This is a genomic window from Streptococcus parasanguinis, from assembly GCF_000963275.1.
GTDB lineage: Bacteria > Bacillota > Bacilli > Lactobacillales > Streptococcaceae > Streptococcus > Streptococcus parasanguinis_B.
This window is the reverse complement of the sequence record NZ_JYOW01000001.1, coordinates 2,501-60,171: the sequence shown is the minus strand read 5'-3', so window position 1 is coordinate 60,171 and position 57,671 is coordinate 2,501. Positions and strand designations below refer to the sequence as shown.

At 42.1% G+C, this 57,671-nt stretch carries 53 protein-coding genes and 1 pseudogene (2 of these 54 running past the window's edge); 8 read left to right on the top strand and 46 right to left on the bottom strand.

The features are described 5' to 3' along the window. The 21 genes from TZ97_RS00335 to pbp1b form a co-directional block, all read right to left on the bottom strand. Positions 1-911, bottom strand: the 5' portion of a protein-coding gene (locus TZ97_RS00335) for a bifunctional folylpolyglutamate synthase/dihydrofolate synthase (protein WP_045759002.1). The gene continues 400 nt to the left of window position 1, outside the view; 911 of the gene's 1,311 nt are visible here — the first part of the coding sequence; the start codon lies at positions 909-911; its stop codon lies beyond the left edge, outside the window. Then, positions 912-1,862, bottom strand: a complete 951-nt coding sequence (folP, locus tag TZ97_RS00330; RefSeq protein WP_023919644.1) for a dihydropteroate synthase — start codon at positions 1,860-1,862, stop codon at positions 912-914. Between the two features lie 152 nt (positions 1,863-2,014). After that, on the bottom strand, positions 2,015-2,428 hold the full coding sequence (locus TZ97_RS10860) for a CPBP family intramembrane glutamic endopeptidase (RefSeq protein WP_235287868.1): 414 nt from the start codon (positions 2,426-2,428) through the stop codon (positions 2,015-2,017). A 390-nt stretch (positions 2,429-2,818) separates the two neighbouring features. After that, a complete protein-coding gene (locus TZ97_RS00320; RefSeq protein WP_023919646.1) occupies positions 2,819-4,012 on the bottom strand; it encodes an acetate kinase in 1,194 nt (397 codons plus the stop codon). A gap of 51 nt (positions 4,013-4,063) precedes the next feature. Further along, positions 4,064-5,017, bottom strand: coding sequence for a class I SAM-dependent methyltransferase (locus TZ97_RS00315; RefSeq protein WP_045759000.1), 954 nt, complete (start codon positions 5,015-5,017; stop codon positions 4,064-4,066). Positions 5,018-5,047: 30 nt separating this feature from the next. Then, a complete protein-coding gene (gene comGG, locus TZ97_RS00310) occupies positions 5,048-5,506 on the bottom strand; it encodes a competence type IV pilus minor pilin ComGG (RefSeq protein ID WP_003004595.1) in 459 nt (152 codons plus the stop codon). Then, positions 5,472-5,924, bottom strand: coding sequence for a competence type IV pilus minor pilin ComGF (comGF, locus tag TZ97_RS00305; RefSeq protein ID WP_003004681.1), 453 nt, complete (start codon positions 5,922-5,924; stop codon positions 5,472-5,474). Before comGF ends, comGG begins: the two co-directional genes overlap by 35 nt. After that, positions 5,914-6,201 (bottom strand): competence type IV pilus minor pilin ComGE, encoded by a 288-nt coding sequence (comGE, locus tag TZ97_RS00300; RefSeq protein ID WP_003004353.1) that lies wholly within the window; start codon positions 6,199-6,201, stop codon positions 5,914-5,916. Before comGE ends, comGF begins: the two co-directional genes overlap by 11 nt. Then, positions 6,167-6,571: a competence type IV pilus minor pilin ComGD gene (comGD, locus tag TZ97_RS00295; protein ID WP_003004513.1), complete on the bottom strand. Its 405-nt coding sequence runs from the start codon at positions 6,569-6,571 to the stop codon at positions 6,167-6,169. The genes comGE and comGD overlap by 35 nt, the downstream gene beginning before the upstream one ends. Beyond that, positions 6,561-6,878 carry a competence type IV pilus major pilin ComGC gene (gene comGC / locus TZ97_RS00290; protein ID WP_003004178.1) on the bottom strand — a complete coding sequence of 106 codons (318 nt, stop codon included), beginning with the start codon at positions 6,876-6,878 and terminating at the stop codon, positions 6,561-6,563. The genes comGD and comGC overlap by 11 nt, the downstream gene beginning before the upstream one ends. Further along, complete coding sequence (gene comGB, locus TZ97_RS00285; RefSeq protein WP_176745544.1) at positions 6,875-7,906, bottom strand: competence type IV pilus assembly protein ComGB; 1,032 nt, start codon at positions 7,904-7,906, stop codon at positions 6,875-6,877. The genes comGC and comGB overlap by 4 nt, the downstream gene beginning before the upstream one ends. Then, positions 7,839-8,780 carry a competence type IV pilus ATPase ComGA gene (comGA, locus tag TZ97_RS00280; RefSeq protein WP_045758998.1) on the bottom strand — a complete coding sequence of 314 codons (942 nt, stop codon included), beginning with the start codon at positions 8,778-8,780 and terminating at the stop codon, positions 7,839-7,841. Before comGA ends, comGB begins: the two co-directional genes overlap by 68 nt. Before the next feature lie 87 nt (positions 8,781-8,867). Continuing rightward, positions 8,868-9,257, bottom strand: a complete 390-nt coding sequence (locus tag TZ97_RS00275; RefSeq protein ID WP_031572596.1) for a DUF1033 family protein — start codon at positions 9,255-9,257, stop codon at positions 8,868-8,870. Between the two features lie 223 nt (positions 9,258-9,480). Then, a complete protein-coding gene (locus TZ97_RS00270) occupies positions 9,481-10,584 on the bottom strand; it encodes a glycosyl hydrolase family 8 (protein ID WP_045758997.1) in 1,104 nt (367 codons plus the stop codon). An 8-nt stretch (positions 10,585-10,592) separates the two neighbouring features. Next, the gene (locus TZ97_RS00265; RefSeq protein WP_045758996.1) at positions 10,593-11,903 is read right to left on the bottom strand and encodes a glycosyltransferase family 2 protein; all 1,311 of its coding nucleotides are present in this window, start codon (positions 11,901-11,903) and stop codon (positions 10,593-10,595) included. After that, positions 11,896-12,036 (bottom strand): hypothetical protein, encoded by a 141-nt coding sequence (locus TZ97_RS10795; RefSeq protein ID WP_003009749.1) that lies wholly within the window; start codon positions 12,034-12,036, stop codon positions 11,896-11,898. Before TZ97_RS10795 ends, TZ97_RS00265 begins: the two co-directional genes overlap by 8 nt. A gap of 9 nt (positions 12,037-12,045) precedes the next feature. Further along, positions 12,046-12,834, bottom strand: coding sequence for a hypothetical protein (locus TZ97_RS00260; RefSeq protein ID WP_045758995.1), 789 nt, complete (start codon positions 12,832-12,834; stop codon positions 12,046-12,048). After that, entirely contained in the window at positions 12,835-13,989 is a 1,155-nt protein-coding gene (gene wecB / locus TZ97_RS00255) for a non-hydrolyzing UDP-N-acetylglucosamine 2-epimerase (RefSeq protein WP_045758994.1), read from the bottom strand. A 322-nt stretch (positions 13,990-14,311) separates the two neighbouring features. Continuing rightward, positions 14,312-17,965, bottom strand: coding sequence for a DNA-directed RNA polymerase subunit beta' (gene rpoC / locus TZ97_RS00250; RefSeq protein ID WP_045758993.1), 3,654 nt, complete (start codon positions 17,963-17,965; stop codon positions 14,312-14,314). A 158-nt stretch (positions 17,966-18,123) separates the two neighbouring features. Beyond that, entirely contained in the window at positions 18,124-21,693 is a 3,570-nt protein-coding gene (gene rpoB, locus TZ97_RS00245; protein ID WP_045758992.1) for a DNA-directed RNA polymerase subunit beta, read from the bottom strand. 351 nt (positions 21,694-22,044) lie between these two features. After that, entirely contained in the window at positions 22,045-24,501 is a 2,457-nt protein-coding gene (gene pbp1b / locus TZ97_RS00240; protein WP_045758991.1) for a penicillin-binding protein PBP1B, read from the bottom strand. A gap of 182 nt (positions 24,502-24,683) precedes the next feature. Between pbp1b and tyrS the strand changes: the two genes are divergently transcribed. Beyond that, positions 24,684-25,940, top strand: a complete 1,257-nt coding sequence (gene tyrS, locus TZ97_RS00235) for a tyrosine--tRNA ligase (protein ID WP_003004779.1) — start codon at positions 24,684-24,686, stop codon at positions 25,938-25,940. A 62-nt stretch (positions 25,941-26,002) separates the two neighbouring features. Here the strand turns inward: tyrS and TZ97_RS00230 are convergent, their stop codons facing one another. From TZ97_RS00230 to TZ97_RS11005, 5 genes and pseudogenes are all read right to left on the bottom strand, one after another. Then, positions 26,003-26,416 (bottom strand): DUF3021 domain-containing protein, encoded by a 414-nt coding sequence (locus tag TZ97_RS00230; protein ID WP_045758990.1) that lies wholly within the window; start codon positions 26,414-26,416, stop codon positions 26,003-26,005. Positions 26,417-26,425: 9 nt separating this feature from the next. Further along, on the bottom strand, positions 26,426-26,881 hold the full coding sequence (locus TZ97_RS00225; RefSeq protein ID WP_003013710.1) for a LytTR family DNA-binding domain-containing protein: 456 nt from the start codon (positions 26,879-26,881) through the stop codon (positions 26,426-26,428). An 18-nt stretch (positions 26,882-26,899) separates the two neighbouring features. After that, positions 26,900-27,742, bottom strand: coding sequence for an ABC transporter permease (locus tag TZ97_RS00220; RefSeq protein WP_045758989.1), 843 nt, complete (start codon positions 27,740-27,742; stop codon positions 26,900-26,902). Continuing rightward, the gene (locus TZ97_RS00215; RefSeq protein ID WP_045758988.1) at positions 27,742-28,608 is read right to left on the bottom strand and encodes an ABC transporter ATP-binding protein; all 867 of its coding nucleotides are present in this window, start codon (positions 28,606-28,608) and stop codon (positions 27,742-27,744) included. The genes TZ97_RS00220 and TZ97_RS00215 overlap by 1 nt, the downstream gene beginning before the upstream one ends. Positions 28,609-28,732: 124 nt before the next feature. Then, positions 28,733-28,819: pseudogene (locus tag TZ97_RS11005) on the bottom strand (winged helix-turn-helix transcriptional regulator); the annotation flags it as partial. Between the two features lie 58 nt (positions 28,820-28,877). Here TZ97_RS11005 and TZ97_RS00205 point away from each other — a divergent pair. Beyond that, positions 28,878-29,732: a putative RNA methyltransferase gene (locus tag TZ97_RS00205; protein WP_045758986.1), complete on the top strand. Its 855-nt coding sequence runs from the start codon at positions 28,878-28,880 to the stop codon at positions 29,730-29,732. 34 nt (positions 29,733-29,766) lie between these two features. On the opposite strand, the gene TZ97_RS00200 is transcribed toward TZ97_RS00205, so the two are convergent. From TZ97_RS00200 to TZ97_RS00155, 10 genes are all read right to left on the bottom strand, one after another. After that, the gene (locus tag TZ97_RS00200; protein ID WP_045758985.1) at positions 29,767-31,071 is read right to left on the bottom strand and encodes a response regulator transcription factor; all 1,305 of its coding nucleotides are present in this window, start codon (positions 31,069-31,071) and stop codon (positions 29,767-29,769) included. A gap of 10 nt (positions 31,072-31,081) precedes the next feature. Next, a complete protein-coding gene (locus tag TZ97_RS00195) occupies positions 31,082-32,728 on the bottom strand; it encodes a sensor histidine kinase (protein WP_045758984.1) in 1,647 nt (548 codons plus the stop codon). A 2-nt stretch (positions 32,729-32,730) separates the two neighbouring features. Continuing rightward, entirely contained in the window at positions 32,731-33,342 is a 612-nt protein-coding gene (locus TZ97_RS00190; protein ID WP_045758983.1) for a YesL family protein, read from the bottom strand. 169 nt (positions 33,343-33,511) lie between these two features. After that, positions 33,512-34,993: an ABC transporter substrate-binding protein gene (locus TZ97_RS00185; protein WP_045758982.1), complete on the bottom strand. Its 1,482-nt coding sequence runs from the start codon at positions 34,991-34,993 to the stop codon at positions 33,512-33,514. Between the two features lie 79 nt (positions 34,994-35,072). Beyond that, positions 35,073-36,005 (bottom strand): carbohydrate ABC transporter permease, encoded by a 933-nt coding sequence (locus TZ97_RS00180; RefSeq protein ID WP_003004100.1) that lies wholly within the window; start codon positions 36,003-36,005, stop codon positions 35,073-35,075. Positions 36,006-36,018: 13 nt separating this feature from the next. Next, positions 36,019-36,948 carry an ABC transporter permease gene (locus TZ97_RS00175; protein ID WP_003009701.1) on the bottom strand — a complete coding sequence of 310 codons (930 nt, stop codon included), beginning with the start codon at positions 36,946-36,948 and terminating at the stop codon, positions 36,019-36,021. A gap of 227 nt (positions 36,949-37,175) precedes the next feature. Continuing rightward, on the bottom strand, positions 37,176-39,056 hold the full coding sequence (locus tag TZ97_RS00170) for a beta-N-acetylhexosaminidase (RefSeq protein ID WP_045758981.1): 1,881 nt from the start codon (positions 39,054-39,056) through the stop codon (positions 37,176-37,178). Next, on the bottom strand, positions 39,050-39,919 hold the full coding sequence (locus TZ97_RS00165) for an ROK family protein (RefSeq protein WP_021154266.1): 870 nt from the start codon (positions 39,917-39,919) through the stop codon (positions 39,050-39,052). The genes TZ97_RS00170 and TZ97_RS00165 overlap by 7 nt, the downstream gene beginning before the upstream one ends. Positions 39,920-40,004: 85 nt before the next feature. Continuing rightward, a complete protein-coding gene (locus tag TZ97_RS00160; RefSeq protein WP_045758980.1) occupies positions 40,005-42,650 on the bottom strand; it encodes an alpha-mannosidase in 2,646 nt (881 codons plus the stop codon). Positions 42,651-42,726: 76 nt separating this feature from the next. After that, entirely contained in the window at positions 42,727-44,007 is a 1,281-nt protein-coding gene (locus TZ97_RS00155; RefSeq protein WP_045758979.1) for a glycoside hydrolase family 125 protein, read from the bottom strand. Between the two features lie 215 nt (positions 44,008-44,222). Between TZ97_RS00155 and TZ97_RS00150 the strand changes: the two genes are divergently transcribed. After that, the gene (locus TZ97_RS00150; RefSeq protein WP_045758978.1) at positions 44,223-46,298 is read left to right on the top strand and encodes a GH92 family glycosyl hydrolase; all 2,076 of its coding nucleotides are present in this window, start codon (positions 44,223-44,225) and stop codon (positions 46,296-46,298) included. 189 nt (positions 46,299-46,487) lie between these two features. Here TZ97_RS00150 and TZ97_RS00145 read toward each other — a convergent pair whose 3' ends face one another. The 10 genes from TZ97_RS00145 to TZ97_RS00100 all read right to left on the bottom strand — a co-directional run bounded on the left by TZ97_RS00145 (position 46,488) and on the right by TZ97_RS00100 (position 53,985). Continuing rightward, positions 46,488-47,045 (bottom strand): DUF6287 domain-containing protein, encoded by a 558-nt coding sequence (locus TZ97_RS00145; RefSeq protein ID WP_045758977.1) that lies wholly within the window; start codon positions 47,043-47,045, stop codon positions 46,488-46,490. A gap of 139 nt (positions 47,046-47,184) precedes the next feature. Beyond that, complete coding sequence (locus TZ97_RS00140; RefSeq protein WP_045758976.1) at positions 47,185-48,690, bottom strand: zinc ABC transporter substrate-binding protein AdcA; 1,506 nt, start codon at positions 48,688-48,690, stop codon at positions 47,185-47,187. 2 nt (positions 48,691-48,692) lie between these two features. Beyond that, positions 48,693-49,496 (bottom strand): metal ABC transporter permease, encoded by an 804-nt coding sequence (locus tag TZ97_RS00135; protein ID WP_045758975.1) that lies wholly within the window; start codon positions 49,494-49,496, stop codon positions 48,693-48,695. After that, entirely contained in the window at positions 49,489-50,193 is a 705-nt protein-coding gene (locus TZ97_RS00130; RefSeq protein WP_003009673.1) for a metal ABC transporter ATP-binding protein, read from the bottom strand. Before TZ97_RS00130 ends, TZ97_RS00135 begins: the two co-directional genes overlap by 8 nt. Before the next feature lies 1 nt (position 50,194). After that, positions 50,195-50,632 (bottom strand): zinc-dependent MarR family transcriptional regulator, encoded by a 438-nt coding sequence (locus tag TZ97_RS00125; protein ID WP_003004547.1) that lies wholly within the window; start codon positions 50,630-50,632, stop codon positions 50,195-50,197. Between the two features lie 442 nt (positions 50,633-51,074). Further along, entirely contained in the window at positions 51,075-51,272 is a 198-nt protein-coding gene (locus TZ97_RS00120) for a hypothetical protein (protein ID WP_045758974.1), read from the bottom strand. 39 nt (positions 51,273-51,311) lie between these two features. Then, complete coding sequence (locus TZ97_RS00115; RefSeq protein WP_045758973.1) at positions 51,312-52,121, bottom strand: Nmad3 family putative nucleotide modification protein; 810 nt, start codon at positions 52,119-52,121, stop codon at positions 51,312-51,314. Next, entirely contained in the window at positions 52,118-52,807 is a 690-nt protein-coding gene (locus TZ97_RS00110) for a hypothetical protein (RefSeq protein WP_235287865.1), read from the bottom strand. The genes TZ97_RS00115 and TZ97_RS00110 overlap by 4 nt, the downstream gene beginning before the upstream one ends. Positions 52,808-52,863: 56 nt before the next feature. Then, complete coding sequence (locus tag TZ97_RS00105; RefSeq protein ID WP_045758972.1) at positions 52,864-53,418, bottom strand: histidine phosphatase family protein; 555 nt, start codon at positions 53,416-53,418, stop codon at positions 52,864-52,866. Between the two features lie 114 nt (positions 53,419-53,532). Further along, positions 53,533-53,985 (bottom strand): helix-turn-helix domain-containing protein, encoded by a 453-nt coding sequence (locus TZ97_RS00100; RefSeq protein WP_045758971.1) that lies wholly within the window; start codon positions 53,983-53,985, stop codon positions 53,533-53,535. A gap of 320 nt (positions 53,986-54,305) precedes the next feature. On the opposite strand from TZ97_RS00100, the gene TZ97_RS00095 reads away from it, so the two are divergent. The 5 genes in view from TZ97_RS00095 to TZ97_RS00075 are tightly spaced (at most 59 nt apart) and all read left to right on the top strand, a layout consistent with a single transcriptional unit that may run on beyond the window. Continuing rightward, entirely contained in the window at positions 54,306-54,779 is a 474-nt protein-coding gene (locus TZ97_RS00095; protein ID WP_045758970.1) for a hypothetical protein, read from the top strand. A gap of 40 nt (positions 54,780-54,819) precedes the next feature. Further along, positions 54,820-56,016 (top strand): replication initiation factor domain-containing protein, encoded by a 1,197-nt coding sequence (locus TZ97_RS00090; protein WP_004182182.1) that lies wholly within the window; start codon positions 54,820-54,822, stop codon positions 56,014-56,016. 2 nt (positions 56,017-56,018) lie between these two features. Continuing rightward, a complete protein-coding gene (locus tag TZ97_RS00085; RefSeq protein ID WP_001096844.1) occupies positions 56,019-56,405 on the top strand; it encodes a hypothetical protein in 387 nt (128 codons plus the stop codon). A 59-nt stretch (positions 56,406-56,464) separates the two neighbouring features. After that, positions 56,465-56,659 carry a DUF3173 domain-containing protein gene (locus tag TZ97_RS00080; RefSeq protein WP_000598356.1) on the top strand — a complete coding sequence of 65 codons (195 nt, stop codon included), beginning with the start codon at positions 56,465-56,467 and terminating at the stop codon, positions 56,657-56,659. A gap of 3 nt (positions 56,660-56,662) precedes the next feature. After that, on the top strand, positions 56,663-57,671 hold the 5' portion of the coding sequence (locus TZ97_RS00075) for a tyrosine-type recombinase/integrase (protein WP_004182166.1). Its footprint extends 125 nt past the window's final position; 1,009 of the gene's 1,134 nt are visible here — the first part of the coding sequence; the start codon lies at positions 56,663-56,665; its stop codon lies beyond the right edge, outside the window.

Below are 57,671 nucleotides of genomic sequence, written 5' to 3'. Positions count from 1 at the left end.
CGGCCAGGCCAGACGACTTGATGCAAGGCCTCATCCACTAACTCTCTTGACAAGAGTTCACGCCCTTCTCTTTCAAAAAGTACATCACAGATACTGATCGCAAGAGCTGCATTTCTAGCCTGGTGATGACCTAAGAGCGCTACTTGATAGGAGGCTGTTTCTCTTTTGGAACTGTGATAAGAAAAGGATTGGCCCGATAGACAAGAGGCCTCTAGCTCAACTTGGTAATCTCTGTCATAGGCTGTTATCGGTGCCTGCTTCTGAATTGCAATGCCTTCAATGACTTGGCTGGCTTCTGCTTCTAATTTCCCTAGAACCAGAGGAATTCCTGGCTTAATGATGCCTGCCTTTTCACGGGCGATGGAAGCCAGATCTGGCCCAAGAAGGGCGACATGATCCAAGCCAATCGAAGTGATCGCCGTCAGAACAGGCTGACAGACATTGGTACTGTCTAGTCGTCCCCCCATACCGACTTCCATGATCACATAATCCAGCTCCTCGTGAGCAAAATAATCATAGGCGATGGCCGTCATCACTTCAAATTCCGTCAACCCTTGAAAAACAGCCCTTGATTGTTCAGCTTCCAGGAGTTGCTGGTAACTATCCAGGTAGGTTTGCAGGTCTTGATCCGAAATGGCTTCGCCATTAATGGTGATTTGGTCATTGTAATGGATCAGATAAGGAGAAGTAAAGACTCCAACGCGTAAACCTGCCTGCCTCAAAAGTTGGGACAAGGTAGCAATGGTAGATCCCTTGCCATTAGTCCCCGCAATATGGATGACCCGACAGTCTAGGTGAGGATTTCCTCTCAAAGCCAAGAGAGCTTCCATGCGCTCCAAGCCGAAATGTGGATCTTGGGAACGATAGGCCTCTAGCCAACGAAGATCCAACTGATGTTCTTTTGTCTTCATTTACTTGTATTGTTTTAAATTGGTATCTGCTGCCTCTTGGGCTTGGAAAATAGCTTGGCCCAGACTGGCTGCCATTTTGTGAAGGGGAATATCATGCACCCGCACCACTTCGACTCCTTGACTGGCTGCAATACTGGTCAAATGGCTCGAAGCCAGGTCCCGATTCCAAAAACCAGTCTCCGTTGCAGGATCTGTTTCAAATCCAGCTTCCTCAATAATATTGACCACAAAACGTTTGCGGGAGACCCCTAGAAAGATCGGATAGCCCTTTTGGTGAATCGTCCCGAGTTCTTGTAATAAAAGTAAGTTCTCTCGCTTGGTCAAACCAAATCCGATCCCAGGATCCAGCATAATACGATCCATCTGGACACCAGCTGCTTTCGCTACCGCAAGCGAGCGATCAAAGAAGGTCCACATCACGTCTTGAATCGGTTCTTGAGCCATCTGTTGAAGTTCTTGCTCTGAAAAGACTGGTTCAAAACCAAAACTTGGAAAGATAGTGGAACTTGGATGATGCGGTCTTGCCATCACTGGATTAAACATGAGAACTGCGCTCGCTTCATGCTCCGCAACCACAGCAGCCATCTTAGGATCTCCAAGAAAACCAGTAATATCATTGACAATATCAGCTCCAGCTTCAAGCGCTGCGGCTGCCACCTGGGACTTCCAGGTATCCACTGAAATCAAGACATCACTTTCTTGCCGAATAGCTTCGATCACTGGAACCACGCGGTCAATTTCTTCTTGGATTTCCACATAATGACTTCCTGGTCTGGTTGATTCTCCTCCGATATCGAGGATCTGAGCTCCTTCTTGGATCAGTTTTCTCGCCTGCTGCACGGCTGCATCCACACTCGTATACTTACCGCCATCAGAAAATGAATCCGGAGTGACATTTAAGATCCCACAAAGAAGGGTCCCTTGGCCACTCAGCCATTTATTATCAATCATTTTCGTTCTCCTTTGATTCCCTTCCTACAGCATGATTGCGAACAAAAGAGGCTAGAACAAGTGTTCTAAACCTCTGAGTCTACTCTCCATACGGATTTCTGACCTTCTGTAGGATGGTTCTGCATCAAAACTCATTGGTACCTACCATTTTATCATAATTTATCATGGAAGAAAACTCTCCATACTGGCAATAAACAAAGGAGTATGACCACCGGATAATAATAAGCTAGCGCATTCAAGGTCATATGAAGGCAAATGCTATACTCGATCCGCTTATAGCGATAAGCCACCCAAGTTAAGATCAAGGACATGCCTCCGTAAGCTACCCACTCCCCTAGGGTACTCGGTCCATGCAAGTACGTAAAAAAGAGAGCACCGGCTAGATAACCGATTGGTTCTGCCCCTCGAAAGATCAAACGAGGGATAATGGCCCGACAGAGCAGCTCTTCTAGAATCGGAGCAACAAGGATCACGACCATGCCCATAGCAAGAAAAGGAGCATGAGATTGCAGTTCATTCAGAGCCGCTTGGTTTGCCGTCGTACCACCTGCCTCTTGTTTCAACAAGGGATAGGCGAGCAGGTTATTAGCCATCAACAAGAGAAGAAAAAGAAAATTTCTCCCCAAAGACGGCCAGGTTATAACCCGAGCATCTAAGTTCTCCAGAGGGCTCTTTTTGATGACTATATAAAAAATAAATAGCACCGCCACTGTCACCAAGAGAGTGAGGATAGTGACCCACCTTGCATCCATTCCTTCTTGAAGGGAATAAACCATGGTGATGAGGGGGAATTGTGAGAGAAAGAATAAGGGCACAAAAAGAAGGAGCCAGAGGGCATTCTTACATAATGGGTGCTTTCGAACAAATGACTGTATATTTTTCAATGGACAACCTCTTTCTTGTATAAAATAAGAAGACTGGGGCTTTCGCCTCCAGCCTTCTCTCTTTATTACAGTTTACTGATTTTTGAAACGTTCAACGTCACGCGCAATCACCAACTCTTCATCCGTTGGAATCACCAATACCTTCACACGGGAATCATCTGTAGAAATATCTCCGACAACTCCAAAGACGTTCTTTTCAGGGTCGACCTTGCAGCCAAACCAGCTGATTCCATTGATAATAGAAGAACGAACATTTACTGCATTTTCACCGATTCCTGCTGTAAAGATGATGGCATCTGCACCATTCAAGACTGCTAAGTATTGACCGATGTATTTTTGCAAACGATCGATAAAGATATCGTAAGCCAATTTAGCTTTTTCGTCTCCATTGTGCATCGCTGTATGGATATCCCGCATGTCACTAGAAGATCCAGAAACACCCAGAAGACCTGATTCACGATTGAGGATACGGCTGATATCTTCAGGTTTATTGAAATCCTCTGTATGTTCCATCAAGTAAGGAATAATCGCTGGATCGAGATCCCCTGTACGGGTTCCCATCATGACTCCACCTAGAGGTGTGAAGCCCATTGAGGTATCGACAGAGATTCCCTTGTCAACCGCTGTAACAGATACACCATTTCCAACGTGGCAGGTGATCAATTTCAATTCTTCTAATGGTTTTCCAAGAAGTTTAGCAGCTTCACCCGCTACATACTGATGACTGGTTCCATGAGCACCGTACTTACGGACCTTATTTTCTGTGTAATATTTGGTTGGAAGAGGGTAACGATAAGCTTTTTCCGGCATGGTTGTATGGAAAGAAGTATCAAATACCACAACACTGGTAATATTTGGACAAATCTCTCTAAAGGCGCGAATTCCAGCTGCATTTGCAGGATTATGAAGAGGTGCTAACAAAGACAATTCTTCTACTTTTCGAAGGACTTCGTCATCTACCAAGGCAGAATCCTTAAAGTATTCTCCACCAGCAACGACGCGGTGGCCCACACCTGTAATCTCATCGTAGGATTTGATAATATCAAAACGAATCAAATCATCCAACAAAATTTTTACAGCTTGTGTATGGTCCTGGATATCTAATACTTGTTTTTCAGAGCGTCCATCAAATTTAACAGTTGAAATAGAATCTTTCAAACCGATCCGTTCAATCAACCCTTTTGCAAGAACAGTTTCCTCTGGCATTTGGTACAATTGCCATTTCAAACTAGAGCTTCCTGCATTAATAGAAATTGTTTTCGACATATATTCACCTCATTAAGCGTTTTCACTTCCTCTATTATATCAGATCTTTGATCAAATTTCACTATCCTTTAACCAGTTTTGGAAACTTTCCATAAAGTGAACCACCTGGTCTTGATCCTGGAGATCGGTAAAAGGATAGACAAAGGGCTGAACAGACTCTTCTTCTTGTTTTCGTAGGACGAAAATCGTCTTAGCATAGGCTGGATTTGAAAAAAGAGATTCTGGCAAGGTCAGCATGGCAAGAATTTGGGCTTTGTCTGTTAGCCAAGCTTTCAACAGATCACTCTGAGGGCTCGTCAAGAGGTTGTTTGGAGCTAAAAAGATGGCTACTCCTTGAGGTTTCAGGTATTTCAGAGCCTGTTCCATCATGAGGTGATGGGCATAGGTATGGCCTTCGGAGCTCGCCACCTGATAGCGCTGGGCAATTGCATCATCTGGATAATAGCCAATCGGTAAGTCGCTAACGATCAAGTCACTTTCTTTTAAAACTTGAGGACGCACCGCGTCGCCTTGTGCAAAGACAACACTGGATTCCATCACGTCTGCGATACTAGCAGATAGATCAATCAAGAGATCATCTACTTCCAATCCTAAGTAATCAATCGTGAGACGGCTATTGTTGACAATGGTCTCAGCGAGATTTCCAGTTCCACTTCCCACTTCTAAGACATCCAGTTGGTCGCTTTTAGCCAACTGATCGATCAAAAATGTAATGATAAAACCAATCGCATCTGGTGTGAACTGGTGATTCGCTTGTAAAGGTTCTGTCTGAGTAGCTTTCATAAAAAGGAATTGGTAGGCTCTGCGCCATTCTTCCTTACTTAAACCTAGTTCTTTTAATTTTTTGCTATTGTTTTTAACAATGTCTAGATCCGTCTTGCCATCCAAATACATGGCATTCTGTTCAATCAAGGCGTCATAAAAGTTGGTCGACAATTCATTTTGAATACTTTGAGTGTTTTCTAATAGATAGGTATAAGCTTGTTCAATTTTTTCGAAATTCATGATTTCCTCCGCACCCTATCATACCAAAAATTAGTCTTTTTCGCTATTTTCTGATGGTTCCTTGATCTCGTTTGGCGTCTCTTCAGAAGGCGTTTCGCTCCCTGCCTTCTCCTTATCTTTCTGTGTCTTCTTCTTTTCTTTTTGGCTCTTCTTACTTTCTTTTTCTTCCCTTACTGGAAGGACAAACTCATAGCTTTCGCCATCCATCTCAGCCTGGGCATGAAGAAAACCAGTATCCTTCTTTAGCTGAACGGTTCCAGATTTTAAATGAATCTCTGATGTCTTCTCATCACTCTTTCTCTTTTCAAGAGCCATTTGCACCAAAGCATAGGCCCGAAGGCGATCTTGACTCGTCTTTAAGATTCGTCTTTCCGCAACCTGACGGTGCAGGTAAAACTGAAGCAAGAGACTAAAAATCGCTGCCATCAAGAGAGCGTAAAGCAAGACACCAGCCTTAACTTTTTTCATTTTGTATCGCTGGTACCACATGGTAGACATACTCCCTTTCTAGACCATCTTCAAAATTCAACCGCAGATGAAGCGACTCTCCCTCCTGCCAAATCTGACTAGAGTGAACCCCTGAAATCATAGGCTGATAGCCCCTGCCCTTATCATCTGTTTTTCGGATATCATCCCCTTTCGATTGACCAATGGCAATTGGTTTTTGATCCTGAACCAAGTAGATATGATTGTCCGCTACTTTTTCAAAATGACTCCGATCCAATTCCACCTGCAATTGTTGCTGAAAAAGTATCCATTCTTCCTGCTTTTGATGTGCCTGGTAGTCCAATTCAGCATGCAGGAGCTTGGTCAAGCCTTGAAAGACCAACACTCCCCCACTGAGCACCAAGAGAGCGACCAAGGCTTCGAGCAGGGTAAAGGCCTTGACCTTTCCGTTATTCCACATGCAGTACCACCTTCCCTTGATGATAGACCGTGAGTTGATCGGCATCTTTTTCGACTTGAACCTGAATGCCATTGGCCTCTAGATGATTTTGCCCTGTCTGAAGCGCCATTTGAGCGACAGATAAGACCTCTACCTCTTTGAAATCCGCTAGTCGCTCCTTGCGCGAACGCCGGATCTCCCCTAACAATAAGGTCGTAATCATGGCAAATAAACCCAAGGCTACCAAAGATTCTATGAGAATACTAGCGGGAACGGATGCTTTTTTTAATTTTCCCATTTCCAAGCGAAAGCTGATAGGTCACCACTCCTCTCTGTGTCTGAAAGTGAACATTGGCCAGGGATGAATTGCCACCTGCACGGTCTAAACGAATAGTTTTAGGATCTTGCAAAATGACAGAATCAGGAATCTCCACCGTCTGGTAAGGCGTTTGAATCTTCCTTGCAGTCACTTCAACATCCAATTCCGTTTGCCTTGCCAGCGCTATTTTCTGGCTTTCTTGATAGAGGTGTTCAAACTCTGCAAAAAATACTTTTTCTTCCACCTGCTGAAAGCTCGTCTTGATCGATCCCGATAAGCCCAGATAGATAAAACTGACGATCATCAAGGTCAGAAGAGTCTCCACCAAGGTGAAGGCCTTAATCTGCAACCGCACGAGTTTCTCCACTATTTTTCGCATAATAGGCACGGTAGGACTCTGCTTGTTTGTTGGTAATATTTCCATCAGCAATCAGCTTTGCTAGAGTAGCTTGGTCATTGGTATGATTGAGCTCGTACAATTCAGCCTGGCTTTCGACCACCTTCACAACCGCTGCATTTCCTGTCTCTTTCACGGAGTCTTTTTGCTTGGTCAAATTCGGCACAAAGAGCAATAAGAGCACACTGATGATCAATAAGACCACCAACATTTCAATAAGTGTAAAGGCTTTAACCTTATAGGTTTTTAATGTTTTCATAAATGGACCTCCATATTTTGATAAATCGGCAGCAACATGGCTGCATAGAGTAAGACAATCACAAGAGCCACAAAGACAAACACCAAGGGTTGTATCACATTCATGGCCTTGTGAACCCGACGAAAGAAATCTTCCCATGTTTTTTCAGCGTAGATCTCTAGCTCACTTCCGAGCTTTGATTTGACTTCACCGTATTCAATCATAAGGGACAATTCTTTTTTGAAAAAAGAATACCCCCTGACCGTCTCTGAAAAGGACTGGCCACGATCTAAAGAAAGAGCTAAGTCCCTTCCAATTTCCTGAAAAAGCTGGGATTTTTGCCCCTGCATCATGGAAAAAATCTGAGACAATTCCAATCCTTGTCCAATCAGATTACCCCATTCTCTGGCATAATAGGCTGTCAAATAAGCTTGAATCATGCCTTTCCCGAAAGGCAGATGAGACAAGGTTCTAAAAACCTTGATCTTGCCTGACTTTCGATAATAGAGAAAGCTGAGTAAGAAGAAGATCACCAGTCCCGCTCCTAAGGCCAAAAAGAGTTGGGGGAAGGAACTGATCAATTGCGTCCCAATATTTTGAGCATCCATTTGAGGAAGCAAGTAATTGCGCAAGCCTAGCATAATCAGAACTAAAAATCCAAGCAAGATGAGAGGATAGGTGCTCACCTCAATCAGCTTTTTCTTGACCTTGCGCATGTTTTCTAGGTAAGCACTGATTTTCTCCAAGCTCAATGCAAGATTGCCATGGAGTTCAGCGAGAGACAGCTGTGTCGTGACCGCATCTGAAAAACCGATCCCCGCCATCATCTCTGAAAAACTCCGCCCCCTCGAGAGGTCCTCTCGCATCTGGGAAACCAAACGACTCTCCACTAGGTGAGAGCGATCCAGAAAATCGACAATCTCAGACAGATGAAAACCACTCGAATAAAGATTCAAAAACAATTCGATGATTTGCTTTTGTTTAGCGGTAGATAATTTTTTCGGCTTGCGCCTGAGCCAGCTGGATATATCCCGATTGAGCCAAGAGATCCATTTGTTGGTTCCAGCGGCTGGCTGAGTGCTCTTGGTAGTTTTCCGTCGCAAAATCTACCACACCTCCTCCTGCAATTAATCGTTGGTAGCAAATACCTTGTAAAACAATCTTGAGCTCTTCCTCACTCACTCCAAGTTCTAAGAGCCTCTCATAAACACCTCGAACGCTCTTGGCATGAATAGTAGAGAAGACGGTGACTCCTGTCAAACTAGCTCGTACGACTGCACGAGCTGTTTCCTTATCTCGGATCTCTCCAATGATGAGAAGGTCCGGCCGATGGCGTAAGGAGAGTTTGATCAGGTTGTCATATGTCATGCCGATCTGGTCATTCAGCTGAAGCTGAAGCATATTATCCTGCTTGATCTCGACAGGATCTTCAATAGACATGACTTGCTGGTCCGCAAAGCGCTCTTGCGCCAAAGCATGCATGAGAGTGGTCTTTCCCGAACCAACAGGACCTGCAAAGAGATAGAGACCACGACCGGCCAATTTCTTCTGCAAGTCTGGCAACTGATCAAACCAAAACCGCAATTCACGTTCCTCATCATGCAAGAGCCGAATGACCAAGCTTTCATAACCACGATAATCCCCCACCGTCGACAAGCGAATCGAAACCATTCCATCCTCTAATGGGTAATCACACGACCCTAGCTGGCTGCGCCTTTTTTCTCCCACATTCATCCCTGCCACGAACTTAAAGTGGCTGATAATAGCCGTCATGTCCTCAAAAGGGAAGGATTGCACAAAGCGCCTCTCATCTCCCACCCTCATAAAAACCTGGTACTCCTCCTTCCGAGGAATGAAGTAAAGATCCTGAGCTTCTTCCTTTTTTCCCATGCGGATCAATTTTTTTGCAATTTCTTGAATCATAGTTCCTCCTCTCACTTATACTATTCGAAAAAGAAGACAAAAAAAGAAGACTTTCTAGATCGCTCTAAAAAATCTTCCGCATTTCTCTTATGACAGGGTCGTCCCCTTTTTTGAATCGAGTGTATATTGACAAGAACGGTGTTTGCGACTGCCTCTTTCCTTTTCGTAGCCTGGGCGGAGCTTGCTTTTAGGGATCTTATGCTCGTCTTCTAGGAGGACAATCGAATGGAAAAACTGCACATCTTCACTGCAGTCCTCACACCACTCTTGCTCCTTGGTATCCCAAAAGATCGTCATGAGGTCACTCCGACTCTTATAACTTGGAAAGTGCTCATTTAACTCCAACCACTTCTGCTTGTAGTATTTCAAAGCCTGGTAATAGTCTTCAAACTTCCGACTACTCACGATATCTTCTTCCCAACCTTCTAAAAACCACCAGGGTTCACAGTCCCCGTACATTTCAATCACTCGATACATAAACTCTTCCATCCTTTGTATCCTCTATTATATAGAAAATCCTTTGAGAATAAAAGTTTTCTGCTCAGAGCATGATTTTTCAGGTAGTTTTCAGGTGATTTTCACAATTATTTTTCAAAAATAGACTGCCTAATTGCTATTGGTTCCTTTTTTCGAGAATCAAAAGAAGAGAGTCCCAACAAAATGGACAGACCATCCTGGGGAACTCTCTTTTCTCAAGTATTTAGAACAATTCTAGTGCAATCATAGTTGTCATGGTTGCATCGTAATAGTTATTCAGAGGTAGATCTTGTGTAAAGATATACTTGTTCTGTTGAACCAACTTCAAATAGCCTTTTTCATGTTCAGAGGCATAGACAATCGGTGCCAAAAAGCTTGCTGCCTGATGATTGTTCAAGGCCTTCCCTTTCAAGTCATAACCTGCATACAGGTTTCGTTGACTCTTGAAAAAGTTAAGCATCTTTTTCACCAATTGTTGACTGGTTTTGTCCTTACTTTGAACAAGGTTGTATGGAAGGCGACAAGCGTTATACGAGTAGGCACCATCATACTTGGATTCAATCGTCTTGGGATCCGCTACACGCGTTCCTTGCTCATCTACCCAGATGAAATCAGGTAGTAAACCTGTTTTGGTTTGGGAGCTGATCGTTTGGAGTTGCTGCAACATCTTTTCTTTGATATCCAACCACTTCGAATCTTTTGTCACTTCATAAAAGATCTGGAATTGCGCTGGCAGTGTATCAGACGTCCGCATCAAATGATAAAACTCCGAGTCCTGATTGGCCCAATTCCCCACCGTTAACACACCAGTTTCTTCATTGTAGTTGTGTGCGAGAATATCTTCTAAAATCGCTTTGGCTTGAACCTGGTAGTCTTTGGCTTGCTTTGGCCATTGCTGAGCAGCTTTTAGAAGAGCATAGGCGATGTAGAGATCCCCATCTGTGGCGTTATGATCCTCATCTTTTGCTTTTCCATTGCTGATGGTTTGTTTCCAAGACATCAATTGGGTACCTTCTAAGCGATGATTTAGATAATAGTGATAGAGTCGGTCAAAGTCTGCTTGTTGGGCTTGTCCTTTTTCAGCAGCTGCAACAGTAATGAGCATTCCATAACTTTGCGCCTCGGATAACACTACTGTTTGATTGCTATCATTGGTGGTTCGAACATAGGATTCTTTCCCTTTTGAAACAACAAAATGCTCATTCCACTGACGATAAATTCGATTTCGCATCTCCACTTTACTTCTCGTTCTCGCTAAAAACAAGGTCAAACAGAAAATGCAAAGGATGACTAGAAACCATACATATCTCATCTTTTTCGTATTCATAATCTCTCCTATCCTGCGAATCGTTTTGTTTTAACCCATTTGGTTTCTTTCCGGTGCAATAGTTTATCCATCACAATCGAAGAGATGGCATCAATCGACACAATGATAAACAGTTGAGAATAGGTGAAATAGGCAGCCAAGGCCAACCAAATTTGCTTGGTAGTAGCTTGACCAAATTGTGAGGCAAGAGCCACATTAATCTGAAGCAGATAAAGCCCAATCATCAAGATCCAATTGAAGAGCATCAATTGCGCAATGTAGATATTTTCAGAATCAAAGGCAAATGGAATTTGCACACCTGGCACCACTGTATGGATACACATGGCCAGAATATTGGCAAAAAAGATCAAGTCCGATAAGACGATGGCTGCGTTAAACCAGAAGAAGACACAGGAATAGTTGGTCACTTCCAACTTCACGCGCCAATTTCCCTTACCAAATAAATGCTTGAAGTTGGAAAGAACCACTTCATAATTCCCTTTGGCCCAACGTTTCCGTTGCATATAGTAACTCTTCAGAGTCTCTGGCTCTTGTTGGAAGGCTTCTGAATTATAGGCTAGCGCAATCAACTTCCCACTTTGCATAATCTTGAAGGAAATATCTGTATCCTCAGTCAAGGCACCGTTTTTCCATCCTCCAATACTCTTGACAAATTCGGTTTGAATAATGAAGTTAGTTCCTGGAATCCGTCCAATCTTAAAGAGATGCCACATGCCCACATGATGAACCCGTTGGGTAACGACAATTTCTTGGTTGATACAGCGAGTCAAGAAGTTTTGATTGGCATTCCGCGTTTTATTGCGGCCGAAAGAAGCCACATGACGTTCTGGATCTTTGAGGACTTCTTTCACAAGGAAATAAAGAGCATTCTTTTCAGGCATGGCATCTGCATCATAGACGCAGATATAGTCTCCGGTTGCCATCGCCAAAGCGTCATTTAGCACACCGGCTTTCCCACCTGTCCCGCTTCGATTGATAATGGTCAAATCACGTCCTGCATACTCTGGCAATGCTTTAACCGCCAAACACTCTTCATAGGTTCGATCAGAACAATTATCCGCAAAGAGCAGTAATTCAACACGATCATGTGGGTAGTTCATATCAAGGATCGCTTTAGCTGTTTGTGCAATGACCACATCCTCATTATGGGCGGGCACGACGATCGTCACTTTTGGATAATAAGGAAGCGGATCCGTATTAACACGAAAATCACTGTGTTTAAACCAAAAATGAACGGCTGAAAAGAGGATTACTAAGCCCCAGGCTAAGGACAACCAAATCGAAATCAAGGCAATAATCATCACAATCTGACTAATCATGGTCCACCGCCTTAAAATTTTTATTGACACGGTGGTAAATCACCGTATAAGCTACAAATAATACAATAAAGCACAAGGCAAAAAATACACTGATGCCTACAGCTATATTAAAAAATATATTTGTAAGAGACATGTTTTCCTCCTAATATTCCACAATAATATCTGTTTCAAGTTGACGTTTTAAGTAACGAATCATTTCTTTATAGCGATGGTATTTGGTTCGATTGGATTGATCCACTACAAGAAATCCTGACTGAAATTGGATGCCCTGAACCCCATCTTCTCCTTGGAAAACCAGTCCTTCCAACTGTGGTTTTAAGACCGTCATATAATCGCTCTTCAGATCCCGCTCGCTATCAGAAGATAAGATCAAGAAATTACCGTCTGATACATAATACAAGCTTTCATTTGGCTTCAGATGATGCGTTAACAAATAGTTGATTTGGTTCAAGGTCCGATTGTACTCTCTCGGTTGCAATTGGAAGAACAATTCCTCGTGCGACCAGTGAATGAGTAAGGCCTGAATTGTATCATTGGTTTGTCCGCCATAAGAAGCGATGCGGTTGCGGTAATCTGCGTAAGCTTCTGGCTCTTGATCCTTCACTTTTGCAATCTCTTTAAAGAGGTGGTAGCGAATTTGGGTCAAAATTCCAATCAAGATTGGAAAACTAAAGAGCAGAAGCAAGGCTTGATGAAATGGGATATAGACAACACCCGCCACCAAAAAGACAATCCCTAGGGCAAATGACAACAGGATGGTCCATGTCAACAACAAATCTGATAAAACAATAGCAGAAAATAATCCTAAAACAAAGAATAATCCTTCTTCAATCAGAATCTCTCTTGCAAAAAACAAGCAGTAAAGTAAAAGAAGTACTTCGAAAACAATCAAAATTAGCAACCATCTACTTAACTTTTCCGTTTTTTTCATTTATTCTTTCTCTCCCTCATGAAATTCTTCAGCAGCATCTCCCTGGCCAAAGTAATGTTTAATAGCTTGCACGATTCGCTCAGAAGCTCTTCCATCTCCATAAGGATTTCGGGCATTTGCCATTTCTAGATAAAGATGTTCGTTGGTTAAGAGCTCCGTTATCGTGGATTTGACGACGGCAGGATCCATACCAACTAATTTCAAAGTCCCTGCTTTGACCCCTTCTGGGCGTTCTGTTGTATCACGCAATACCAATACCGGTTTCCCCAATGATGGCGCTTCTTCTTGTACCCCACCTGAATCCGACATGATGAAGTAACTTCTCGAAGCCAAGTTGTGGAAGTCAAGCACATCTAAAGGTGCAATGAGATGGATCCGATCATGATCTCCTAATAGATCGTTTGCCGCCTCTTGTACCGCTGGACTAAGGTGCACTGGGTAAACCACTTCAATAGTCGGTTCTTGATCCACCATTTCTCTCAGAGCTCCAAAGACCGCTCTCATGGGAGCTCCTTGATTTTCTCTTCGATGCATAGTGACAAGGATGATTTTTTTTGCTGGATCTAATTGATCCAGTACTTCGTGATGATAGTTCTCTTGAACCGTGAGTTTCAGCGCATCAATAGCAGTATTTCCTGTCACCACAATAGAGGATTCCGGATGATTTTCTTTTAAGAGATTGGCCTTACTTTCGCCAGTCGGCGCAAAATACAGATCCGCTAGATCATCCGTCATTTGACGGTTCATCTCTTCTGGATACGGAGAATATTTATCAAAGGTTCTCAAACCAGCTTCGACGTGGCCAATGCGGACTTGATTGTAAAAGGCAACCAAACTCGCCGCAAAGGTAGTGGTCGTATCTCCATGAACGAGCACCATATCTGGCTTTTCTTTTTTGATAACTGGATCTAATTGATTCAGAATTTTAGAGGTAATGTCTAATAAGGTCTGGCTTTTCCCCATAATATCCAAATCGTAATCAGGTACGATGTTAAAGGTTTCTAAAACCTGGTCCAGCATTTGACGGTGCTGGGCAGTGACCACCGTAATGGTCTCAACGGTCTCCCTCTGCTTTTGCAACTCCAACACTAAAGGGGCCATTTTAATGGCCTCCGGTCGCGTCCCAAACACAACCATAATTTTCAATTTTCCCATAAACTTCCCCCGTCGACATACATGTAATTCGACATTTTTTTAATTTGTGTACATCTTTTTTCATTCTACCGCCAATGACTTTAAATGTCAAACCGATTTTTGGGTTTTATAAAGAAATTACTAATAGTTAGTCATTTTATTATTTTGGTGTTTAGAATACATATCCATATAATCACTAATTGTAAGTATTTACAGCACGACTTCTACCGGGCTAATATTTTTGGTAAAAAAATAATTCAATAATTATACAATTATTTTTCAAATAATAAATTTTTATAATTTTTTCAAAAAAAGCCGGAACATGTAGTTCCGACTAATTTTCTTATTCTTCTACGACTTCAGCTGTTTGAACTTCATCGACTGTTCCATCTGTTACTGGCACTTCTTCGATGATTTCAACTTCATTAATCGCTTGTGGTTCCAAGTTACGGTAACGAGCCATCCCTGTACCTGCAGGAATAATCTTACCAATGATAACATTTTCCTTCAGTCCAAGGAGATGGTCTTTCTTACCACGGATCGCTGCGTCAGTAAGAACACGAGTGGTTTCTTGGAAGGAAGCAGCTGACAAGAAACTGTTGGTTTCAAGAGAGGCTTTGGTGATTCCCATAAGGACTGGACGAGCAGTCGCAGGAACTCCACCAGAGATAAGGACATCCTTATTAGCATCTGTAAAGTCTGTAATGTCCATAAGCGTACCCATGAGAAGGTCTGTATCTCCTGGATCCATGACACGTACTTTACGGATCATTTGACGAACCATTACCTCGATGTGTTTGTCGCCGATTTCTACCCCTTGGCTACGGTATACTTTTTGTACTTCTGCAAGAAGGTAAGTTTCAACCGACAAGACATCACGAACGGCAAGGAGACGTTTTGGTTGGATAGACCCTTCTGTCAGAGCCGCACCACGAGAGACTTGATCTCCTACTTCGACTTTCATGCGGGCAGTGTAAGGGACAACGTATTCACCTTCACCAGTTGCTCCGCTAACAAAGACTTTCTTGGTCCGTGTAGAAGCATCTTCTTCGATCGCTGTGACTTCCCCTTTGACCTCAGTGATGACCGCTTCCCCTTTTGGATTGCGGGCTTCAAAGATTTCTTGGACACGAGGAAGACCTTGAGTGATATCGGTATTTGAGGCAACCCCACCCGTGTGGAAGGTACGCATGGTCAACTGTGTACCAGGTTCCCCGATAGATTGGGCAGCGATAGTTCCGACTGCTTCACCCACTTCAACCGCATCACCAGTCGCCAAGTTGATACCATAACAGTGACGGCAGACACCATGGCGGGTGTTACATGTAAAGACAGAGCGGATAGTGACTTCTTCCACACCAGCTTTGACAATTTCACGTGCTAGGTCTTCTGAAATCAAGGTATCTGGACCAACGATGACTTCACCTGTTTCAGGGTGTTTAACAGATTTCTTGGTATAACGACCAGTCAAACGTTCTTCGAGTGGCTCGATCATTTCCTTACCATCAGTAATGGCACGGATCACAAGTCCTCGGTCTGTTCCACAGTCGTCTTCGCGGATAATGACGTCTTGGGCTACGTCAACCAAACGACGAGTCAAGTAACCTGAGTCGGCTGTCTTGAGGGCCGTATCGGTCATCCCTTTACGGGCACCGTGAGTTGAGAAGAACATTTCGAGTACTGACAAACCTTCGCGGAAGTTTGACAGGATTGGCAATTCCATGATCCGTCCGTTTGGAGCGGCCATCAAACCACGCATACCGGCAAGTTGCGAGAAGTTTGAGATGTTACCACGGGCTCCAGAGTCCATCATCATAACAATTGGGTTCTTCGGATCTTGGTTATCTACCAAGCGTTTTTCCAATTTTTCACGGGCTGCACGCCATTCAGCTGTAACGGCATTGTAGCGTTCGTCATCAGTGATCAAACCACGACGGAATTGTTTGGTGATTTGTTCCACACGTTTGTGAGATTCTTCAATGATTTCTGCCTTGTCTTCAACGACCGGAATATCGGCAATCCCCACTGTCAAACCAGCAAGGGTTGAATGATGATAACCCAAGTCTTTCAAGCGGTCCAAGAATGCAGAAGTTTCAGTTGTACGGAAGCGTTTGAAGATTTCTGCGATGATATTTCCAAGATTTTTCTTCTTGAATGGAACGTTTAATTCCAATTTCTCAATCGCTGCTTTGACATCTTGACCAGGCTCCAAGAAATACTTAGCTGGAACGCCTTCTGTCAAGTTAACATTATTTGGCTCTTGAAGATATGGAAGTTCTGCAGGCATGATGTCGTTAAAGAGAATCTTACCAACAGTTGTCAAGAGAATCTTGTGTTGTTGTGCTTCTGTCCATGGTTTGTTCAAGCTATCCGTCGCAATTCCGACACGTGTATGCAAGTGAACATAGCCATTGCGAAGAGCCATCACGGCTTCATCACGGTCTTTAAAGACCATTCCTTCACCTTCACGACCAGCTTCTTCCATAGTGAGGTAGTAGTTCCCCAATACCATATCCTGAGATGGCGTAACGACTGGTTTACCATCTTTAGGGTTCAAGATATGCTCAGCAGCCAACATCAAGATACGAGCTTCTGCTTGAGCTTCTTCTGAAAGCGGTACGTGGATGGCCATTTGGTCTCCATCGAAGTCGGCATTGTAGGCTTCACAGACAAGGGGGTGCAAGCGGAGGGCTTTCCCGTCAATCAAGACAGGTTCAAAGGCTTGGATCCCCAAACGGTGAAGGGTCGGTGCGCGGTTCAAGAGAACTGGGTGTTCTTTGATCACTTCTTCCAAGATATCCCAGATACGTTCATCTCCGCGTTCGACCAAGCGTTTTGCAGCTTTAACATTTTGTACGATATCGCGTGCAACGATTTCACGCATGACAAATGGTTTGAAGAGCTCGATGGCCATTTCACGTGGCACACCACATTGGTACATTTTCAGAGTTGGACCAACGGCGATAACGGAACGTCCTGAGAAGTCCACCCGTTTACCGAGCAAGTTTTGACGGAAGCGTCCTTGTTTCCCTTTGAGCATGTGGCTCAATGATTTCAGTGGACGGCTACCTGGTCCTGTGATTGGACGACCACGACGACCGTTGTCGATCAAAGCGTCAACCGCTTCTTGGAGCATCCGTTTTTCGTTTTGCACGATGATACCAGGGGCATTCAATTCTAACAAACGAGCCAAACGGTTGTTCCGGTTAATTACCCGGCGATAAAGGTCATTCAAGTCAGAGGCAGCAAAACGGCCACCATCCAATTGGACCATCGGACGAAGATCTGGTGGAATAACGGGAAGGATGTTGAGGACCATCCATTCTGGCTTGTTGCCAGATTTGTAGAAGGCGTCCAAGACATCCAAACGACGCACAGCCTTCACACGTTTTTGACCAGTTGCAGTCTTCAATTCTTCTTTCAAGAGAGCAATTTCAGCTTCCAAATCCACTTGTTTCAAGAGGTCTTGGATGGCTTCTGCCCCCATCTTAGCTACAAAGGAACCTGGTCCGTATTCACGCAAGCGTTCACGGTATTCACGTTCCGTCATGATGGATTTGTGCTCAAGTGGAGTATCTTTTGGATCGATCACCACATAAGCTGCGAAGTAGATGACTTCTTCAAGGGCACGAGGACTCATATCCAAGGTCAATCCCATACGAGAAGGGATTCCTTTGAAGTACCAGATGTGTGATACAGGTGCTTTCAACTCGATATGCCCCATGCGTTCACGACGAACTTTCGCACGTGTTACTTCAACCCCACAGCGGTCACAAACGATCCCTTTGTAACGGATTCGTTTGTATTTCCCACACGCACATTCCCAGTCTTTTGTAGGTCCAAAGATGACTTCATCAAAGAGACCTTCGCGTTCTGGTTTCAATGTACGGTAGTTGATTGTTTCAGGTTTCTTGACCTCTCCATAAGACCATGAACGGACCTTGCTTGGAGAAGCTAGGGTGATTTGCATACTTTTAAAACGATTTACATCAACCACTATTTCTTACCTTTCCTTGTTTTCATACTTGTTTTATTTGGATACAGCTTAGGTGGAGGAAGAAAGGAAACTTTCTGCCACCTCCTTGTGTCTGTATCTTGTTATCGAATCATCCTGCTAGAAGCATTGGTTGCTCACAGGACAATCATTTTTACTGATTATTTTTCTGATTCTTCGGCATCAAAGGCTGCTTTTGCTTCCTTTGCTGCTTTTTCACGTGCTTTTTCAAGGTCATCCACATGAATCACATCATCGTCTTCGCCTTCATCAAGGTCACGAAGTTCCACTTCTTGATCATCTTCATCCAAGACACGCATGTCAAGACCAAGTGATTGCAATTCTTTGACAAGAACGCGGAAGGATTCTGGTACACCTGGTTTTGGAATTGGTTTACCTTTGGTAATCGCTTCATAGGCTTTCAGACGTCCGTTGACATCATCTGACTTGTAAGTCAAGATTTCTTGAAGGACATTTGATGCACCATAAGCCTCAAGGGCCCACACTTCCATTTCCCCGAAACGTTGTCCACCAAACTGAGCTTTCCCTCCGAGTGGTTGTTGGGTAACCATTGAGTATGGTCCGACTGAACGGGCATGGAGTTTATCATCAACCATGTGGTGAAGCTTGATCATGTACATGACACCGACAGAGACACGGTTGTCAAACGGTTCACCAGTACGTCCATCGTAAAGAATGGTCTTGGCATCGCTATCCATACCAGCTTCTTTCACAGTATCCCAGAGGTCTTCTGAGCTTGCTCCATCAAAGACTGGTGTTGCAATGTGAATACCCAAGTTACGAGCTGCCATACCAAGGTGAAGTTCCATAACCTGACCGATATTCATACGTGATGGCACCCCAAGAGGGTTCAACATGATATCAACTGGTGTACCGTCTGGAAGGTAAGGCATATCTTCAACTGGAACAATACGAGACACAACCCCTTTGTTTCCGTGACGACCGGCCATCTTATCTCCGACGCGGATCTTACGTTTTTGTGCAATGTAAACACGAACCAACATGTTGACACCCGATTGTAATTCATCACCGTTTGCACGGGTAAAGATCTTAACATCGCGAACGACTCCATCTCCACCGTGAGGTACACGGAGTGATGTATCACGCACTTCACGAGATTTATCCCCAAAGATAGCGTGAAGGAGACGTTCTTCAGCAGAAAGGTCTTTTTCACCTTTCGGTGTTACCTTACCGACAAGGATATCGCCTTCTTTAACCTCAGCACCAATACGGATAATACCTGTTTCATCCAAGTCACGAAGAGCATCTTCACCGACGTTCGGAATTTCACGGGTAATTTCTTCAGGGCCTAACTTGGTATCGCGTGTTTCTGATTCGAATTCTTCCAAGTGAACAGATGTGTAGACATCTTCTTTCACCAAGCGTTCGCTCATGATAACAGCATCCTCGAAGTTATACCCTTCCCAAGTCATGTAAGCGACGATTGGGTTTTGACCAAGGGCCATTTCCCCTTTTTCCATCGATGGACCGTCAGCGATAAAGTCACCTTTTTCAACGGTTTCACCAACTTTAACCAGAGTACGTTGGTTGTAGGCGGTACCTGAGTTTGAACGACGGAATTTTTGGATATGGTAAACATCAAGAGATCCATCTTCCCGACGAACTTCTACCTTGTCCGCATCTGCATAAGTAACTTTACCATCGTGTTGAGCAATGACTGCAGCTCCTGAGTCATGGGCTGCTTGGTATTCCATACCAGTACCCACGTAAGGGGCTTTTGGATCAATCAATGGCACAGCCTGACGCTGCATGTTGGCACCCATGAGGGCACGGTTGGAGTCATCGTTTTCCAAGAAAGGAATACATGCTGTCGCAACGGCAACTACTTGTTTTGGAGATACGTCCATGTAGTCGACTTGATCAGATGGGAACTCTTGGTTGTTACCACGATGACGTCCCATAACGATCGGCTCAGCAAAGCCACCTTTTTCGTTCAACTTAGAGTTGGCCTGAGCGACGATGTACTCATCTTCTTCATCGGCTGTCAACCAAACGATTTCGTTGGTCACTACACCTTTTTCACGGTCCACTTTACGGTATGGCGTTTGGATGAAACCATATTTGTTCAAGTGTCCATAAGATGACAAGTTGTTGATCAAACCGATGTTTGGTCCTTCAGGTGTTTCGATTGGACACATACGACCATAGTGGGTATAGTGCACGTCACGCACTTCATATCCGGCACGGTCACGTGTCAAACCACCAGGCCCTAAGGCAGACAAACGACGTTTGTGAGACAACTCAGAAAGTGGATTGTGTTGGTCCATGAACTGTGACAATTGTGAAGAACCAAAGAATTCTTTAATTGCTGCAGTTACTGGACGGATGTTGATGATTTGTTGTGGTGTCAAGACATCGTTATCTTGTACAGACATCCGTTCGCGAACGTTTCGTTCCATCCGTGAAAGTCCAAGACGCACTTGGTTGGCAAGCAATTCACCAACGGCACGAATCCGACGGTTTCCAAGATGGTCGATATCATCCACACGGCCAAGGCCTTCTGCAAGGTTCAAGAAATAGCTCATTTCTGCCAAGATATCAGCAGGTGTGATGATACGCACTTTGTCAGATGGGTTAGCATTTCCGATGATGGTGACAACGCGGTCTGGATCTGTCGGAGCGACAACTTTGAATTTTTGCAATTCTACTGGCTCTGTCAAAACAGCAGCATCATTTGGAATGTAGGTGATTTTGTTCAAACCGTTATCCAATTGTTCTGAGATGCTGTCGATCACATCGCGCGTCATGACAGTACCAGCTTCTACAAGGATTTCCCCTGTTTCAGCATCTACCAATGGTTCTGCGATTGTTTGGTTCAACAAGCGGTTCTTGATATTGAGTTTCTTGTTGATCTTGTAGCGACCGACAGGAGCCAAGTCATAACGACGTGGATCAAAGAAACGAGCTACCAACAAGCTGCGTGAGCTTTCCGCTGTTTTTGGTTCACCCGGACGAAGACGCTCGTAGATTTCTTTGAGGGCTTCATCTGTCCGTGAATCCATTGGATTTTTGTGGATATCTTTTTCAATGGTATTACGAACCAATTCGCTATCCCCAAAGATATCGATGATTTCATCATCTCCAGAGAATCCAAGAGCACGCACAAGAGTTGTAAATGGAATCTTACGTGTGCGGTCGATACGTGTGTAAGCAATGTCTTTTGAGTCGGTTTCAAGCTCTAACCAAGCCCCACGGTTAGGGATAACAGTTGATCCATAACCAACTTTACCATTCTTGTCCACCTTATCATTGAAGTAGACACCTGGTGAGCGGACCAACTGAGATACGATAATCCGTTCTCCACCATTGATGATGAAAGTTCCCATTTCAGTCATGATTGGGAAATCACCAAAGAAAACTTCTTGGGTCTTGATTTCACCTGTTTCTTTGTTGACCAAACGGAAGGTCACAAAGATTGGTGCTGAGTAGCTGGCATCGTGGATGCGCGCTTCTTCAAGCGAATACTTAGGTTCGCGGATTTCATAACCCACAAATTCCAATTCCATTGTATCCGTGAAGTTTGAGATGGGAAGCACATCTTCAAAGACTTCCTTCAAGCCATGATCCAAGAAATCTTTGAATGAGTCTGTCTGGATTTCAATCAAGTTTGGTAAATCAAGAACCTCTTTGATTCTTGAAAAACTACGACGGGTCCGATGTTTCCCGTATTGAACGTCATGTCCTGCCAAAGTTTTTAGCTCCTTTTTCCATACTAGGATAGCTTGGTAAAATGACTTTCACCACCTATCCGGTTTTAACTACAATTGTGTGATTTGCATCACGTGAAGAGCTGTCTCTTCACCTCATTCGTCGCTTTTTGTAATTTTTAGAAAAATTAAATTTGTGTAACAAACTAGGATTTTTTTGAAAAATAGGCACAAAAAGAGCAGCTAAATCGACTTATTCAAGTAAGATTTAACTGCTGTAAGCTCTTATTTGGACAATATTTCAAATAAAGCACACGACAAATTAGTTATCACTATTATACCGTTTTTTGCTCCAAAAATCAAGGCTTTCTCTAGATTTTCTACTGGATCAGACTAGCGTCGATTACCACGATTTGAGCTGTTTCGATTTGAACTATTGCTGGATGAACTATTGCTTGTCGAATTGTTCTTACTATTCGACTGATTTCCACTGGAATTGCCGAGAATCGCTGCCCAAGCACTTTGATAATCGCTATCCGATCCCCCGATGGCAAAGCGGTATTGAGTGGTTGGCGCTCCGTTTTTGGCCCAAAGGCTCGTCACCATTTGACCGCTCACATCGATATCCCGGCCATTGACATTGACGCGACCCGGTCTTTCACCAGTCGATTTGAGCACTTCAGAGCGGATCACACTCTTATCGAGAGTGAATTTATCCTGAATCCCAAAGAGACTTGGATCTGCTTGGTAGATCGCATTTGCCAACTGCGCCATGTATTGGGCATTGTTGTTGTATCCAGTCAAGGTCTGCATAGAAGCATTGTTGTCATGGCCAATCCAACCTCCTAAAGAAACATTAGGGGTGGACAGCATGAGCCACATATCCCCATTTGAGTTAGTGGTACCGGTTTTTCCAATCCAGTCAGCACCTGCCAGCGTTGGATTGACTTGGCTAATCCGTGACTTAAAGGTCGTTGTAGCACCAGACGTAATAACCCCGCGCAAGAGATCCTGCATAATCGTTGCCGTCGCTGGAGAGTAAACACGAACAGGATCTGCCTCGTGCTTGTATACTACATCCCCATCTCGATCAATGATTTGCTCCACCATGTATCGTTTGAGGTAGTTCCCATTGTTAGCAATGGTTTGGAAACCATTGGTATGTTGGGCAACAGTGACCTCAATTCCTCCCCCCATTGGCAGGCTTTCAATGCCATATTCAGGGATATCATAGCCCATTTTCTTCATGTAGGATGGGACATCCACACCCTTTTCACGAAGGGTCCGGTAAGTCCAGTAAGCTGGAATATTCCATGAGGTGTTGAGGGCCTCACGGAGATCCATCATGGCTGTTCCTCGGCTATCCACGTGCATGATCGGCTCACCACTTGAGAAATTAGTTGGGTAGTTAGAAAGGATGCTATTGCTTCCCATCAAGCCTTGGTCGATGGCAATCCCATAGGCCAACAATGGTTTGATAGTAGACCCTGGGGAACGCTCTGTATCAAAGGCATGGTTGTTTTGGTTACCGTCAAAATTCCGTCCACCGATAAATCCTAAAACGGCACCTGTTCGGTTGTCCATAAGGACATTCCCAACTTCTACAAGACCCGTTCCATCATCCAAGACGCTTCCAAAGTTCGCTACTGCGGCCTGCATCGCATTGTGAACCGGTTTGTTAATCGTGGTTTGAATGGTGTAGCCACCTTCGCGCAACTCACTCTCAGCTAATTCTTGATAAGCCTTGACGGTTTCATTATTTTTCAAGTCTTGCTTGGTGACATTGTCTCGCTTGATCAAGTAATCATACATGGCCTCTTTTGCTTCTTCCATGGCTTGGAAGTAGAGGTAGTCATGCGGTGTTTTCTCGATGCCATCTGGAGCCATGAAGTCTTTAGTCAAGTCGTACTGGGCATAGGTCTCGTAGTCTTTTTTCGACAAGGCTCCCGTCCGGTACATATTGAACAAAACGTCTTTGGCACGCGCCAAACCTAACTCGAGGTTTTCCTTGCTCTTTAGGCTACCGTCTGCAGCATAAGGAGAGTAGACAATCGGACTTTGTGGTAAGCCAGCGATAAAGGCCGCTTGTGGAACGGTCAAGTCTTTGGCAGAGACGCCAAAGATTCCTTGAGCTGCAGCTTCCACACCCGCAATATTTTGTCCCCGATTGTTTCGTCCAAAAGGCGAAACATTTAAGTAGGTGGTTAGGATTTCATTTTTATCCATTCCCCGCTCTAGAGCCAGGGCATCGACAATCTCTGTCACCTTACGAGTAAAGGTTGGAGCGTCTCCCACGACTTGCTGTTTGATCAACTGCTGGGTCAGGGTTGATCCCCCACTAGAGGAACCCACGCCGGCTACAGATCCAAGCGTTGCCCGAAGAACGGCTTTAGGTACAACCCCCTTGTGGCTTTCAAAATTCTCATCCTCAGTAGCGATCACAGCCTTCTTGACATTGTCTGAAATGGCGTCTCCTGCTACTGGCGTACGGATCAAATCACTGTCCACTTCTGCAATCAGGCTCTTATCGGAATAGGTTAGTTTTGAAACACTGCTGACATTTCGGACCTGCTGGACCAGTTCTTCTGTCTTTGGAACCTTGACATTGCTAAAGAGGCTCGCCGCATAACCAATCCCGATCCCTGCGCCAAATAAAAAGAGGCACACGAACAGGGCGATCATGACATCCCACAAGAGTTTGAGGGTCCGCAAACAGGTCGCAAAAATATCACCGACAGACCAGCTACTTTCTTCATTTTTTTCCTTATTCGGAGTTTCTGTATACATCTTTGCAAAGAATTTTTGGACTTTCTTCCAAAACTCTTGCAGCTTCTCTTTTATTTGATTCACTGATTCTTTCTCCTTGTTCCCTATATTATAGCAGATTAGACCCTTTGTTTTCAATCACAAGAGCGTAGAAATCGTCACTCATTCTTCCTGGGTAAGGACAAGAAAATGATGGAAAGCATTGCCATTTCCGTGGTTTATGGTAGAATAGAGAAATGAATAAACTTATAAAGGAGAAAAGACACATGCACATTTTTGATGAGCTAAAAGAGCGTGGTTTGGTATTTCAAACGACGGATGAAGAAGCCTTACGCAAAGCACTGGAAGAAGGTCAGGTTTCTTATTATACTGGTTATGATCCAACTGCTGACAGCCTTCACCTTGGTCACTTGGTTGCCATCTTGACGAGCCGTCGTCTTCAACTAGCAGGCCACAAACCTTATGCGCTCGTTGGCGGTGCGACTGGTCTCATTGGAGATCCGTCCTTCAAAGATGCTGAACGTAGTCTCCAAACAAAAGAAACTGTACAAGAATGGGTTCGCTCCATTCAAGGGCAATTGTCTCGTTTCCTCGATTTTGAAAATGGGGACAATAAAGCCGAAATGGTCAACAACTACGATTGGTTCGGAAGCATTAGCTTTATTGACTTCCTTCGTGATGTTGGAAAATACTTTACGGTCAATGCTATGATGAGTAAAGAATCTGTTAAAAAACGGATTGAGACAGGGATTTCTTACACGGAGTTTGCCTACCAAATTATGCAAGGCTATGACTTCTACGTCCTCAACCAAGAACACAATGTAACCCTTCAAATCGGTGGATCTGACCAATGGGGAAACATGACAGCTGGCACTGAGTTGATGCGTCGTAAAGCAGATAAAACTGGTCATGTTATGACTGTGCCTTTGATCACAGATGCAACTGGTAAGAAATTCGGTAAATCAGAAGGCAATGCAGTCTGGCTCAATGCAGACAAAACATCTCCATACGAAATGTACCAATTCTGGATGAATGTGATGGATGCGGATGCTGTGCGCTTCTTGAAGATCTTCACTTTCTTGTCACTTGATGAGATTGAAGAGATCCGCAAACAGTTTGAAGCGGCGCCACACGAACGCTTGGCTCAAAAGATCTTGGCGCGTGAAGTGGTTACCCTTGTCCACGGCGAAGAAGCCTACAAGGAAGCCCTCAACATCACCGAACAACTCTTTGCAGGAAACATCAAAAACCTTTCTGTCAAAGAACTCAAACAAGGCCTTCGTGGTGTGCCAAACTACCAGGTCCAAGCAGAAGACAACCTCAACATTGTTGAACTCTTGGTCACAGCTGGTGTGGTAAATTCTAAACGCCAAGCCCGCGAAGATGTCCAAAATGGAGCTATCTACGTCAACGGCGAACGCATCCAAGACCTTGACTATGTCTTGAGCGATAGCGATAAATTAGAAAATGAATTGACCGTTATCCGTCGCGGTAAGAAAAAATACTTTGTTTTGACTTATTAAGAAAGTAAAACCACGAAGTTTGGTATGAACTTCGTGGTTTTCTTATACACTTTTTTCTGGGACTATTTCCCTTTTCTGCGATGCAACAAAGCTTGGTTGATTCGTTGAGTTTTTTTATGGAGTTGCCAAATCTGGTAAAGCCAGATCAGACCGTAAATGGCTAGAAAGATCAACCAAGGAATAGGACTCCGTAAGGCTGCCCCCCAGCCAAAAAATAAGTAGGTCAATGCTAAGATGGTAGCTGTCACAACTAAATGCAAGGCCACACGCAAACTATAGGTCAAAAACTCTTCTTCCTCAAGAATGAACGTCAAGACTCCCATTGTTCCACTCATCAAAAAGATCGCTAGGATGTTGCGTACATTCACGGCAGGATAGACGATGTTGGGATAGACATGGGATAATAACACCAAACACAAATAAAAGAAGGATCCTGTCCTCATACCAGATACAAAATAAGCTATAAATCGTTTCATCACTTTCTCCTATACCCCTAAATAATCCATCAAGGATTTGACATATTTCCGACTGACACTTGATTTTACTCCGCGTGTCAGTTTAGCCATCATATTGCCTGAAAAACTATCCGATAGCGATTCCAAATGGTCGATATTCATCACCGCGTGGCGGGATATCTGTAAAAAATTACGACGATTAATCCGATGTTGAAAATTTGTCAAAGTATCTCTGACAATGAACGTTTTGTCTGTCGTATAAATGGTTAGCTGATTCTTATCAATCTCGGCTAGAATAATGTCATCAATTTTCACCATGATCAAATGATCATCTGTTTTGATAGGGATCACTACTTGATTCACTGTCGAAAATTGTTCGAGATAGTCCATCACCTCTCGTGCTTGATCGGATAATTGCTTGGCTTGAATGACCACACAGGGGTCGTTTTCTGGGATATCCTGTTTTTCCTCAAAACGAATCTTCATTCCTACTCCAATTCTCACTTACTTTCTTTTATTCGATCTTTTTGCTAAGGAAACCCAAATCCCCAAAGCTAGAAGAATACCACCTAACACTATAAGGTATGTTTGTTCCTTTGTCAATAAGGCTTGCCATTTGAGCTGAACGCCCATTTTTTCTTGAAATTCTCGAAGAAGATCATCTCGCCCCTTAAAGGCTTCGCTCACTGCTTCTTTCATGAGTACTTGTCGATAAAGTGCAGCAATATAAGTTGCTGGAGTACATTTCATTAGTAGTTGTGCAAAATCAGGTAGAACACCTAAAGGTACATAAGTCCCTACCAAAAAACCAGAAGCTGTACCCACTATGGTCGCAAACTTCCCAAGACTGTCTACGGAATGGAAAAAATAAACAAAAATGGCATTCACTAAACTAGAAAGCAGGCTACTAAGCAGCATGATGAGGAGCACTTCAGGTAATAAAGACAGTGCTGGAACTTCTCTAAAATAGCCACACATCAGCACATACATAAGGACTTGCATGAAAAAAGAGATGATGATTGCACTTGCTAAATATGAAGATGGTAACCGCCACTTCCCTTGATCCGATAAATAAAGATCCTGATCTACTTGATGTTCACGGTCCTTTACCGACTGAGTCAGGGCAGCCAGACTTGTCGTAATCCCTGTCACAGCCAGCGTCCCACTCATTAACCAATTATTTAACACAGGACCTCTATTGGGGAGCTGAGCCCAAGCATCTGTTAGATTTTTTTGAAGAAAAATAATATAGAGAACAAAGGAAATCAAGGCTCCCAACAGGGAGAAGAAAACTCCTGAACGATTTCTGAAGTACAATAAAAAATTTCGCTTTAGTAAGGCTAGCATTAGCGGACCTCCCTTCCTGTAAGTGCAATAAAGGCATCATCCATGGTCCCTGGACGAAACTCAAAATGGGCTATTCTATCTCTAACTTGCGCCAGGTAATCAATGGCTTCCCTTTCACTCTTGGGTTGAAAAATATACTCCAATTGACTTTGTTGCTCTACTGACATTCCCAAAGATTTGAGACTTTCTATCTGCTGTCTCTCCTTGAAACGAATCTTCAAGATGTTTTTTGCATATTGACTCTTAATATCTAGCGCCGATCCTTGAGCAATCACTTCCCCATGGTCCACAATATAAATTTGATCAGCTTCATCTGCTTCGTCAAGATAATGCGTGGTCAATACAACAGTCATTCCCTCTTCTCTCTGCAATTGATAGAGCAAATCCCAGATAGACTTCCGAGTTTGGATATCCAAACCTGTCGTTGGTTCGTCTAAGAACAGAATATCTGGTTGTGAGAGCAGGGCACGCGCAATGTCAACCCGACGCTTTTGGCCACCTGAAAGCGTTCCGTATTTCTGCTTTTGGAAAGCTGATAGGCCTAGCCGATCAATAAGATCAGACACACGATTTGATTTTAGGTCTTTGTACTGTCTCGCACGAATGGTCAGATTTTCTCTAACCGTTAGCATCTCATCTAAAACACTGGTTTGGAAGACCACACCAATTTTAGTACCTGGTTTATAGATGATTTCACCTTGCGTTGGTTGTTTCAAACCAATCAACATGGAAATCGTCGTTGATTTCCCCGCCCCATTTGGTCCTAGAATCGCATTAAAGGTTCCCTTTTCAAACTGTAAGTGAATATTGTTTACGGCTAAATGATTTCCATATCGTTTACTGATGTTTTTAGCTTGTAATATCATGTTCTCTCTCCTTTTGATAGAACCAGTCTAACAAAAAAGCCGCTTAAAAAATGGCTTTTGGGGATAAGTGGTCAAAATGAAGAGATGAGTGGCGAGATAGAAGAGATTAAAATGAGGAAAAAATTTATTGCAGCCATTCTTTTCCCCATTGATTCAAGTCCTTTAAAATCGGCATCAATGAATTGCCTTTTTCTATCAGCTCATATTCTGTTTGGTACTCTATTAGAGCATCGGTTGCTATCTAGAGGCTCTTTTGTTACACTACTAATATGAATACACCGATTAAACCAAAATTACAACGATTTCAAACAGCCACTGCTTTTGCCTGTCCCATCTGTCAACTGGACCTAGAACTTGTGGAGACCAGTTTTAAATGTCCCAAGGGCCATTCTTTTGATTTAGCGAAATTTGGCTATGTCAACCTGGCTCCCCAGATCAAACAATCAAAGGACTATGACAAAGAAAATTTCCAGAATCGCCAGCTAATCCTAGAAGCAGGTTTTTATGAGCCGATTCTAACAGCGATCGGACAAAAAATTCCGACCAGTGATGCCAGAATTCTAGATATCGGTTGCGGAGAAGGTTATTACTCCCGAAAACTACAAGAAGCCTATCCCGAAGCTACTTTCTATGCCTTTGATCTTTCCAAGGAATCTGTGCAACTAGCTGCCAAGAGTGACACTAGCTGGAAGGTCAATTGGTTTGTCGGAGACTTGGCTCATTTACCCATTCAATCCAAGAGTATGGAGGTCATTTTGGACATCTTCTCCCCGGCTAATTATGCTGAATTTGAGCGTGTCTTAAAGGATGAAGGGGTGATCATTAAGGTTGTCCCAACCTCTTCTCATCTGAAAGAAATTCGTCAGTTGGCCCAAGATCAATTGACCAAGCAATCCTACTCCAACCAGGAGATTTTAGAGCACTTTGAAGACCACTGCCAGATCCTCTCATCCGAAACGGTCAGCCTCACCAAGAGTTTAACTCCTGAAGAACGCCAGGCGCTCCTCGCCATGACCCCCCTTCTATTTCACGTTGACCAAGAAAAAATCGACTGGAATCAACTCACAGAAATCACCGTTGAAGCGGAGCTGCTAGTTGGGAAAATCAAGATACAAAGGACTTAAAGTAAAAAGGCTGAGACGATTTGTCTCAGCCTTTTTACTCATCTTCTGCATGCTCTGTCATGACTTGTAAGCGATAGGTTTTAGGCGATTTTCCACAGAGTTTACGGAAAACCTTATAGAAATAGCCCACATTGCTGTAACCGACTTTATAGCAGATATCTTCAATGCTGTCATTGGTAGATAAGAGGAGCTGCTGGGCAGCCTTAATCCGCTGTTTGTTGAGGAGTTCTGCGAACGTTGCATTGGTTTCTCGTTTAATCAATTGGCCTAAATAGACTGGATTGATAAAGAGAGCCTGACTAATGTCCTTGAGTGACAGCTCTTTTTGGTAATCACGGCTAATCACTTGGAGGACACTCGCTACATTTTCGTTCATTCGATAGTGGGATAAGAAACGGGATAACTCTTCCTGGATGAAGCTAATCATCTCACTAAAGGTAGCAGCATCATGGACTTTCTTGACCACATCGGCCAAATCATCTCCTTGCAGGTATTCAAACAAATGAAAGACATCCATCAAAAATTGGATAAAGAGTTGCTTGGTCAGCGAAACCTTAGGTGTCTTCTCAAGGATCATTTTTTCCAACCAGTCCAGTTCTTCTAAGATCTGTTGGATATTTCCTTGCATGATCACCCGGTAGGCCGGCTCGTAGTAGTTAAAGACTTCCTCATCTTGATTGAGAGGGGTCGCTCCATAAAAGAGACTCCGCTCCACTAGGTCCTTAAATTGATGAAAGTGCTCCTTATAAGGTGGCTCGAAGGCCTTCTCAATCATGGCTTCTTCTTCTTGATCTGAGATAAAGAGTTGAAGATTTTGCCCGAGAACTTGGTAAGACGAGCTGATAAAGCCTTTTTTCTCCTTAGCAACCCCAATCCACAGTGAATTTCGTCCTGCGATATACCGACAAAACTCTTCCTCAGAGATATCATCGTGAATCAAGCGGTTGGCCAACTCTTGGCTTGGTTGCTGGATTTGGTGCTGAATTTTTTCTAGGATATTGCCCATCTCCACCTTATTGACAGGTTTGAGCAGGTAGTCTGCCACGCGCAAATTGAGAGCTGTCTTGACATATTCAAAATCCTGATAGCCTGACATAATGATAAAAGCAGCATCTGGCATCAAATCCTTCATCTCTGCAATCATCTGAAGTCCGGTCTTTCCAGGCATATTGACATCCGTGATCACCACATCCACCGGATGCTCTCGCACATAATCAAGGGCCTGGTCTGCATCTTCTGCAGTTGCGACCACTTCCATATTCCAGTGGTCAAAGGGGATTAATTTTTTTAACCCTTCTGTAATCATATACTCATCGTCTACTAATAAGACTTTGTACATTCTGTCTCCTTTATTCATCTTGAATGGTTATCGTATAGGTCACTCCATGGTGAGGTTGGGAGAAGACTTGGATATGGTAGCGATCTCCAAAATAGAGTAGCATGCGTTCATGGACATTGACAATTCCGATAGACTGCCGACCACTCTTTTCTTCGATTTCTGAGCGTGGATTGCGATTGGCCAGTATCTCTTGAATTTTTTCTAGCTGTTCTTCTTCCATCCCACGCCCATTATCAGTAACTAGGATCATGACTTGCCCTTCTCCTTGCAAGACTTTGACACTAATCACATTGTCCTTGCGTTTATGATCCACTCCATGCGCAAAATAGTTCTCGACCAAAGGCTGGATGGTGAATTTGGGAATCTTCATCTTTTCCAAACCTGGATCGATCTTAAAGCCATAGGCAATCGATTTTGGATAACGCACCATACAGAGGTAGCTGTATTTGCGACAAAATTCGAGCTCATTTTCAACTGTCGTCACTCGCTCGTCTGAGATATTATTGCGCAAGAGACTACTAAACTCATAGATAATATCACCCAATTCATCCTGCTCTTGCATGACGGCATACATCCGGATAAATTCCAGTGTATTGTACATGAAGTGGGGATTGATCTGGGCTTGTAGGGCCCGCATATTGGCATCTTTTTGGCTGAGCTGCAGCTGGTAGATATCCCGAATATTCTTATCCATATTGTCTAACATGGTATTGATCATATTACCAATAACCAGCAGTTCTTGGTCCTTGGTCGAGGTATCAATCCGTCGTTCACTATCGCCTTGACTGATCTGATTCATGGTATCGACCAAATCGAGGACTTGACGCCGGTAATTTTTGAAAATCTGACCTAATAACAAGTAAAGGATCAAGAAAATTAGGAAAGCAATGGAGAGGAAAGTGGTCAGGTTAGCTAGACCCTTTTTGACCAGATAACTTTCAGAAACAGCTACATCCGCCTTGTAGCCATAGATCGTGCTACGGGTTTGCCATTTAACATCTTTTGATTGCCCCTTATCCCCTTCATGGTACATCTCTTTCCCAAAGGGAGTGAAAATCCGCACAGCGATCGGAAGATCGCCTCTGGCATTATCAATCGTTGCCGTCAAAATTTCTTGGTCCAGCGTCATATAAGCTATCCCAACTCCAGCACCCGTAGTCGGATCTGTCAAAGGAACCGGAATGGCTGTCGCAGGAGCCTTGTAATGGTCCGCTGAGACTTGCTTGCCTCCCTGTGATTGCCGGGTAGAGACAAATACCGTCTTGTAATCAGACAAGGTGACATCGATACCCTCGATGTTTTTATTGCTCAAATAGAGGCTGTCAATATTCTTATGTAGGGACAATTGGATATACGAAGGAAATTGGGCATTCAATCGCCAAGTCTCATACTCCGATGGTGACAAGGTAAAATAGCGATAAACTCCTTCTAATTTTGCAGGGTTTTCAACGAGGCTACGCCCTTCTTGTGTGACCCGCTGATAAGAGGTCTCAAGATCCGTCACCACTTCGGTCAAGACCCGTTGGGCGATCCGGTCGGCTTCAGCTTGCTGGTTTTTCCAAGAGATCCCCGCAACAACCAGGCCCATAATGGTCAAAATGACCACCATGACATAGGCGTAGAATTTTAAAAGCGTACTTAACCAGATTTTTTTCATCGTTAGGATACCAATTTTTCGTGGATGTTTTGATAAACAGGGTCAAAGATATCATTGACAAAGAAATGCCATACACCGATCAAGACGAAAAAGAGAAGGGCTGGCATATAGTAGCTAATGACACCAAGTAGCGCGGTTCCAAGGATGAGCTTGAGAACCGGACGAATGTCCAGCAACATTCCGATCAAACTGAGCTTGATACTGTTGGCATAAGAGAGATCAAAATGAACTTGCAATTTCAAATAAACGGCGTAAGCTAGAGGCGCAACCAAGAGGAAAACCAGATTAAACAAGAGAACCAAAATTTGGAAGAAATTCAAGTGAGGAATCTGGACCATGAGGTACATGCCATAGAGGAGAACCCCTTCAATGGCAAAGAAGGTATAAAAGACTTGATTGGCCGGGCGTAGATTTTCTTTGAAGAGTTCCCAAGCGCGTGACCAATGATAGTCCTTGTAGGTCATGCCATTTTCCGCATAGAGGCTCATGATAGTGGCACTAGCCGGTCCTACTCCTAGTAGAACACCCCCACAGATCGTCAAGACCCAAAAAATCCCTGTTACCAGCATAGCAACATAGACTCTCGTAAAAATGAACTCGATGATTTTTCCCATCATTCAGCCTCTTTTCCAATTAGTGATTCTATTATACCATAAAAATAAAACGCTTTCCCTTATTTGCATTGGTAAATTGAAATATTGATTTTCATTTACAGTTCTATTTTCATAAAGACATGAAAAGGCTCTGGAGATTCCTCCAAAGCCTTTTTCGAACTACCTGTTCTTATTTTTTAGAAGCAAGGAATTCGTCGTATTGTTTTTGCATTTCGTCAAGCACTTTTTGGTAAGCACCTTCTGATTTCAATTTTTCAAGCATCTTAGGAACTTCTACTTCAGGATCCACAGTACCAGTATTGATAGCACCTGCAAATTGGTTCAAAGTATTTGTAAGAGCAGTGATTTCTGATTTCACTTTATCTGTGTTAAAGATGAAGCCAAGTGCTGGAGATTCTTTTGCAGTTTCCAAATCTTTCTTAGATTGTGCAATTTGTTCATCAGTTACGTTTTCGTTGATGTAAAGAATCCAGTTGTTACCAGTGTTCCATCCAGACATGTGAGTGTTTCCGTTGTAGCCATCCAAGACTTTGACACGGTTTTCTTTGCCGGCAACTTTTTCCCAGTTCTTGCCTTCTGGTCCATAAACAAGACCGTTTAAGAGTTCTGGGTTAGTATTCAAGAGATTCAACACTTCCATAGCTTTTTCTTTGTTCTTAGAGTTGTTTGAGATAACAAAGTTAGCTACTTGAGTGGTGTTGTTTTTCTTGTACAGTTCAGTAAATGGTTTGATGTCGATCTTACGGTTTGCTACACGAGAAAGCAAGCTGTTACCGTAGTCAGCTGGTCCTACTGTTTCTTCACGAACCAACCATGTATCTTGAGAAAGATCATAACCAGTGTCGCTCGTTGCTACGTCTTTTGGAATGTATCCTGCTTCGTAGTATTTGTGAAGAGTCTTCAAGTTTTCTACATAACGAGGAATTGTGTAACGGTCAACGATCTTAGTGGTGTCACCTTTCAAGTCAACAACGAATGGAAGTCCATCAACAGCCACATAGTCGAAGTCATCTGAAGGTCCACCGTAGCTCTTGTTCATTGCAAATGGAACAACGTTTGGATCTTTTTCTTTGATAGCTTTCAAGACTGGTTCAAGAGAAGCATAGTCTTTCACGTTTGAAACGTCGATACCATATTTTTCAAGAAGTGGTCCGTTGAAGGCAAAGTTTTGAGAAGATGCCACGTTAGCTGCTACTGGAACAGCATAGATCTTACCATTTACAGTGTTCCCTTTGATGTAAGCTGGGTCAAGTGCTTTGTAAAGGTCTTTCCCTTCTTTCTTGTACAATTCTGTCAAGTCAGCATAAGCACCTTTTTGAGCGTTGATCACGTAGTTATTAGCAAAGGCAATATCATAGTTTTCACCAGATGAGATGATAACGTTCATTTTTTGTGCGTAGTCACCCCAACCAAGATATTGAATATCCAATTTTGCGCCAACTTTCTTTTCAATGATCTTGTTGGCGTTTTTAAGAAGAACATCCAAGTTATCTGGTTTATCACCGATTTGGTACATCTTGATGATTGGTTTACCGTCTTCAGTTGTTGCTGACTTCTTGTTGTTCCCTGTAAGGTTTCCACAAGCAGCAAGAGTAGCTCCAAGAGCGATGACACTAGCAGATGCTAACGCGTATTTTTTCCAATTTTTCATAAGAAAAATCTCCTTTATGTTATTTTCTTTTTAGACTAAGTTATGAGTTGAAAATCCTGCTGATTTTCAATGAACGATGTTATTCTTTCACACCACCGATGGTCAAGCCTTTTACAAAGTAGCGTTGGAAGAATGGATAGAGAATGGCGATTGGCACTGTTGCCACAACCACCATGGCCATACGTCCTGTTTCCCGTGGGATGGATTGTACAGCTCCTGCCAATTGGCCGGATACCCCGACGTTTTTAGCGATGTAATCCATATTGTTTTGGATTTGCATCAAGAGGTATTGCAATGGGTAAAGGTTGTCACTCTTAATATAGAGGAGGGCATTGAACCAGTCGTTCCAGAACCCTAAAGCAGTGAACAAACTGATAGTCGCAATCCCTGGTAGAGACAATGGCAAGCAGATTTGGAAAAAGATCCGTGTTTCACTTGCCCCATCGATCCGAGCGGATTCAAGGATAGCTTCTGGAATGGTCCGTTTAAAGAAGGTCCGCATCAAGATGATGTTAAATGGACTGAGCAACATTGGGATAATCAAAGCCCCGATGGTATCACCTAACTGCAAGAGTTGAGTGGTCACAATGTAGCTTGGAACCAACCCTGCACTAAAGAGCATACTAAGGAGTGAAAATACGGTAAAGAACTTGCGGTATTTAAAGGTACTCCGTGAGATTGCGTAAGCATAGGTTGTGGTGATAAAGACATTACATGCTGTTCCCACAATGGTCACAAACAAGGTAATGAAGAGGGCTTGCAAGATTTTGTCTTTGAACTGTACCAAGAAGAGGTAACCATCAAATCCAAATTTTGCTGGCCAGAATTGGAAGCCATGGACTGCCAAACTTTGTTCGTCAGTCAAAGAGATCATGACAACGAAGATGAAGGGAAGCACACAGGTCAATCCGACTAAGGTCAACAACAAGGTAAAGAAGAAGTTGCTCTTCTTACTGAAAGAATGGATCCCGACATTATCAATTTTTTCTTTTTGAATGGTTGATTTTTTCATACGATCCTCCTTTCTAGAAGAGAGCGGCATTCTTATCAATGCGACGGGCAATGATATTTGAGATTAAAACAAGAACCAAACCGACTACCGATTGGTAAAGACCGGCTGCTGCTGTCATCCCGATATCCCCTGACTTGGTCAAACCGTTGTAGACATAAACATCAATAACGTTGGTCACACTATAGAGCGCTCCAGCATTATGCGGGATTTGGTAGAAAAGACCGAAATCTGCGCGGAAGATATTTCCGACTGCAAGAATAGTCAAAACCGTAATCAAGGAAGACAACTGAGGAATGGTGATGTTGCGAATGCGTTGCCACTTAGACGCACCATCCACAGTCGCTGCTTCATAGTAAGTTGGGTCAATTCCCATGATGGTTGCATAGTACATGACACTACTATAACCAAAGCCTTTCCAGATTCCTAAGAAGAGGAGAAGCGCTGGCCAGATCCACAATTCCGAGTAGAAATTGATGGCTTTCATACCAAATGAAGTTAAGATGTGGTTGACCAATCCTTTGTCCACGTTAAGGAAGGCATCGGTGAAGAAGCTGATGATAACCCATGATAGGAAGTATGGGAAGAGCATGGAGGTTTGAAGCACCTTGACCACTCTTTTTGATCTCAACTCACTAAAGATGATGGCGATCCCAACGGAAACAATCAATCCTAAGAAGATGAATCCTAAGTTGTACAATACCGTGTTTCTTGTAATAATGTAGGCATCTTTGGAACTAAAGAGGAACTTGAAGTTGTCAAAGCCAACCCACTTACTCTTCATGACACTGTCAATGAAGCCCTCTCCCGTAATATGATAGTCCTTAAATGCTACGATATTCCCAAAAACCGGAATATAGAAGAATAAGATTAACCACGCTGCACCAGGTAAGACCATTAAAAGAAAAATGAAATTTTCTCTCAGAGTCCTTACAAACTTTTTCATTTAACTCCCCCCTTTGAGCCTTGAGCGTGTTTATTTACTTTGGTAGCGTTTACATCACCTATTATAAGATAGCCCATTTACATTTTCAAACTCCTAATTATAGAAAAAATTCTACAAATTTATGACATAGCTTTAAAAAAGAGTAGAAAAGGGTGGTCGTAAAGACAGTTCCTCTTCTACTCCTATCCCACCGTGGATGAGATACCTGTCATCCAACTTGGCATTTTTTACGTTGTATAAATGGTCGAAGCTGTCGCAATGGTGTGCCATTGATTAGCTGTTGTGGCTGCGAAGTCCTGATCCCCGTAGAAATCGTTGAATGGTAAGATCTCTTCTTCTAGTTCATCGATACATGTGATGGAACCAGCTAGGTAGTTTTCAATCCGACTTTCTGCTCGCTTGATGCGTTGCAAGAGTCCACCCATACGGATATCTACGGTATCCAAGCCGAAGACCTTGTTTTCTTTCAACCATTGGTGACTAAAGAGGTCATGGAAGTGTTCAATCTGGCTTCTGAGTTTTGGCAATTCTTCCTGAGCGATTTGTTGCAAGCTCTCTTTATCACCTGCGTGATAGGCCTCACGGATGCGTCGTCCTACATCGACCTTGCTACTTAAAATAGCATTCAACTGTGCCTGAGTTTCAAAGAGATAAGCGTAGACGCCCGCTTTTTCTTTAATGTCAGAAAGAATCTCAGCTGCTTGGGCAAAGTGTGGCTTGTCCTGTTCAGGTGTCATGTGCTTGTCAAGAATTGGGCAAAGAACATCCTGGTAAAAGACATAGCGGTTGGGATTGATGCCACTGAGATTGTCTGGTAGGTCTGGCAAGAGGTTGGCAAGATCCAGCTGCATAAAGTCCTCAACAGATAGACCTGTATTAGTCTTGAAGTGGGCAGATAGACGCTCTAAATCATTGCGATAGCTAAGTTCTGCCCAGATTTGTAAGCTTGGCAAGATAGAGAACTGGGCTGTTTCCCCACCATTGTCCCCCCAACCCGTCACGATAACTTCCTTGATTTGGTTGGCACGGCAAGCTTTATTGGCTTCTACTGCAATGAGACGGCTGAAATGGTTGTGGGGCGTAAAACCAATCCACTTCCAAGCCCCACCTGCAAAGGCAATATCCTGGCTAATCTTGTGGTGGTTACTGAAGTTACGATTGTATTTTTCTTCGCTATCCTGATAATAATCCCAGTAAACCAAGGTCACACGGTCTTTGAGACGGTCAAGGTAAACACGCGTTTCTTCTGGAATTTCCACCTCACGGTCGTACTGGCCATCTGCTGACATGAGCTTGAAGAACATATCGCTCCACATCTGGCAGTGGAAACCATACTTATCGGCAATATCCAGCACGCGCTCCAAGTGTTGACACATGAGGAGGCTACGATCCACCACACCATTTAGGATAAGGTAGCGTCCCAAACCAACCAGGTGGGCTTCGTCCATCCCGATATTGACCTTGCGAGTTTGTAGTTTAGACAACGTCGCAAACATACCGTCAATCAGGTCGTAAACTTTTTCTTCACCGATGAGAAGAATATCTTCTACATCGCGGAGCTCTTGCACTTCTTTGACGCCCCATTTGACAAAGGCTGATAAGTGAGCCAAAGTTTGGATACATGGCACAAAGGTCATGTCAAACTGCTGGGCGTAGCTTTCGATTTCCTGTAACTCTTCAGCAGCATAAGCCCCACGGAAATAACCAAAGTAAGGCTGCCCCTCGATTTGATAAGTGTCTTCCATGTAGAGCTCAAAGGTTGAATAACCCATGAGAGCCAAGACTTCAATCATCTGTTTGGCAGAGGCGACATTGAGCACGGCATTGCGCGAACAGTCCGCCATATAGGCTAAATCTTCATAGGCCGCCTGCTCTTCAATCTCTACCTTGTCCCCTTCTGCTAAAGCTGTTGCGAGCACAGATAAGGCACGGTAGAGTTGATGAGGTTTACGGTAGGTCAATTGATACTGCCCATTCTCCCCCTTGATAGAGATGGAAGCATGGTCAGACTGAGCGACTGCCACTTCTACATCTGGTAGAGAAATGTGATTTTGGAGCAACTCTAAAGCTTGCGCTTGTTTACTGTTGATTCCGGTAAAACTTACCATTGGTTTTCCTCCTGTAACCAGTTGACAAGGGCACCGTAGAGATTGGCATCTGCCTGATAGGTGCAAGCTTGAATGACTGGAGCGATGGTATATTCTTCATATCTTTCCACAAAGGCATCTACGGCTTTTTGCACGCCTTTGATAAAATCAAGGTTCTGACTGATAGAGCCGCCTAGACTAATCACATCTGGATCAATCAGGTACTGGATATTGAGCAGTCCTTGAGCAAGATTACGATTCATGCGCTCAATAGCTTCTTGGCAAAGGGCATTACCTGCTGCCGCCTCTTGGTACACCTTGCGGCCATCCCAATCGGTTTGACCAGATTTTTCAATCACATAGCGAACCATGTTTCCTGTAGAAGCGAGTTGTGACCAGTTATTGAGTCTTTCTGCGGGCTCGATTGTGGTCATGTAGCCAAACTCACCGCCCAAACCATGACGACCACGGTGTAGCTTCCCATTGATAATCATGGCTCCACCGATTCCTGTACCAATCACGACACAGGCTGCATTTTCAATCTCAGGATGAGCTAGCAGTTCACTGAGTCCAACACAGTTGGCATCATTTTCTAGGTGGATAGGAAGCTTATGATGAGCAAGCGCCTCATACCATGAAAAACCATGGATGTAAGGAATGGCACTGATCCCTTCAATTACCCCTGTTTCTTGATGAACGGCTCCTGGCACACTCATGGCAATCCCACGGTAGTCACGTTCTGACAATCGCTGATCCAACCAAGCTAGCAACTCTTCCAGAGTCTCTGGCGTTGCGGTGCTGGCCTTATCTAAAATCTTTCCATCAGGAGTTAGACTAGCAAACTTAATGCCAGTCCCTCCGATATCAATCGTTGCAATGGTCATTGCTTTTACCTGTAAAAAGGAGCGAATCAGCAGTCGGTTCTTACTCTTTTCGCTCCTCCTTTCTTTTTATGTTATCTTTTTGAAATTAGATTTCTTCTTTTTTGATCAATTCTGTACGAATTTCTTGTGGTGCCAATAGTCCTGAATGAACTGGATATGGGCGTTCCAATAAGTCAAGAATGGTTTGTTGTTTTTCAGACACGCGAACATTTTCTTGACTCATATTGTAGTAACGAAGGACGTATCCTTCTTCATTTTCAGCAACTTTAAAGGCTGTTGGGCAGACTTGTGGCAAGTTGAGGGCTGCATGGTTGAAGAGACTACCTGTTGCAGCAACTCTACCTTCTTGTTTTGCAACTTGAAGAGCTGTAAATGGCACCTGGAAGGCTTTAGCACGACGGAAGGCCGAGAAGCGTTCCCCTGCTTGATGGCATTCTACTGCAAACTCAACTTCGATATCGCGCAAGCACTGAGCTTCTGGCGTTGGGAAGTAGCCCCAGTCACCTAGCTCACCTGAAGCACGGAGAAGGGTTACAGCCATGGTGTCGTCCTCAAGGATTTCGTATTCGTGCAATCCTTTATTGGCTACTGTCACTCCTTTAACATCGTCATACAAGCTAACAAAGGCTTGTTGGTGTTGTGGATTTTCAGGATTTCCCCAAGAAGCTGCTGGTTTATTTGGTCTTGTAACAACTTCATAGATGCTTTCAGAATCATTACTTGGGCGTGTGTTATGAGTTTTGACCAAGAGACGAATGCGGTGGTCTTTGGCTGTATTGGTAAAGCGAGTCTTGAAGCGAATTTGTGGATCATCTACAAAAATGGTCATCTCCGTTTCAAGAGGAATGGTTGTCAACTCTTCTGAACGACCTGCATCTCGTTTCATGAACTCGATGATACCTCTTTGTTCAGCATCCAATTTTTCATCTGCGCTAACTGGAATAGTCAAGTCATGTTTGAGCAAAACCTTAGCATAGCGAGCATTGTTTTCCAGAATTTCATAACCTTTCAGTTTTGCGAAAATTGGCTCTGTTCCTTTTGGTTGGAAATAAATGTACTCATTCCCGATATCGCCACGGTCCTCAAATTGGATAAAGTCCTCGTAAGCTTCGTTTGTAGTCTTGTCGTAGACTGTGATACCTTCATCTACACTTACTGTCACAAATGGAGTATCAATAACTCCATTTTGGAAGATACCATCGCTTTGTGCTGCTGGCCCTTCGACTAGTTGGAAGCTTGACCAAGAAAGTGGTGCAAGGTGAATTGGAATTGTCACGCGCACTTGACGTGCAATATAAGGTTGACGGAATTTATCCTTAGGCAGGGTATAGCCAAAGCTTGCTCCCAAGTCCTCAATCTCTGCTTCTACAAGATGTCCATCTAAATCCTCTACATGGTAGTCTGGCAAGCTCAAAGCAGCCATTTTCTTGAAGCCTTCTGTCGGATGCAATTCCTTAAATGGACAAACCGCAACATCGACAATCGTGCTGACGGTGTCCACCTTATTATGCAAGCCAGTGTTGATGACCGTAAAGAGGTGCTCACTCTGGGCTTTTTGAGTCGCTAGTTTACCCTTCCATTCGTTCAGAAGGTTGGTCTTGACAAAGTTTCCGACTTGGTTGACCTTGGCAAAACGAACTTCCATTTCACGGTGAACATCATCTACGCTACATCCACAAATACTATCGTGTGGCGCATTTTGTAAGAGTGTCTTCCAAGCATAGGTCAATTGATCCTTATGGTTGTGCCCACCAGTAATGATGGTCAAAGGTTCCACCACTTGCTCGAGCAAGTTGCTGTTTTCTTGGAAGGCTTGTTTGAGGTAAATACGTGAAGAAGAGGTATTAGCAAGAGTGTACCAACCATCGGTTTCCTGACTGGTCAATTCTCCCGTAACCGTTGATAATTGTTCGGGAAGTGCACTTTCCACTGCTTGCACATATTCATCAAAGGAGCTATGAATAAAGGTCACGTCAGGGAACAGTTCGTTGGCCACGCGAATAGCTTCACTCAAGTTTCGTTGAACCGGTTGGTGGTCGCAGCCGTTCATCATTAACCATTGGTTGGTTGAGGCATAGTCGCGAACATCTGCCAATTTTTGTTTCCAGAAAGCCAAAGCTTCGTCTTTATCCACTGGAATTTCGTTCCCGTTACTGTACCAGTTGGCAAAGAGAATACCCAGCACACGGCTACCATCCGCCCCTTGCCAGTACATTTCAGAAAATTGAGAGGTGAATTGCTCATCTTCGAGGACTTGGTTGTCAAATCCGATTGGTTTGACCCCACGCCCAAAAGCTGCTACGTGAATGCCTGATTTTTGAAGGATTTGAGGAGCTTGCCCCATATTTCCAAAGGTATCTGGGAAATAACCAATCTGAGTAGATTTGCCCCATTTAGCGCATTCAGCCTGTCCAATCAAGGTATTGCGGACATTGGCTTCGCTGGAGATCAAGTAATCATCCTGCAAGATGTAGAAGGGACCAATCTTGAGCTTGCCCTCGTCGATATAGCGCTGCACCTTGTCGCGATTTTCAGGGCGAATTTCTAAATAGTCATCGAGGACGATGGTTTGTCCATCTAAGTGGAAACTTTTGAATTCAGGGTCATTTTCAAAAAGATCAAAGAGATTGTCAAAGAGTTCCACCAATTGCATGCGGTGACTTTCAAAAGGTAGATACCACTCACGATCCCAGTGGCTGTGAGAGATAATATGTACAACAACATTTTCCATGAGTAAAACCTCATTCTAACTTAAATTTAAAGATATATTTGTGATTCTTGACAAGAATCTGTCGAGCAAGAGCTCATTAGCGAATATCCAAGTAATCCAAGACTAATTCGCAGAACATCATGTTGGCCCACGAGAACCATTCACGCGAGTATTTGGTTGGATCATCTACATGGAAACTTTCGCGCATGACACCCGTGCCTCCATCGCAGGCAACCAGCTGATCGAGCAAGAATTTTTTCTCAGCTTTATCTGTCGTTGTCAATCCTTGAATAGAAAGGGCAATCGGCCAGATATAGCGATAAAAGGTATGAGAACTTCCGAGTCCACTTGCGTACTTCCCTTCATAGAAGTAAGGATTTTCAAGGCTCAAAATAGTCCGACGAGTGGCTTGGTAGACTTCGTCGTCGATGGCGCAGTAGCCCAGATACGGAGCAGCTAACAAACTTGGCACATTTGGATCATCCATGATGCTAGCATTTCCTAAACCATCTACCTCAAAGGCATAGATTTTCTCGCCCTTGCTGTTAGTCGTGTAGGCGTAGTTTTCGATCCCTTCTTGAATCTCCGCTTGGAGGCGTTTGGCATCTGCAATGATGCTTTCACTATCAGCTAGATTCAATGTTGCAAAGATTTCTTGGACATAACCCAAAACAACCACTGCAAACATATTGGATGGAATCAAATAGCTATACTGACAGCAGTCATCACTTGGACGAAAGGCTGACCAGGTCATCCCTGTCACGGCAAAATCTGGCCCAAAGCCGTCATTCACCAGCGTGTCTTCCTTACGATCAGTATCTCGAACGAAGCGATAAGGGGAGTTGTTATGGTCTTGTTCCACCGTCCAGAGATGAAGAATCTCCTTAGTCGCTGTGACAAAGGTTTCATCAAATTGGCTAGTCTCACCAGTTTCTTTCCACAGAAGATAAGCCAGCTGCAAGGGATAGCACAGCGAATCCACTTCATACTTGCGCTCCCAAATCCAGCCATTCAAATCGGTGTGGTCGGTCTCGTGATGGCCTTTCCAGTTCTCCTCAATATTAAAAGAGTTGGCATAAGGATCCTTGAGAATCAAGGTCATCTGACGTTTGACCAAACCAGCAATGGTCTGGCGCAATTGGGAATCTCGTTTAGCCACATGAAGATAGGGCCTCAATTGAGCCGTTGAGTCACGCAACCACATAGCTGGGATGTCCCCTGTTAACACAAAGGTTGACCCATCTTCTAAAATTTCAACTGTATTATCCAAAGTATCTGTATAACAACGTTCAAAGACATCCACCCACTCAGGGTATTCCTTAGCACGCTCAGCCACTTGATCCAACCATTCTCGCACAATTTCTTTTGAATAGGTCATTTATTTTCCTCACACGTATCGATTCTTTCCTATTCAGTATAAAAGATTTCAAATGGGAAATACATACGCAAACTATAGCCCTTTTTCTACAAAATTTTCCATTTGATAAAAACGCTATCATATTTGACAACACTTTGATACAATGAAGAAAATACCACCGCGTGTTCCAAGAAAAACACAGATCATTTAAGGTTGATGAAGAAAAAGGAGACAAGATGCGCACACATTGCCAAACCATCGATACCCGCTGGGGAAGCGATAATCATCCCCACTATTCGCACGGGAACACCCTCCCTTATACCGGAGTCCCTTTTGGGATGAACTACTTCCTTCCCCAGACGACACACGAACAGGGGGCTTGGTTTTTCAACCCCAATCTCCCTATTTTTCAGGGATTTCGCCTCACCCACCAGCCTAGTCCTTGGATAGGAGACTACGCTTGGTGCCTCATCACGCCCATCACAGGGGAAGTTGCAAGTTCCGACCTCTTCCGTCGTCAAAGCAGTTATTCGATGAAAGAAGCCGTTTTCCAACCCCACTACCTCCGTATTTTTTCGGAACGTTATCAGATTCAAAGCGAGCTAGTTCCAAGCCGCTACGGGGCTATCATGCACTTTCGAGCACCAGAAAAGCTGACACTCTGCTTTCATGCAGCAAAGGAACTAGAGGACTTGACTCTGACAGGCCAAACCTGCCACTTCCACATTCTGGATCAGGCCCATACCGCAGATACTTCCTACTCTTTCTATCTCCAGTGGCAATTTAGCCAGCCGATTGAGAGCGTCACTCACATCGATCAAGATCTTTTTCTGACCTTTGCGAGCAATGAAGTGACCGTCCAATTAGGAACTTCTTATCTGTCCCAAGACATGGCTCACAGCCATCTTCCCCACCTTCCCTTAGAAGAAGCTAAAAAAGAAGCAGCCGATCAATGGAATCAGCTGCTAAAACGAATTGAAGTAAAAGATACCGGAGGGCGTGACCAAGCCTTTTTCGATCATTGCCTTTACCGACTCCTCCTTTTCCCTCAAACCTTTTATGAAACAGATACCGAGGGAAATGACTGGCACCTGGATGTCACCCATAATGAAATCAAACCAGGAAAAGCTTATACCAATATCGGATTTTGGGACCTCTTTCGGACCTCTTTTCCGCTCTTTAGCCTTGTCTACCCCGATTACTACCGTCACTTTCTCGAAGGATTTTTAAACACTTACAAGGATACTGGTTTTCTACCAAAATGGTTGGCCCCAGATGAACGAGGGATGATGCCAGGTACCCTCATTGATGGGGTCTTTGCGGATGCTGTCACAAAAGGGATCGCACCAGACCTACATGAAAACATGCTGACAGCTATGCTCCAGACAGCTCAAAAAACAGATCCCACTCAACATTTTGGTCGCCATGGCAATGAAAGCTACAAGGCCCTTGGCTACCTACCCGATGATTTTCACGAAAGTGTGAGCCATAGCCTAGATTATGCCTATAGTGATTTTTGCATTGCTACCGTTGCCAAGCAATTGGGTCAGACAGAAACAGCCACTCGGTATACTGCTTCCAGCCTCTCCTACCGAACATTGTACGATGCCCAAACAGGCTTTATGAGAGCACGATCCACCAATGGAACCTTTAAAGAACCCTTCTCTCCTACCAGCTGGGGAGGAGATTATGCAGAATGCTCTGCAACGCAGGCTACTTTTGGAGCCTTACATGACCTCTCCGGCCTGATAGAGCTAATGGGCGGTAAAAAAGCCTTCACCCAACGACTGCTGGATCTGGCCAATCAAAAACCTCAATTTGATGTAAAAGGGTATGGCTATGAAATCCACGAAATGAGTGAGATGGCCCAAGCCCCATTTGGGCAGATTGCCATCTCCAATCAACCCAGCTTTCACATTCCCTACCTCTTCCGTTACAGCCTACATCCCGAATACACCAATCTCCTGATCCACCAGATCCGTTCCCAAGCTTTCCATCAAGATTTCCAAGCCTATCCAGGTGATGAGGACAATGGTAGTCTATCTGCTTGGTACATCTGGTCAGCCCTTGGGCTCTATCCAACCTGCCCAGGAAAACCAATCTATGATCTGGGCCTCCCTCTCTTTAAAGAAGTCCTTCTCCATCTTCCCAAGCAAGAGCTCAAAATTTGCGCCAACTCACACACTGCAGGGGCTTATTTCATCCAAAAAGCCCTATTAGATGGCAAAGAAAAACAAGAGGTGTCCCATCAAGATCTCCTTGAAGCCCAATTGCTCCAGTTTGAGCTTTCTTGGCTCCCCCCACATGTATAAGAAAAGAGAGTGGGACAGAAATCGGTAATTCGTTAGAATTCGATTTCGTCGTCCCACCTCCGCACAGTTGAGTAGGGCTGTAAAAGCTGATGAAATCAGCGTAGTAGAGCCCACTCAACCACTGCGTCTTGCTCGACAATCCAAAAACAATTGAGAGGCTAGGACTTGTGTCCCAGCCTCTTTTTTCTGTTATTCATCTCCTACATGATAATAGATCGATCCTTGTTCTCCAAAACTAGCGATACCAACACCAGACCACAAGCGGTTTTTAGAGGCATCTGATGTGTCCTTAAAGACGACTTGCCCTTGATCATCGACCTGATCACCAATGGTTACCCCAGCAGGAATATACTCCAACAAGAAGCCCCCATCACGACCACCATAAATGCCTTCTGAGGCGGTCCCATAATCCGTCAAAGAAGCTCCGTAGCCCTCTAACTCTTGTGAGACCAACCCTTTGTCGTTAAAGACCAGCTTGTTTCCCTTATCATCTTGCCAGACACCAGAAATACTGCTGTAATCTCCATTGGCAATCGCTTCAAGATCCATTTTCTTCACTTCTTTTTTCTCTTCTTTTTTTTCTTTCTCCTTCACTTCCGAACTAGAAGCATTCGTCTTTTTGACTTCAGAAGAGGTCGTCGTTTGACTAGAGGAAGGGGTTGATTTTTTGCTCGCTCCCTGTTGCGAACAAGCCACCAATAAGACGACACTAAGAAAACTCACAAGAATTGCACCAACTTTTTTCATTTAAAATTCCCCATACATTTTTTTAGTTTAAAGCCCTCTCATTGTAACGTATTTTCAAGCATTTGACAAGCTTCACTCCTCATTTTTAATCAAAAAGAGACCAGGATAATCAGTCCTAGTCTTTCTTTTGATATAGCTCTTAATGAGCCAGCATTTCCTGTGCCACTTCTAAACCAGATAAGTTGGAAGGATAATACGTTGGCCAATTTTCCAACTCATCATAAAGCGCCTCTTGACTCTTTCCTCCATGGAAAATGTGGAAGTGAGCTGCCTTTACCGGAGTAATTTCATGGTCACTAAATTGAACATATTTGAAATCTCCCGCATCGCTCTCTTTCGCTTCAAAGAGATAACGAACACCACGATTTCCCTTCTTATAAGTCAAAATGTGCTTACCTACGTATTTATAGGTATATTTCTTAGAAGATCCTTTTTGATAAAACTCCATTGAATCCTTATCAATCTTAATCCGATCAATATCTGTTTGGTAACCCTTGGTATAATATTCCTTATACTCAGCAGCAGTCATGGTTGGATTTAATTTTGCCTTATAATCAAAGACCTGATCCAAAGTTCCATCTTGCAAGTATGGATAAACGGATTTCCAATCACCCGCATAATTTGCTAAGCTACGATCCTTCACTTGACTATCCTCGAAATAGCCCTTTTGAACTGTCTTATCATCTTCCTCATGTTCCGGTTGAATATCCTTACCAGCTTGTGACGTTGTTTTCTCGAGCGCCTTCAGATTTTCCTTCATAACAGACACGTAGTCTTCGCCATCTTTCATTTCTTGATCCGTCAAGCTTTCCAAAGGATTTAAGACAGCTAACTCAACACCAGCTTCAGAAGACAAGGTTTTCGCCAAGGACTTAGAAGCATTTTCCTCAAAGTAAATCACCTTGATCTCATTTTTCTTGATATACTCTGTCAATTCACGCAATCGTGCAGCAGAAGGCTCACTATCAGGTGAAATCCCTGAAATAGCCACCTGGTTTAAGCCATAATCCAAGGCCAAGTAACGGAAAGCCGCGTGTTGAGTCACGAAATTCTTTTGTTTCGCATCTTTCAAGCCATCCTGATAAGCTTGATCCAAGGCCTGTAATTTCTTTAGATAGGCTTGGGCATTTTTCTCAAACGTCTTTTTCTTATCTGGATAAGCTGCCACCAATTGATCACGAATCGACTCTACCATCTTCATGGCACGATGTGGAGAGAGCCAAAGGTGAGGATCATATTCATGATGGTGTTCTTCGCCACCTTCGTGTTCATGTTCCTCTTCCAATCCAGGAAGCAAGACCATGCCCTTGGTAGCATCGATCACTTTGGTTTTCTTATCCTTCATTGATTTCAAAAGATTTGGAACCCACGTTTCCATATTTTCATTTTCATAGACGAAAACATCCGAATCTTGAATCATAGCCCGCCCCTTAGCAGACAATTCATATTCATGAGGCTCTGATCCCGCTCCAATGAGCAGGTCTACCGTTCCTTCATCTCCGACAATATTTTTTGTAAAATCATAAACAGGATAAAAAGTGGTCATCACTTTTAATTTCCCATTTTGGCTCTGACTTTTGCCACAAGCTGTCAAAACAAGTGTTAAAGCCACTAACAATAACCAACCAAATTTTTTAAAGTTCATATCTATTTCCTCAAACGTGATCCAAGATTCACAAGCAAGAACAGTGCCACAAATAAAAGCGTGATGCTGGCACTCGCTGGTGTATCTGCAATATAAGACAAAATCAACCCACTAAACATCCCGATAAAACCAATGATGACCGCAATCAGCATGACCCCACGGAAGTTCTTCCCTAATTTCAGCGCAATACTAGCCGGTAAGACCATGATGGTTGAAACCAATAACGATCCTGCTGCAGGAATCATTAAGGCGATAGCAACCCCCGTTACCACATTAAATAAAATGGACATGGTCCGGACCGGAAGGCCATCTACAAAGGCCGTATCTTCATCAAAGGTCAAAATATACATAGGACGCAAGAATAAGGCCGTCAACACTAATACAATAAAAGCAATCACAAACAAGGCGATCACCTGTTCATCCGTAATGGTTAGGGTAGAACCAAACAAATATTGATCCAAGCTCATCGAGCTTTTCCCACCACCACGCATCAGTACCAAAGCTAGGGCAAGACCAGTGGACATTAGAATTGCCGTCCCGATCTCCATAAAGTCCTTAAATAAGGTCCGCAAATACTCAAGAAAAACCGCAGCTATAATGACAATGATCATAGTCGAAAGCGTCGGAGAGATCCCAAGGAAAAGCCCAAAAGCGACACCCGCAAGAGAGACGTGACTCAGCGTATCACTCATCAGACTCTGCCGTCTCAAAATCAAGAAAATCCCTAGTACAGGAGAAAAAAGACTCATGGCAACCATAGCCAACAAGGCTCGCTGCATAAAATCATACTGGAATAAATCAAGCATGGTCACCCTCCCCTTCTATATCATGGACGTTAAAACATCTCCAAGGAGAGCTCTGGTCGCGAACCAAATGAATATTCCGATCCGCAAACTGGTTAACCTCTTCAGGATCATGCGTAATCATCAAAACAGATTTTTGATGGTGATGCGCACTGTGATGCATCAACTCATAAAAATCACTCTTTGTCGTCGCATCCATCCCTGTTGTCGGTTCATCTAAAACAAAGATATCCGGATCTGAAGCAAACATCCGAGCAATGACAGCCCGTTGTTTCTGACCACCAGACAAAGAACCAATCGCCCTATCCTTGAACTCCAGCATCCCAACAGATTCTAAACTCTTTAGAATATGCTTTTCATCGTGCTCATTCAACTTTCGAAACCAGCCTTTACGAGGATACCGACCTGACTTCACAAATTCATAGACCGTACTGGGAAATCCTGCATTAAAACTAGCAATCTGTTGCGGCAAATAAGCAATCCTTAACTTCTTTCCCTTAACATTCGTCTTTGAAATCTCAACTGTCCCGACCTTGGGCTGTAAAATCCCAAGACTAGCCTTAATCAAGGTTGACTTAGCAGCACCATTTTCACCGGTCAAGGTTACAAACTCCCCACTGTCTAAGTAGTAATTGATTCCTTCCAGAACCGGTTCCCGGTCATAATAAAACGATAAATTCGAAACCGTAATATACCTCAAACTATAACTCCTCTTCCAATAAATCTAAAAACCGCGAAATGACCCCTTGCTCATTCTTAGTAAACTTCGACAAAACATCCTCGTAAGTGTGAAGAGTATGCTGATGGTGGTGCTGATGCTCTAATGCAATTGGCTTACCAATCTCAGTTAAGCGATAATAGAGAACTCGAGCATCATTCTCATCACGATAAGTCTCTAACATCCCCTGGCTTAATAAGGGCTTCACGGCCTTTGTGATAGCCGCCTGACTGACATTCAATTTCTTAGCTAAGACAGAATTGGTTAGAGCTTCATCAGCAACCAGCATCAAAATATGTTCCTGAGTGTTGGTTAATGAAACACCACTTGTACAAGAACCGACTAAAATCTCATGCTGATTTTCTGATAACAATAAAATAGAATTTAAAAATCGATCGATTTTGTTTGCAACTTCAGACAAAATAAACTCCTTCTAATTCACTAAAAGAAACTTTACCGGTTAATTATATCATAAAAAAGAAAAAAATAAAACAAAAAAAGGAGTAAAACTCCTTTATAATCTATACCGGCGGCCGGGGTCGAACCGGCACGTCCTTGCGGACACTGGATTTTGAGTTCTATGAATACATTTTTTAAATCTTATAACCTTGATATAATAGAGTTTTAAGAGTTTTAAATCTTGCAAAATAGACTCATTTTTCAAATTTTAGTAACTTTTTGGTAACACTCTATACCTTATTGTTCTAAGAGCATCATCAGAGAATAGACGATATGTTCAAACCGGTTATATTCATCCAGAGGTACTCAAGACAGTTGTACGATCATTTGAGGTATATGGAATGTTAATAAACTAGACATAAATTAGGTCTAATTTTTGTATAAACGACTCTAATATTTTTCTTTTAGAAAATTCCTAAAGCATTTTTTACTACTCTAATACCATCATCAATACTTCCGGCATACTGGATGTTTTGTTTAGCTTGGTTAATTTGAAAATCTGAAACAAATGTTCCTGGTGTCAAACTTTGACTATCAAATCCATTCGAAACTGTAAACGTGTATTTCCCAGTCCAATCTTTTTCAACAGTTAATGTGACCATTTTATTTTCTCCTTTAATTAGGGTAAGTGTTTTTTATTATTATAACATAAATAACTTTTTAGCCCAAGAATTTGATAGTTCGTTTTCTAACAAAACTTTTTCTTGCCATATACCAGAATATTTTAAACCACAATCTTTAGCAGAATTTTTATGATTACCATTTATATTCTCAGGCATAAGTGCCGGTATTTCTTTCCAGATGCTTCTTGATTTACCACTCATTGTTAATACTCTACCATCATGAAAATTAAAAGTACCATAGCCTTTTTTTTGAGGTAAAAACGATAAGTTTTCACTTGGTATATATAGCATATTAGATTTCAAACTACTCATATGTTCTAAAGAATGAGGATGAAATGGGTACATATTCTGCAAACATTCTTTATCATTCGTCATGTCACCAATTTGCAAATAACCATAAATGATATTTAAATCAGGAGCATTTTTCTTAAAACGCAATGTTCCATTGTGAATATCTCCTTCAGTTTGTCTAAACCATCCAAAAAATAGAAAAAGGTCACCGATAGAAACATTATGATTTCGTAATATTCCCTGAGAACTTTTGATTTGGCCAAATGCTGGTCTCCAATTAGAAACAGAATTATTCCTAATATTTTCTCTTATGTCCGGGTCAAGATGACAATTAAAATGGTTTGTTTTATCTTCCTTCCCCTTTAATTGTTTTAATATATCTGAATATAATACCCCATTATAGTTTAAATCATCAAAAGATATAGTGTCAAATTTAGCAGGTATTGGTAATGAAAGTAGGGTTCCATCAGGTAGTATAGGACTAGAGATACCACCATTAGATGAATCAAATCCTTTTCTTGATAAAATTATTTTCAAAATTCTTTTCCTCGTATAAAGAATGGGTGATAAGGCAAATCCATTACTTTGTTTTGTGAACCAAGTATAGTCTCAGCAAATTCCATTAATTCTAATACATCAGTAAATCTCTCTTCCGAGTTATAAAATCCATTTTTGGCATTCCATCTTGGGAATGGTTTTCCATTTATTCTCGCTCGTTCTCCCATCGGAAAAAAATCTAAAATTTCTTTGGGAATTTTAAGTGGAGACTTACCAAAATAATTAAAACGGTCTGCAAGAATCACTACTTCATTCATAAAACTTGATTGGTTTAATCCATTCTTTTCAATCATCCATTGATAAGTATAAGCATCTCTTCTATTATTAGATTTTGGAGATAGTAAATATTCTTTCATTGTTAAAATTTCACTAATTTTAGCAACAAAAATTAGATGATTATATTTTGGTGTGATAAACATTCCTTGCTCATCTCTCCATTGTTTCCCATCGTTTGAATGCCCTGCTACAGCCATTATGTATGCATCTACAGACTTCGAGTTTATTTTTTCAGCCCAGTTCTTTTTAATATTCCTTCTTAACTGAAGCATACACCCTCCTTCGGTAAGAAGATGTGGTGTTGTATCATAATTTTCTGTAAAAACACAAGGATTGATTCCATAATCATGAGTCATTCTATAGCAGTAAATAATGGTTTGTTTGTCCACTTTTTTATCTCCTTCTCTCCAAAATTTTTTGTATTCTGATAGATTGAACTAAATGATTACCCAGAAGTAACTTTCATAATTCTTTTCACACTCTCATCTTTTTCAACTAGAAAGCAATCTGGAAAAGTCATCTGTTCCCATTTTTTATAATCAAAACTTGGATCAAATTGATTGATTAAGATTCCTAGCAAATTTCCATGAGAGCTTAGTAAAATGGTTTTATCTGAGTATCTTTCTTCCAAGTCCTCTATCAAATCTAAGATTCTCTTTAATGCTTCTCGATTAGACTCACCTCCAATAAGTGATTTATCTGGATTTTGCCATAAATATTGAATCGTTTCTTCAAACTCAGAATCTTCAATAAATCTTGAGGATAATTTTCTTTCACGCAAACGATCATCAAGCACTATCTTATCAAATTGTATAGGAGAACTATTTACTGTCTCAAAAGCTCGCTTATAAGGACTAGAAAAATAGTAATCAATATTAAAAGAATTCAAAAACTCCAACTGCTTAAGAGATGTAAATCCTTTTTCCGATAAAGTTCTATTAAAATCATCACTCGAAAATCTCGAATGGGCATGTCTAAGTAAAATATAAGAATTGTTCATAAGTTATAATTACGCTGAAAATACATATAAGGAGGAAAGTTGTTTTATAAGCTCATATTATCTTACTTAACTATAATTGTCAAATCAGTTACGGAGTGTTAATCAAATAAACTTTCAATCTGCATTAAAATAATCACAAACCTCTTTAAAAAGGGTATGCAATATTTCTTGCTCTTCTTCATCTAAATTATTTTCAGAGACTAGCTCATCCAAATACTTAGGTAGAGTAGAATGGTTTTTAATTCCATTCATAACAATCGCAAATTTCAGATCATTTAGTTCAGTTTTATTAAACTCTTTTAACTTCTTCATATCAATTCTAGTAATTGGATGAGGAATAACATCTAGAGTACTGTAAATGGTTTTTCCTAATAAATAATCTGTCGTTGTATCAAACAACTTCGCTAATTTGACAACAGCTTCTAAATTAGGCTCTAAAGTTCCATTCTCCCAACGAGAATAAGTCCCTTGTTGTACACCAATCATCTCAGAAACTTGTACTTGAGTTAACTTCTTACTCTTTCTCAGTTCCTTAAGACGATCTCCAAAAGTATCATTATTAAACATTGTATCCTCTTAAATATTCTATTCGGTATATTTTGACTTGACAAAATATTCTAAACGGTATAAAATGGAATTATTCCATAAGGAATATTTATTTTAAGATTAAATATTCCATTGAGAATATTATAGCATAAAAGGAGGTAAAAGCGTATGTAACTAGTAGTCGATTTAAAAAATTTTAATAAAGGAGGTAAGATTCGACAAAATAAAAAAATCTTGAAACAAATGTGCCGTTCGTTCCAAGATCAAAACATATTATGTAACAATTATACCACAGAAAACTCTTCAGTTGCACAAGAAAATTTCGGAGGTTTCACAAAAAGATGACCAATAAAGAGTTAGTCAATCAAATTTCTGGCCTAAACTCTACCTCTACTCTTAAAAATTGGATTAAACTGATTAAAGAGATAAGTGGCAAGGAATTTAAAAAAATCAAAATTCCTATCAGTAGAAATCCCAGAACTCATCAATTAAGTTATACAGTTACCTATGACTTTACAGACGAAGACCTTAGACAATTTCAAAAATTAGCTAAACTAAAACTTGAAATAGGTTTAAAAGAAGCTATACAAGCCGTATTTGGGAGTCTAGCAGACAATGAGCATGAATCTCTAAACCAAGTAATAGATGAGCTCTACGATGAACTGATTGCCTTAAAACAGGAATTTAAGCGAGAAATGCGACTGATAAAAATTGAGAATTCCAACCTAAAAAAGAAAATCCAAGATATTGAAGAGTCGATGCAAACCGGCTTACTAGGGTTTGTTAACAAGAGGTCAAAAAATAGGTTCGGCTAATAGCGAGTTTTCGGCTGAGCCAGGAGGCAGAAAGCCGAAAATGAGCGTAGATGCGGACGGACCATTTTTGACCGATAGGGTGTGTAGTAACACCACCCTCTGCAAGTTAGGTGTACCATCGAAAAAATTCAGTATTACCAAGGGTTTTGGAGATTTTAAGGGTGGCAAAATTAGGCAAAAAGTTGAATCAAAATCTATGGCAAAAAATGAGCATTTACGTTCTGTATTTGACTGGATTCAAATTCAGTTTGATAAGACTGAATTTTCGCCAAAAGAAATAATCGAAGATATCCTATTTCTTGACTTTGACCTATTTATTGAGAATAAGGGGAGCCTTAAATACTATAACTATGATAGCCAGCTTCATTATGGGAATATCCGTATCTACTATGGATCGAAAGAGTCGTCCTACATGCTTGTCATGTCAGGACAGGCACTAGAGTTCTATAGAGATATGGTATTAGATCCAAATAGTCTCTCCGAAAGACAGTTTCTGAACAACCTCTACTACAATTACATTCATTTTTCAGTAAGACGAATTGATATTGCAATAGATGATTTTAATGAAACACCCTATTTCACTCCTAATCAACTTCTAAAGATTTGTCAGAAGAAACGCTTTCTATATGGAAAAAGCACCTACTACAATACCTACGGAGATGAAACGATCGGTCAGACCTTATATTTAAGAAAACCCAATGATGATGAAAGACTTAGAATTTACGATAAGCGCTTAGAACAAGCTGAAAAGCTCGGGATCAGCAAGCGGTATATAGAAAATTGGATAAGAACTGAGTTAGAACTTAGGAAAGCAAAAGCTCACTACTTCATTCAAGAATGGTTGCATTCAGAAATAGATCTTCTTAACTTTACCAAGGGATACCTCAAAGAAAAAGTGAGGTTCTATAGTGATAGTCACTTCTCAAAACCTTTGAGATCTTGGGAAAAGTTTTTAGGTCACTCAAAACCTGTCTCTATCATTATTTCAAAACCAAAGACAGAACTAGAACAAAAATTAGAATGGTTTACCTATAAAGGTTCTGGAGCTATTCTAAAAGCGTATAAATTTCTATACGACAATAACTTACTGCATGAGTATGAGAAATCTAACTATCTCGCACTCAACAATATGGAATATCCACCAGATTTAGCAAGTGGATTAATAGAAAGGGCAATTCTCTTTAAAAGAGAAGATTTAATCCCTACAATCAAAGAAAATATCAAAAGGAGAAATTAAATATGGCAAAAATGCTCTCACAAAATGACTGGAATTTCAATAACATTGGAACAAAATTTGAATTGGATGAAGTCATTCCAAAATTTGAAACGGAAGTCCGAGCAGATGCAAACGGAGAAATTATCAAAAACCGAGATGGTAGCGAAAGACGTTTTAATACCGATAAAATCATTGGTTGGAAATACAATGTAACGATCAAGGATGGACAATTCAAAAAGAAATCAACCCAAGTCTCAGTAGACAATCCAGAAGCTTTAGTCGATAATGACTATATCCAAGCAATGGATCAAGTACCAGTTACATTTGACAATTTACAAGCTACTATGATTAGTTCAACGATGTATTACAAGGCGGATGCTATCCATTTAGTAGATGTAAAACAAAAATAAGTATAAGACAAGGGGAGTTAATCCTCCCCGTACTTAATCTAATTAGAAAAGGAGAGCACGTGATTAAAACTGTAACAAAAGATGACCTTATCGAACTTGGATTTGCTCCAGGAACTGCAAGAAAGATTATCCATACTGGCAAATTACTATTAGTGAATCGTGGTTTTAATATCTACGATAACAAACGGATTGGTACAATTCCAGCCAGTGTCGCTGAAGAACTACTAGGAATTGAACTCCAGAAAGAAGCATAATGAATGACTATTCGTAAAACTAAAAGTGGTAAATGGACTGTTGATGTTTCTAACGGTTTCCACCCAGTCACACAAAAAAGAATACGTATTATTCGTAAAGGATTAAAATCTAAAAAGGAAGCCCTAGAACTTGAACAACATATTAGAGTTGTAGAATTAAAAGAAAAACAATTTGACTTTGTAGTAACAACAGATATGTTATTCGACTTACTTGAAGAAGATGATTTGAAAAATGGCAGAAAAGTAAGCTACACAAGTACACAAAGAAATAATTATGAGCGTCATATTAAGCCATATTTTAAAAATACAAATTTAAATAAATTAACGTATGACCATATATTCGAATTTCGTGAATACCTAAAAACAAAACCTAAAAAACAAAATGAAAATGAAGTTTTAAGCTATAATACAATTAATAAGGTTCTGATTCTACTTAAAAAAATTTTTGATACTGGTATAAGAAAATCACTCATTGATAAAAATCCAGTTAAGAATCTGAGAAAATTACCAATTAGGAAGCCTGATATTAAATTTTGGAGTATAGAAGAATTCACGAGATTTAGAGGACTTATTCGAGATGATGAAATAAGTTATGACCTGTTTTTCGTAATTGCTTTCTTTACTGGAATGAGAATGGGAGAAATCCTCGCATTGAACTGGAATGATATAAATCTTTTAACAAATACGATTTACGTTACCAAAACGGTATACTTTGTTAATAATACAAGCTACATTAATACAACAAAAACACGATCAGGAACTAGAAATATAACAATAAATCAGAAATTAGCAGAAATGCTAATAGATTGGAAAGTAAAACAAAAAGAAAAACTTGAGGAATTTACGAAAAATACTGAAGAACTTCAAATAATACAGAGTACACCAATATCAATTACAAAAAATATGATTGATAAGAAGTTTAAGCAAATACTAGAAAGGGATAAAGATTTAAAGAAAATAAGAATTCATGATTTAAGACACTCTCATGCATCATTACTTATAAATCAAGGAG

Bases quoted from the DNA above. Each gene is read 5' to 3' on its own strand.
- TZ97_RS00145 (WP_045758977.1), bottom strand. From the start codon at position 47,045: ATGAAAAAAGTTGGTGCAATTCTTGTGAGTTTTCTTAGTGTCGTCTTA.
- TZ97_RS00140 (WP_045758976.1), bottom strand. From the start codon at position 48,690: ATGAACTTTAAAAAATTTGGTTGGTTATTGTTAGTGGCTTTAACACTT.
- tyrS (WP_003004779.1), top strand. From the start codon at position 24,684: ATGCACATTTTTGATGAGCTAAAAGAGCGTGGTTTGGTATTTCAAACG.
- TZ97_RS00270 (WP_045758997.1), bottom strand. From the start codon at position 10,584: ATGAATACGAAAAAGATGAGATATGTATGGTTTCTAGTCATCCTTTGC.
- TZ97_RS00195 (WP_045758984.1), bottom strand. From the start codon at position 32,728: ATGAAAAAAATCTGGTTAAGTACGCTTTTAAAATTCTACGCCTATGTC.
- TZ97_RS00320 (WP_023919646.1), bottom strand. From the start codon at position 4,012: ATGTCGAAAACAATTTCTATTAATGCAGGAAGCTCTAGTTTGAAATGG.
- wecB (WP_045758994.1), bottom strand. From the start codon at position 13,989: ATGGGAAAATTGAAAATTATGGTTGTGTTTGGGACGCGACCGGAGGCC.
- TZ97_RS00275 (WP_031572596.1), bottom strand. From the start codon at position 9,257: ATGTATCGAGTGATTGAAATGTACGGGGACTGTGAACCCTGGTGGTTT.
- TZ97_RS00090 (WP_004182182.1), top strand. From the start codon at position 54,820: ATGAGCGTAGATGCGGACGGACCATTTTTGACCGATAGGGTGTGTAGT.
- TZ97_RS00260 (WP_045758995.1), bottom strand. From the start codon at position 12,834: ATGAAAAAAACGGAAAAGTTAAGTAGATGGTTGCTAATTTTGATTGTT.
- folP (WP_023919644.1), bottom strand. From the start codon at position 1,862: ATGATTGATAATAAATGGCTGAGTGGCCAAGGGACCCTTCTTTGTGGG.
- TZ97_RS00135 (WP_045758975.1), bottom strand. From the start codon at position 49,496: ATGCTTGATTTATTCCAGTATGATTTTATGCAGCGAGCCTTGTTGGCT.
- comGF (WP_003004681.1), bottom strand. From the start codon at position 5,924: ATGTGGAATAACGGAAAGGTCAAGGCCTTTACCCTGCTCGAAGCCTTG.
- comGC (WP_003004178.1), bottom strand. From the start codon at position 6,878: ATGAAAACATTAAAAACCTATAAGGTTAAAGCCTTTACACTTATTGAA.
- TZ97_RS00315 (WP_045759000.1), bottom strand. From the start codon at position 5,017: ATGAATTTCGAAAAAATTGAACAAGCTTATACCTATCTATTAGAAAAC.
- TZ97_RS00100 (WP_045758971.1), bottom strand. From the start codon at position 53,985: ATGTTTAATAATGATACTTTTGGAGATCGTCTTAAGGAACTGAGAAAG.
- TZ97_RS00225 (WP_003013710.1), bottom strand. From the start codon at position 26,881: ATGAAGATTCGTTTTGAGGAAAAACAGGATATCCCAGAAAACGACCCC.
- comGE (WP_003004353.1), bottom strand. From the start codon at position 6,201: ATGGGAAAATTAAAAAAAGCATCCGTTCCCGCTAGTATTCTCATAGAA.
- comGA (WP_045758998.1), bottom strand. From the start codon at position 8,780: ATGATTCAAGAAATTGCAAAAAAATTGATCCGCATGGGAAAAAAGGAA.
- TZ97_RS00170 (WP_045758981.1), bottom strand. From the start codon at position 39,056: ATGGTAAGTTTTACCGGAATCAACAGTAAACAAGCGCAAGCTTTAGAG.
- TZ97_RS00230 (WP_045758990.1), bottom strand. From the start codon at position 26,416: ATGAAACGATTTATAGCTTATTTTGTATCTGGTATGAGGACAGGATCC.
- TZ97_RS00095 (WP_045758970.1), top strand. From the start codon at position 54,306: ATGACCAATAAAGAGTTAGTCAATCAAATTTCTGGCCTAAACTCTACC.
- TZ97_RS00175 (WP_003009701.1), bottom strand. From the start codon at position 36,948: ATGAAAAAGTTTGTAAGGACTCTGAGAGAAAATTTCATTTTTCTTTTA.
- TZ97_RS00165 (WP_021154266.1), bottom strand. From the start codon at position 39,919: ATGACCATTGCAACGATTGATATCGGAGGGACTGGCATTAAGTTTGCT.
- comGG (WP_003004595.1), bottom strand. From the start codon at position 5,506: ATGTGGTACCAGCGATACAAAATGAAAAAAGTTAAGGCTGGTGTCTTG.
- TZ97_RS00160 (WP_045758980.1), bottom strand. From the start codon at position 42,650: ATGGAAAATGTTGTTGTACATATTATCTCTCACAGCCACTGGGATCGT.
- TZ97_RS10795 (WP_003009749.1), bottom strand. From the start codon at position 12,036: ATGTCTCTTACAAATATATTTTTTAATATAGCTGTAGGCATCAGTGTA.
- TZ97_RS00155 (WP_045758979.1), bottom strand. From the start codon at position 44,007: ATGACCTATTCAAAAGAAATTGTGCGAGAATGGTTGGATCAAGTGGCT.
- TZ97_RS00185 (WP_045758982.1), bottom strand. From the start codon at position 34,993: ATGAAAAATTGGAAAAAATACGCGTTAGCATCTGCTAGTGTCATCGCT.
- TZ97_RS00150 (WP_045758978.1), top strand. From the start codon at position 44,223: ATGCGCACACATTGCCAAACCATCGATACCCGCTGGGGAAGCGATAAT.
- TZ97_RS00205 (WP_045758986.1), top strand. From the start codon at position 28,878: ATGAATACACCGATTAAACCAAAATTACAACGATTTCAAACAGCCACT.
- TZ97_RS00120 (WP_045758974.1), bottom strand. From the start codon at position 51,272: ATGGTCACATTAACTGTTGAAAAAGATTGGACTGGGAAATACACGTTT.
- TZ97_RS00085 (WP_001096844.1), top strand. From the start codon at position 56,019: ATGGCAAAAATGCTCTCACAAAATGACTGGAATTTCAATAACATTGGA.
- TZ97_RS00220 (WP_045758989.1), bottom strand. From the start codon at position 27,742: ATGCTAGCCTTACTAAAGCGAAATTTTTTATTGTACTTCAGAAATCGT.
- TZ97_RS00180 (WP_003004100.1), bottom strand. From the start codon at position 36,005: ATGAAAAAATCAACCATTCAAAAAGAAAAAATTGATAATGTCGGGATC.
- TZ97_RS00190 (WP_045758983.1), bottom strand. From the start codon at position 33,342: ATGGGAAAAATCATCGAGTTCATTTTTACGAGAGTCTATGTTGCTATG.
- TZ97_RS00105 (WP_045758972.1), bottom strand. From the start codon at position 53,418: ATGAACAATTCTTATATTTTACTTAGACATGCCCATTCGAGATTTTCG.
- TZ97_RS00265 (WP_045758996.1), bottom strand. From the start codon at position 11,903: ATGATTAGTCAGATTGTGATGATTATTGCCTTGATTTCGATTTGGTTG.
- TZ97_RS00215 (WP_045758988.1), bottom strand. From the start codon at position 28,608: ATGATATTACAAGCTAAAAACATCAGTAAACGATATGGAAATCATTTA.
- TZ97_RS00200 (WP_045758985.1), bottom strand. From the start codon at position 31,071: ATGTACAAAGTCTTATTAGTAGACGATGAGTATATGATTACAGAAGGG.